The following is a 54,399-nucleotide window of genomic DNA, read 5'->3' on the forward strand; positions in this document are numbered from 1 at the left end:
TCAAGGCTAGTTGGGATTCGTCCGGCGCACGTCGCAACGCCGGGACGAGGCGCCTTACCGCAAGTTCGGCATGACCTGCGTTCATTTCCGCCTGCGCCGCGTTGACCTGGGCGCGCGGTGAGGCAGGGTTGAGTTCGGCCCACAACAACGCCTGCTCATGGGTGTTGCCCCAGAGCGACGCTCGGGCGTGGGTCATTGCGGCGAGGCCAATGAGCAGTACCAGTGCCAGTCCGGACTTCAGGCGCCAATGGCGGGGATCAGGCTGCCTGCCGAAAGCCGCCTGCGCATGCACTTGCGGCACATCACTCAACCACAAAGCAAGCGGCCAGAACATCAGGAGCGCAGGCAAGTAGTTCCTGTGTTCGTAATACAGTTCCAGAGCAATGGAGCTCGATTCGATCGATTGGCCGACGAAATAGAAGAGGATGGCTGCGGCCACGGCGGGCAGGCGCCTGCGCAACATCAGGGCGCCGATTATCAGGGTCGCTATCGCCAGCAAGGCGGGTAGCGTGCTCGATGGCGACCACAGCGACACCGAAGCCTGGATATGGTCATTGAAGAGGCCCGGCGTGAAAGGCCGCGGAAGCCAGAGTAGATCCAGGTAATCGAGCAGTACGCGCGGTTCCGTCATCAGGCGCTGACCGAGCGACCACGCCCGTATGGCGGAAATGCCGTGCACGACGCCATGCCAGCCCTGGTAGAGCAAGTAGACGCCGATTACGCTGGCTGGAATGACCGCCAGGACTGTCATGGCCGTCTTGTAGGCTGCGCACTTCCAAGGTTCGAGCCGTTCGTGTGCGCGCCGCGGCAGTGTGACCTCGATCGCCAGGGCGAGCGCAGGAAGCAACAACCCATTTGCCTTGCTCAGGGTCGCGAGACCCGTGCAGCCAACCAGGCCGACCATCAACCAGGCGACCCCCCAGCCCGGACGGCCGGATGCAAATGCGATCCGGCCTTTCAGCCACAGCAGAAGGCCCGTCAGCGTGAACAGCGTCGGCAGCATGGCCTCGCGTTGCACGACATAAAGAGTGGTCGATACGAAAAGCGGGTGCAGCAGCCACATGCCGGCTGCCAGGAGGGCGGCGCGTTCGACCCTGGTACGACCGGGTGGAGAAACATCTTCGGGGTGAATCAATAGGCCCAGTCCGCGCAACAACTGCCAAAGCAGCAGCCCGTTGACGATGTGCAGGCAAAGATTCGTCCGCTTGAATGGGAAAGGATCTGCGGGCCAGTCGCGGGCGTCGAGAAGGAAGCTCAACAGGGAAAGGGGCCTTCCCAGAGGATCGGCCGAGCCTGAAGTTACGTAGCGCCAGAAGGTGGGAAGATCCTGGACCGGGCCAGTCGCGCCCAGGGAGGGTAGGTTGGCGAAGTCGTCAAAGAGGAACGAGCCGTGCAATCCTGGCGCGTATACCCAAACGGCAAGCGCTGCCAAGAGGCCGAAAGCCGCCCAAATTACGAAGACAGGTCTGGACATCTTAGAGGCCTGAAAAAGAAAGGGCCGCGCTAGGCGGCCCTTTCAATGCTACAGAGTTGCGACTGCTTAGCGGCAAGAGGACGGCAGATACTTGGCTGACATCTGCGAGTTGCCGGCCCGGCAGACCCACGCGACGCTGCCTACGCTGGGCGTCGGTGAGAGGATCAGTTCGGCGCCGGCGATCTTCGAGTTCACCTTGGTGCCGAAAGCGGAGTTGGTCTGGGTCCCGTAGGTCACGGTGATCAGGCCCCGCGCACCGCCGGCACCGATCTCGAGCTTGCCGACATAGCTACCACCAATGCTGTCGGCGCTAGCGACGCCTGCAGAAGCGTTGCTCGGCGGCAGCACGCCGTAATTGGTGAAGTACTCGGCCACGGCGGTCTTCGAGCCATCAGCCAGGCTCATGCCTTCGGACACCTGCGAACGAATGGTGTAGTCCTGGTACGCCGGAATGGCGATGGCCGCCAGGATGGCGATGATCGCGACCACGATCATCAGCTCAATCAGGGTGAAGCCTTTTTGCATGCTCTTCTTCATGGTGGTTCCTCTGTCTGGATAGCTAACCGTTGTGCCCCCTGAGCCCCGGTCCCGGATCCCCCTAGGCGGAATCGGACCCCACATGCGCGGTCAGGAACGACCAGGAAGCTCGCGTCGGTCGAAGCAGCATGTATGCCACTACCAACGCTGCCGTATTCCCTCACAGCTTCAGGTGAAGCGATTGTGCACGGGGTCACGGAAGGCTACAAGCCGTGGGGTGTTTCGCCTTGCCGTACGTCAAATCGTGACGCCGATTACAATTGTCGAGCTCGCCTCGCTAGGGCATCTTGTGACCATTCTTGTCACAAGATGAGCGCGGATTATTGTCTGCAGGACGACGGCAGGTACTTCTGTTCCAGCGTGGTTCCCGTGCCACCACAAGTCCAGGCGATGCTGCCGGCGTAGGTGACGGGCGAGAGCACAAGGACCGAGCTGTGGATGCGCTGATTCACTTTTGAGCCCTGGAAGGCAATTTCCACCCGCCCGTCCGTGACTGTGACGCTCGAAACGTAGCTGCCGGCGATGGATGCCGCACTGGCGAGTCCCGCGGACCCATTGCTGGGTGGGAAACGGCCGGTGTTTGACAGGAAGTCCCAGACCGCTGCCTTGGCGCTCGCCGACAGGCTCATCCCTTCCGACACTTGGGCCTTGATCGAGTACTCTTGGTAGGTCGGAATCGCGACGGCCGCGAGAATGGCAATGATCGCCACCACGATCATCAGTTCTATGAGAGTAAAGCCTCGCGATGAGTTCGTCGGATGCATGCTCGTGATCCCCTGGATGTCCTGGCTGGACAAGCACGGTGCATACCACGGCCTTCATGTATCCTTCACGACTTGCCTCAGCTGTGATGCAGCTCACGCCTGCGGTTGGGTCATCGATTCACTCGGCCCATTGCGGTGCTCCAACCAGCCGACAAGCTTGTCCAAGGCATAGCAGGCGAGTAGGCATTCGAAGCCCCGAAAAGGGATGCTGTAGCGCGGCTCGGACTGCAGCACGGCGTAAACGAGGGTGACGAAAAGGACAAGCAAAGCGACCGACCGGCCGATGGTGTTCGGGCTTTTCTTGCGCATGGTCAGGACGGTTCCCACCAGCGCAAGCACCATCAGCAGTGGGTTGAGCGCCCGACAAAGCGACACCAGCGCCCGCCATGCGGGATTCTCGGCAAAGGGGGAGTTCAGGGTGAGATAGACGTAAATATCCCCTTGTCCCATGCGGATGCTCCAGTCCCAAAGCAACGCCGGTTTGCCAAGGTACCAGCCGAAATATCGCATGGGGGCTTCGCTCATGCGCGCGACCATCCGCTGCAATCCCGCGCCGGGATCGGCGAGCATCAGATCCTGCTCCTGGCCGATCGCCCGCATGATCCGCGCGCCTTCTGGACGGCCGTCTACCGCCAGCCGATAGCCGGAGTGGTACTCCGGCCAGGAACCCTGCACTAAGTTGATGAGCGCGCGCCCTCCCGAGGAGGCGCCCGAGGGAAGCTGCAGGTTGCGAACGCCCCAGGTTGCCGGTAGAAGCAAGGCCCCGACGACCAGCGTCAGCCCGATGCGCCAGGAAAGCCGGCGTCTCACCACCAGGAATGCGGCGAGCAACGGTGCGAACGGCAGCAGGACCGCGTTGGTGAGTCCGGCCAGCCCGAAAGTGATCCCCGCCGCTGACGTCCAGCGCCAACTCTCCCGGTGCAGGCCCACGTTCCAGAGCCAGAAAGCCAGTGCGGCGAGGAACCCGAACAAGGTCTCGCTGAGCACGAAGCTGGTAATGGTGATGCTGTGCGGCCAGATCGCCATTAGCACGCCTGCGCCGACGAGCCAGCCGTCGCGGATCCACCCGCGCGCGGCGCTCATCAACAAGACGACGGTCAGTGCGCCGAGCAGGCTCTGCGACATCAATACCGCCGCGTACCACCCATCGAAGCTGCCGGTCGCCACCATCCAGCCGGCAAGGAACAGCGGGTAGCCGGGGTCGCGGAAACTGTCCGGCATCACGGTGGCGCTACCCGGCTGGGCCATGGAGAACACCCCGTGCTGGACCAGATTCCAAGCGTATGCGTGGTACTGGATGGCATCCCCGCGGATCGGGTGATACACCACGGCGTGGCTGACGTAGTACCAGCGCAGCAGGAAGGCGAGAGTGCCCACGAGCGCCAGCGCCAGCGACCATTTTCCGATTGTCCATCGGATCGCCGGGCGGTCCCCGCCAGGCGGCTGCTCGAGTGTCGACATCGTCCCCCCTTCGTTGACGCGTGACATTACGCGGTTGGCTTGCCGTTGGCGAGGCTCATTCAGCGGTTGCGCCCGCATGTCGCCACCCCTTAACGTCCTCGTTTTCAGTCGCCAAGGGGTCGCCATGAAACTGCTTGCCGCCGCTCTAGCCCTCGCGCTGTTGCCGACCGTGTCGGTCGCGGCCGAGGTCGAGGCCCGCACGCCGCATCCGTTCAACGTGCGGGACCTGGTCATGATGGATCGCGTGAGCGATCCGCAGCTTTCGCCGGACGGTCGATATGCCGCCTTCGGCGTACGCAGCACGGATTACGCGGCCAACAAGGGCGTCAACGCGGTCTACGTGCTCGACCTCAAGAAGGGAGGCGAGCCGGTCAAGGTGGTGGACAAGGGCGGTTCGGCGCGCTGGTCGGCCGATGGGCGCAGCCTGTACTACGTGGCGCCCGCCGACGGCGTGGCCCAGCTGTGGCGGGTCGATCTCGGGACGGGGGCCGGTGGCCTGGATCCAGCCCGGCATGCGGCCCCGGTGCAGGTCAGCCACGCGCCGCTCGACCTGGGCGGCTACAAGCTCTCACCCGACGGCAAGAGCGTGCTGCTGTCCTACGAGGTCTACACCGATTGCGCCGATCTGGCCTGCACCAAGGAGCGCATCGACGGCCGCGAGAAGAACAAGGCGACCGGCACCGTCTACGACAAGCTGTTCGTGCGCCACTGGGATACCTGGGCCAACGGCCGCCGCAACCAGCTCTTCATCGGCCACTTCGGTGCCGACGGCACGCTGCCGGCCGAACCCACCCCGCTCAGCCGCGGCATCGACGGCGATATTCCCAGCAAGCCCTTCGGCGACGACAGCGAGTTCGCCTTCTCGCCGGACGGCCGCACGGTGTACTTCGACGTGCGCATCGCCGGCACCAGCGAGCCGTGGTCGACGAATTTCGACGTCTATCGTGTCCCGGCCGACGGTTCGGACGCTCCGCAGAACCTCACCGCCGCGAACAAGGCCTGGGACGCCTATCCGGTGCCCTCGCCCGACGGCCGCACGCTTTACTATCTGGCCATGAAGGAGCCGGGCTTCGAGGCGGACCGGTTCGGCATCATGGCGATGGACCTGCAGAGCGGAGCCGTCCGCGAGGTCGATCCGCAATGGGACCGCTCGGCCGGCGCGCTATCGGTGAGCGGGGACGGCAAGACCCTGTACGCCACCGCCGACGACCGGGGCCAGCATCCGCTGTTCGCGATCGACGCGGCCAGCGGCAAGGTCACGCAACTGGTGGGCGAGGGCGCGGTGGACGGCTATTCGGTCGAGAATGGCCGGCTGCTGGTGGCCCGCGACGACCTCAAGCACCCGGTCGATCTCTACCTTGCCGATACCCGCGGCCGCGGCCTGAAGCAGGTCACCCGCTTCAACGCGGAGCGGCTCGGCAACGCGAAGATGGGCGACTTCGAATTCTTCACTTTCAAGGGCTGGAACGACGAGCCGGTGCAGGGCTACGTGGTCAAGCCCGTGGGCTACAAGCGCGGGCAGAAGTACCCGGTCGCCTTCATCATCCACGGCGGCCCGCAGGGCGCCATGAGCAACAGCTGGAGCTATCGCTGGAACCCCCAGACCTACGCCGGGCAAGGGTTCGCCGTGGTCACCGTGAACTTCCATGGTTCCACCGGCTACGGCCAGGCGTTCACCGATTCGATCTCGGGCGACTGGGGCGGCAAGCCGCTGGAAGACCTCAAGGCCGGCTGGAAAGCCGCGCTGGAGAAGTACAGCTTCCTCGACGGCGACAACGCCTGCGCGCTGGGCGCCAGCTACGGCGGCTACATGGTCTACTGGATCGCCGGCGTGTGGAACCAGCCGTGGAAGTGCCTGGTCGACCACGACGGCGTGTTCGACGCGCGCATGATGTACTACGCCACCGAGGAGCTTTGGTTCGAGGAGAAGGAGAACGGAGGCACGCAGTTCGACCATCCGGAGAACTACGAGCGCTTCAACCCGATCAACCACGTCAAGGACTGGCGCGTGCCGATGCTGGTGGTGCACAGCGGCCAGGACTTCCGCATCCCGATCACGCAGGGCCTGGGCGCCTTCACCGCGCTGCAGCGACGTGGCATTCCCAGCCAGTTCCTCACCTTCCCGGACGAGAACCACTGGGTGCTCAAGCCGCAGAACAGCGTGATGTGGCACGAGACGGTGAACGCCTGGCTCAAGCGCTGGACGGGCGGCGCGCCGTCCGGACAGTGACCGACGGCCGGGCATGACGAAAAACGGCGGCCTCCGGGCCGCCGTTTTCGTGGGGTCAGGTGGCGGGCGTCAGAGCCATTTCACGCGCTTGAGCCAGGCGTAGATGCCGCCCACCACGCCGATCACGACCAGGATCACCAGCGGGTAGGCCCAGGGCTTGTCCAGCTCGGGCATGTGGGTGAAGTTCATGCCGTACCAGCTGGTGAGCAGGGTGGGGGCGGCCAGCATGGCGGCCCAGCCGGCGAGCTTCTTCATCACCTCGTTCTGGCCGAAGGTGACCAGCGAGAGGTTGACGTTGATCGCGGCGGCGAGCATCTCGCGCATCGCGCTGATCGATTCGTTCACGCGGAAGACGTGGTCGTAGACGTCGCGGAAATACACGCGCAGCTCGTCGGGAATGAGCTGCGGATGCAGCCGTACCAGCTGGCTGGTGATGTCCTGCAGCGGCGCCACCGCCAGGCGCAGCGTCATCAGGTCGCGCTGCATGTCGTAGAGACGGCGCACGGTGCTGCGCTTGAAGGTCTCGGCGAAGATGTCCGCCTCCAGCCGGTGCAGCTCCTCGCGGAAGTCGCGCACGATGGGCAGCAGGTTGTCGACGATGAAGTCGAGCACGCCGTACAGGCCGTAGCTCGGCCCGTTGCGCATCAACTCGGGGGCCTGCTCGCAGCTGCGCCGCGCCGGTGCGTAGGAAAGCGAGGCGCCGTGGCGCACGGTGACCAGGTAGCGCGCGCCGAAGAAGATCTGCGTTTCGCCGAAGGCCAGGTTGCCGTCCACCAGTTGCGCCGTCTGCACCACCAGGAACAGCGAATCGCCGTAGGTCTCCAGCTTGGTGCGCTGATGCGCCTTGCGGGCGTCCTCGATGGCCAGGTCGTGCAGGTCGAACTCCTCCTGCAGCTTCAGCAGCAGCGCCGCGTCCGGCTCGTGCAGGCCCACCCACACGAAGGTGCCCGGCTCCTGCAGCACGTCGCTGATCCCGTCGAGGGTGACGTCGCCGATCCGGGTGCCGTCGCCGCGGTAGGCGATGCAGTTGACGACCATGCCGTTGGCGGCGGGTGGGGTCACGGGCGGGTTGGCGCTGGGCATCGGTGCATGATGCGCTGGCGGTCAGGGGCAAGCAACGGCGGGGCGGCAGAGAGCTGGCTGGACACCGGCTCGGGTGCACGCATCGAGCAGGGCATCGCGGGCAAGCTCGCTCCTACACGGGGTGGTGGCGTTGGCGGAACGCCCAGGCCAGCGCCAGCCACACCGGCCAGGCGAACAAGAGCCAGGGCTGGTTCTGCTGGACGACGCCGGGGAGCAGGTGCAACCCGGCGGCCGCCAGCGCGGCGAGCAGCTGCGCCACCACGATGACCTGGGCCAGGCGTGATGCCGGCTGGCCTCGTCGCAACCGCCAGCAGCCGGGCAGCAGCGCGAACGCCAGGGGATTGAACAGCAGCAGGTTGGCGTTCGCCCAGGCGGCGTGATGGGTGGTCAGCAGCCACAGCACGAGCAGGCCGGTGCCGGCCAGCGCGGCGAACAGCAGGTACAGCGTGCCGGTCACGGCGAACCCTGTGGGCCAGTAGTGGCGGGCGAGCAGCAGCAGGGCGGCCAGGACGAGCCCGGCCAGGGCCAGTGGTGCGCGCAGGTCGGGTGCATCGGCCGGTGGCGTCTGGAGGCGGTTCGGTGCGAGGAGCTCACTGTCGAGCACCAGCGGGTGCGAGCCACCGGCGTCGCGGACCTGCGTGGCGGCCAGCTCGCGTGCCAGCACCGCGGGCAGGAAGCTCTCCTGCCAGGCGTTCAGCGGGCGATCGGCGTACGGGCCCAGGCCCAGGTCGAGCAGAAGCATCAGCCACGGCTGCGCGCTCATCAGCCGGTCGGTCTGCTGGCGATAGGTCATGCCGCCGGGGCGGGCGGTCAACTGGGCCTTCAGTACGCCGCCGAGGGCACGGTCGAGCGCATCCCGCACGCGGGTGGTGCAGTTGTCGACGTAGTAGTCGTAGTCGTAGCGGGCGTTCTCCGGGCGCAGGTTCCACAGCAGGAAATCGCGCAGCGCGGCGGCCTGATCGGGCGCGAGCGCGAGGTGCTGGCGGGTGACCGAGCGGCCGGCCTGGATGTACCAGCTCTCGTCCAGTGCCGTGGGCGCGGCATCCATCAGGTAGTGCATGCGCCCGCGCGCGAAGTTGAGCAGGAAGCCGCGCTCGTCGAAGTCGAACACGCCGTAGTTGAAGTTCACCGCCTCGCCGCTGACGACGTCGCGCACTTCGATGGCGTCGTGGCCGAAGCGCTCCCAGTAGGTTTCGCCCGGTCCGTAGGTGACCAGCGACACCTCGAGGTTGGCGCCCGGGGCGTTGGCGACGCCGGCGCGGGCCGTAGGCAGGAGGCAGGCGAGCAGCAGCGTCAGCCAGATGAGCCAGGGGCTGCGGAAACCGGCCGGCCTTCCTGCCCGCCCCTCCGCGCCACAAAGCCGCCGGCCCCGCTCCCGGTGCGCAGGGAAAGGTGGGGAGGGCAGGGGGGAGGTCTGGATCGCCGGCGACCGCTCAGGCATCGCTGGTCTGCCGGCTCACGCGGAACTGCTGTACCCGCCGGTCGTCCGCCTCGGTCACCACGAACAGGTAGCCGCCGAAAACCACTTCCTCGCCCGCCTCGGGCAGGTGCCCGAACTCGGCCGTGGCCATGCCGCCGACGGTGTCGAACTCCTCGTCGGAGAAATGGGCGCCGGTGCGCTCGTTGAAGTCGGCGATCGGGGTGAGCGCGCTGACCAGCCAGTCGCCGCCCGGCAGCTCGTGCATCAGGCTGGGCTCGTCCTCCTCGTCGTGCTCGTCGTCGATCTCGCCGACGATCTGCTCGAGCACGTCCTCGATGGTGACCAGGCCGGCGACGCCGCCGTACTCGTCGACCACCAGCGCCATGTGGTTGCGCGAGCGCCGGAACTCGGCCAGCAGCACGTTCAGCCGCATCGATTCGGGGATCAGCACGGCCGGGCGCAGGAGCAGCGCCAGGTTGAAACCTTCGCCGTCGCCGAAGTACTTGAGCAGGTCCTTGGCGAGCAGGATGCCGATGATCTCGTCTTTGTCCTCGCCGTGCACCGGGAAGCGCGAATGGCCGGACTCGACCACCTTGGCCAGCACTTCGTGCAGCGAGGCGTCCGCCGGGATCATGACGATCTGCGCGCGCGGCACCATCACGTCATCGACGCTCAGTTCAGTGACCTTGAGCGCGCCCTCGACCATGGCGAGGGTGTCGTTGGACAGCAGGCCGTTGGCCTGGGCGGCGCGCAACTCCTCGATCAGCTCGTCGCGGTTGCGCGGTTCGCCGGAAAACAGATGGCCCAGGCGATCCCACCAGGAACGGTGGAGGACCGGGCCGTTGGTACTGCCAGGGTCGTCGTTCATCAACTCGTTTTGCAACGGCCCGCGGACGGGCGGAAGCCCGGAGTCTAGCGGAAAAAGCGTGACGATTCAGGGCACAAGCGGACGGCTGGCGGCGCTGGAAGCCGCTCCGGCCGGGGCGGGGCAGGGAGCAGGGGCCAAGCTTGCCTCGTGGCCATGGGCGCGGCTGTCCAGGAGCGGCGCACCCGGCGCAAGGCCCGCCTGCCCCTGTTCCCGCCTACGGGAGAGGCAGCCAACGCGTCAGGCGTAGGGGTCGGCGATGCCCAGGCCGGCCAGGACGCGGGTTTCCAGTGCCTCCATCGCCTCGGCCTCCGCGTCCTCGATGTGGTCGTAGCCCAGCAGGTGCAGGGTGCCGTGCACGGTCAGGTGGGCCCAGTGATCGCGCGGGCGCTTGTGCTGCTCGGTCGCCTCGCGCAGCACCACCGGCGCGCAGATCGCCAGGTCGCCGAGCAGGGGCAGGTCCACGCCGGGCGGCAGCTCGGCGGGAAAGGAGAGCACGTTGGTCGCGTAGTCCCTGCCCCGGTAGTCGCGGTTGAGGGTGCGGCCTTCGTCAGAGCCGACGACGCGGATGGCGACTTCCGCCGGCTTGCGCCGGCCGGCGCCTTGCAGCGCCGCCGCCACCCACTGGCGGAAACTGGCCGGCGAGGGCACGCCTGCGCGGGACACGCCATAGCTCACGGACAGCCGGGGAGCGGACAAACGGGTGCCGCGCCCGGGCCTGCCAGCCGGCGGGTGCCGGGCGCCGGCCCTGGCGCTCACGCGGCGCCGCCCTTGGGCTTGCCCGCGGCTGCCTGTTCCTCGTTGCCCGCCTGCTCGAACGCCTCGTACGCGCGCACGATCTTGGCCACCAGCGGATGGCGCACCACGTCGCGCGAGGTGAAGAAGGTGAAGCTGATGCCGCTGACATCGCGCAGCACTTCCACCGCGTGGCGCAGGCCGGAGCGGATGTGCCGGGGCAGGTCGATCTGGCTGACGTCGCCGGTGATCACCGCCACCGAGCCGAAGCCGATGCGGGTGAGGAACATCTTCATCTGCTCGACGGTGGTGTTCTGCGCTTCGTCGAGGATCACGTAGGAGTCGTTGAGGGTGCGTCCACGCATGTAGGCCAGCGGGGCGATCTCGATGACGTTGCGCTCGATCAGCTTGGCAACCTTCTCGAAACCGAGCATTTCGTAGAGCGCGTCGTACAGCGGCCGCAGGTACGGGTCGACCTTCTGGCTGAGGTCGCCCGGCAGGAAGCCCAGCTTCTCGCCGGCCTCCACCGCCGGACGCACCAGCAGCAGGCGCTGCACGCGGTTGGCCTCCAGTGCCTCCACCGCGCTGGCGACCGCGAGATAGGTCTTGCCGGTGCCGGCCGGGCCCACGCCGAAGTTGATGTCGTGGGTGGTGATGGCGTGCAGGTAGCGCGCCTGGTTCGGGCCGCGCCCCTTGATCACGCCGCGCTTGACCTTGATGACCACTTCCTGCGCGGCTTCGGCCGCCTCTTCGACCATCGCCTCGATGCCCGATTCGGCCAGGTGCAGGTTGACCCGCGCGCCGGTCAGCGTTTCCTCCTCGGTGGCCGCGTACAGCGAACGCAGCACTTTCTCGGCGGCGCGCGTCGGGGCGGCGTCGCCGATCACCTGGAACAGGTTGCCGCGACGGTTGATCTCCACACCGAGCCGCAACTCGACCTGGCGCAGGTGCTCGTCGAAGGGCCCGCACAGGTTGGCGAGCCGGGCGTTGTCTTCCGGGTCGAGGGCGAAATCGCGTTCGTTGAGTTCACTCATAAGGGCGCGAGGGTAGCGCGGCCCCGGTGCAAGAACCATCGCTGGCGCCCGCTTGCAGGAAATTAATCCTGGAATTAATTTCCGCGCATGCCCGCCACTGGCAAACGCAAGCCCGACCCGCGCCGCCGCGCCGGACGCCCGCCCGGCGACGACGGCGACCTGCGCGCGCAACTGCTCGATGCGGCCACGGCGCACTACGCGCGGGTCGGGATCGAAGCCACCTCGCTGCGCGCGATTGCCGCCGAGGCGGGGGTGACGCCGGCGATGCTGCACTACTACTTCGGCGACAAGCCGCGCCTCACCCTGGCCCTGGTGGAGGAGCGTCTGCTGCCGGCGCTGGCACCCCTGCGCGCGCGGCTCGAGCAGGCCGGCGGCGACCCGGCGGCGCTGGTCGATGCCTTCGTGCGCGGCATCGGCGAACTGGTCGCCCAGCACCCCTGGCTGCCGCCCCTGTGGGTGCGCGAGGTGCTGTGCGAGGGCGGGGCGCTGCGCGAGGTGTTGTTCCACCAGGCCCTGCCCGATCTGCCGCGCCTGCTCGCCCGGCGTTTCGCGGCGGCGCGCGACGCCGGCCGGCTCGATCCCGACCTGGACCCGCGCCTGCTGGTGGTCTCGCTGGTCGGGCTCACCATGTTTCCCGCCGCCGGCGCGCCGATCTGGCGGCAGGTTCTGGACGCGGACGATATCGATGCCGGCGTGCTGTTGCGGCACACGCTCGCGTTGCTGGAACGCGGCCTGGGCACCCCACGACCCGGAGGAACGTCATGACCATCGCACGCTGGCTCGGGCGCCTGGGTCTGCCGGCGCTTGCCTTCCTCGCCCTGGGCGCCTGCCGGAACGAGCCGCCGCAGGTGCTGGGCACGCTGGAATACGACCGCATCACGTTGCCCGCGCCCGCGGCCGAGCGCATCGTCACCGTGGAGGTGCGCGAGGGCCAGCGGGTCGCGCCCGGGCAAGCGCTACTGCAACTGGACCCCACCCGGACCCGCGCCGAACTGGCTGCCGCCATGGCGCAGGCAACACAGCAGCGCGAGCGACTGGCCGAGCTGCAGGCAGGCCCGCGCCGCGAGGACATCGCCCAGGCACGTGCCAACCTCGCCGCGGCGCAGGCCCAGGCACGCGACGCACAGGCGTACTACCGCCGACTGCTGCCGTTGCAGGGTGGCGACTACGTGGCCGCGTCCGAACTCGACCGCGCCCGAGCGGCGGTCGGCAGCGCCACCGGCCAGGTGCGGGCGGCGCGCGCCGCACTCGACGAGCTGCTGCACGGCACCCGCCCCGAACAGGTCGCGCAGACCCGCGCCGCGCTCGCCGCCACGCAGGCGCAGGTGGCGGCGCAGCGGGTGCTGCTGGACAAGCTGCGTATCGTCGCGCCGCGCGCCGGACGCGTCGACAGCCTGCCGTACAAGCTCGGCGACCAGGCGCCGGTCGGCGCACCGGTCGCGATCCTGCTGAGCGGGGACGCACCCTACGCGCGCATCTACGTGCCCGAATCCCGCCGCGCCGCCGTGCACGTGGGCGATGCGGTGGACGTGTACCTGGGCACACGCGCACGGCCATACCGCGGGCGCGTGCGCATGATCCGCAGCGAGCCGAGCTTCACGCCGTACTACGCGCTGACCGGCGAGGACGCCGAGCGCCTCAGCTACCTCGCCGAGGTGGCGCTGGGCCGGGACGCAGCGGACCTGCCGGCCGGCCTGCCGGTGCGGGCCGAATTCCGCGGAGCGGCCCGGTGAACGGCGACGGCGGCGAGCTGGCCGTCCGCGCGCGCGGGCTGACCAAGCGCTTCGGCGCACTGGTGGCGGTCGACCACGTCGACCTGGACGTCCCGGCGCGGCGCGTCTACGGCTTCCTCGGGCCGAACGGCTCGGGCAAGTCGACCACGATCCGCATGCTGTGCGGCCTGCTGACGCCGACCGGCGGCGAAATCGAGGTGCTGGGCCTGCGCATGCCCGCGCAGGCCGACGACCTGCGCAGGCGCATCGGCTACATGACCCAGCGCTTCTCGCTGTTCGAGGACCTCACCGTGCGCGAGAACCTGGAGTTCCTCGCCGCCATCCAGGGCGTGCCGCGGGACAGGGCGAAGGCACGCGTGGACGAACTGGTCGAGCAGTACCACTTCGCGGACCGCCAGAAGCAGCTCGCCGGCACCATGAGCGGCGGCCAGAAGCAGCGCCTGGCGCTGGCCTGCGCCGTGATCCACGAACCGGAGCTGCTGTTCCTGGACGAGCCGACCAGCGCGGTCGACCCGGAGTCGCGCCGCGACTTCTGGGAAAAGCTGTTCGAGCTGGCCGATGCCGGCACCACCTTGCTGGTGTCCACGCACCTGATGGACGAGGCCGAGCGCTGCCACCGCCTGGCGATCCTCGACCGCGGCGTGCTGGTGGCCGACGGCACGCCGCACGAACTCACCTCACGGCTGGATGGGCGCACCTTCGTGGTGCGGACGGGCGATCCGCGTGGCGCGCAGCGCACCCTGGCGGAGGTGCCCGGCGTGCTCGGCGTGGCGCAGGTCGGCACCGTCCTGCGCGTGCTGACCGCGCGGGACGAGGCCGGCGACGGGAACGAGGCCGCCCGGCGCATGAACCAGGCGCTGGAGCAGGGCGGGCGTACCGGCGAGGTGGTGCCGGCGGCGCCCAACCTGGAGGACGTCTTCGTCGCCGCCACGCGCGACGCCGACCCGCGAGAGGCGCGGGCCGCATGAACGGGCGCCGGCTGTGGGCGATCGTGCTCAAGGAGCTGCGCCAGCTGCGGCGCGACCGCATCACGCTGGCGATGGTGGTGGGCATCCCGGTGGCGCAGCTGGTGCTGTTCGGCTACGCGATCAACACCAACCTGCGCGGTCTCGACGCCGGGATCGCCGACCAGGCCGGCACGGCCGGTTCGCGCGCGCTGGTGATGGACATGCTCGCCACCGGCGTGGTCACCCCCACGGTGGTGGCCGACAGTCCGGAGCCACTGATGGAACAGATCCGCCGCGGGCGCATCAGCATCGGCATCGTGGTTCCGGCCGATTTCGAGCGCCGCCGCATCGACGGGCGCCAGGTGGCGCAGGTGCTGGTCGACGGCAGCGACATCGCGGTGCAGAGCGCCGCCGCCCAGCTCGCGCAGGTGCCGCTCGACAGCGCGGTGCCGGACACGCGCGCGCCGCTTGCCAGCACGCCGCCGGAAAGCCGCATCGGGGTGGTCGGCTTCTACAACCCGCAGCGCCGCTCGGCGATCCACATCGTGCCCGGCCTGGTCGGCGTCATCCTCACCATGACCATGGTGCTGTTCACCGCCATCGCCGTGGTGCGCGAGCGCGAGCGCGGCAACATGGAGCTGCTGATCGCCACGCCGCTGACGCGCAGCGAGCTGATGGTCGGCAAGGTGCTGCCCTACGTGGCGATCGGCCTGGTGCAGACCAGCGTGATCCTGGCGCTGGGCACGTGGCTGTTCCACGTGCCGGTACGCGGCAGCCTGCTCGACGTCTACCTGGCCGCGGGCCTGCTGATCCTGGGCAACCTGGCGCTGGGCCTGCTGATCTCGACGCGGGCGCAGTCGCAGTTCCAGGCCATGCAGATGACCTTCTTCGTGTTCCTGCCCTCGATCCTGCTCTCGGGCTTCATGTTCCCGTTCGCCGGCATGCCGAGGCTGGCACAGTGGCTGGCCGAGGTGCTGCCGCTGACGCACTTCCTGCGCCTGATCCGCGGCGTGATGCTGCGCGGCGCCGGCCTGTGGGAGATGTGGCCGGACGTGCTGGCGCTGTGCGCGTTCGCCGCGCTGGCGATGGCGATCGCGATCCTGCGCTTCCGCAAGCGGCTGGACTGACTCAGGCCGCCGCTTCCTCCGGCACGTGCACGCGCCCGCGCAGGGAGTTGCTCATCGCCTCGGTGATCACCACGTCCACGAACTGCCCGATCAGCCGCGCCGGTGCGGCGAAGTTGACGAAGCGCATGTTCTCGGTGCGGCCGGTGAGCTCGTTCGGGTTCTTCTTGCTGGGCTTCTCCACCAGCACCCGCTGCACGGTGCCGACCATGGCCCCGTTGATGGCGCGCGCGTTGTCGTTGAGCCTGGCCTGCAGGCGCGACAGGCGCGCGTGCTTGACCTCCGGCGGCTTGTCGTCGGCCAGGTTGGCGGCCGGCGTGCCGGGCCGGGCGGAGAAGATGAAGGAGAAGCTCTGGTCGAAGCCGACGTCCTCGATCAGCTTCATGGTCTTCTCGAAATCCTCCTCGGTCTCGCCGGGAAAGCCCACGATGAAGTCGGAGCTGATGCAGATGTCCGGGCGCACGGCGCGCAGCTTCCTGATCTTCTGCTTGAACTCCAGCGTGGTGTAGCCGCGCTTCATCGCCGCCAGGATGCGGTCGGAGCCGGCCTGCACCGGCAGGTGCAGGAAGTTGGCGAGCTTGGGCACGCTGGCGTAGGCCTCGATCAGCGAGTCGGAGAACTCCAGCGGGTGCGAGGTGGTGAAACGGATGCGGCCGATCGACTCGATCTGCGCGATGGCGTGGATCAGCACGGCCAGGTCGGCGGTGCCGCCGTCGTGCATCGGTCCCTGGTAGGCGTTGACGTTCTGGCCGAGCAGGGTGACCTCGCGCACGCCCTGTTCGGCCAGTTGCGCCACTTCCACCAGCACGTCGTCGAACGGGCGGCTGATCTCGGTGCCGCGGGTGTAGGGCACCACGCAGTAGCTGCAGTACTTCGAGCAGCCCTCCATGATCGAGACGAAGGCGGTCGGGCCTTCGGCGCGCGGCTCGGGCAGCTTGTCGAACTTCTCGATCTCGGGGAAGGAGACGTCCACCTGGGCCTTGCCGGTCTCGCGCTTGGCCTGGATCAGCTCGGGCAGGCGGTGCAGCGTCTGCGGGCCGAACACGATGTCCACGAACGGCGCGCGCTTGATGATCGCCTCGCCTTCCTGCGAGGCCACGCAGCCGCCCACGCCGATCAGCACCGGCTTGCCGCCGGCCTTGTGCTCCTTCCAGCGGCCGAGCTGGCTGAACACCTTCTCCTGCGCCTTCTCGCGGATCGAGCAGGTGTTGATCAGGATGACGTCGGCCTCGGATTCGTCCTGGGTCAGTTCCAGCCCGTGCGAGGCCTTGAGCACGTCGGCCATCTTGGCCGAGTCGTACTCGTTCATCTGGCAGCCGTGGGTCTTGATGAAAAGCTTGCCGCTCATGGGCTCGTGTACCGTGTGATGCCGCGCTCAGGCAGGGGCGCGCCGAACCGCGCAGTCTACTCGCCCGGCCCACGGGTCGCCAGTCCGGCCATCAGGCGAATCAAGCACTTGGCCCGACCCGGCCGCGCCACATGCAGGTAGCAGCGCACTTGCTCGCGGAGGTCCCGGCCCGGCCGATGGATCCAGATCAAAGGCATCGCGAGCAGGCTCGCTCCTGCCGGGGCGCGGTTCGTGCGGTGCGCCCGGGAAAGCTTGTCGTGCCCCACGGAAACGCGTTCGCGCGCTTGGCTTGACGCCGCCGCCCATGCACACTCGACGCCATGCAAGCCGCCGCGCGCCAAGGGGAAAGCGCCGGCCTTCGCCGCCGCGCTTTCCCGCGTCCCCGGATCCTCGCCCGGATCGCCTGCGCGTGCCTGCTGTTCGCCGGGCTGCTGTGGCTGCCCACGGCGCGGGCGGGGGCGCTCTACCGCTGCACCGGCGCCGGTGGCGAAACGGTGTTCAGCAGCAGCACCGCCGGCTACAGCGGCTGCCGCAAGCTCGGCTCGTATCCGGATGCCGCACCGAAGGCGCCGGCCGGGCGCGCACGCGCGGCCGCCCGGCCACGCGCCGCGCTGGCGGGCGTGACCGGATCGGTACAGACGACCGCCCGCCGCGTGTCGCTGACCGGCGTCGAGAGCTCGGTGAGCACCACGGCGCGGGTGGTTCCGGCGGCGGGATGGACCTATCGCCAGGGCGCGCCCGGAGCGGCCGTCGCCGACGCGCCGGCGAACGGCACGGTTCGGCGGGGCGCGGTCTACCGGGTGGTGCGCGCCGACGGCTCGGTGGAATACACCAACATCCCGCCGGGCAGTGGGCGGGGCCGCGCGGTCACCATGCTGTTCACCTACATCGCCACCTGCGTGGCCTGCAACCTGCACTCGACCATCGACTGGAGCCGCGTGCCGCTCAACCTGACCGCGTTCACCGACGCGATCCGCGCGGCGAGCGCCGAATCGGGCGTGGACGAGGCGTTCCTGCGCGCCGTCATCCACGCCGAAAGCGCCTTCAACCCGAACGCGCTGTCGCTCAGGGGCGCGCAGGGGCTGATGCAGCTGATGCCCGGGACGGCCAGCGACATGGGCGTGCTGGACGCCTTCGACGCCACCCAGAACATCCGCGGCGGCGCGCGCTACCTGGCGCAACTGCTGCGCACCTTCGGCGGCAACGAGCAGCTCGCCGCCGCGGCGTACAACGCGGGTCCGGGCGCGGTGCAGCGATACAACGGCGTGCCGCCCTATGCCGAGACGCAGGTCTACGTGAAGCGGGTGGGCGAACTGCGCCGGCGCTACGGCGCGGCCGTGCACGGCACGATGACGGCGATGCGCGGCGCCCCCTGAGGCGATCGCGCTCCGGGACGGAGCGCTCAGCCGCTCAGGGCGGCGTTGGCGTTCAACGGCGGGCGCTGGGCCAGCGTGACCTCGGTATGGAAGGGCACGCCGTTGCGCAGCCCCGAGACCTGCACCCGCGTGCCGGGCTTGAGCGCCGCCTCGTGACGGCGCAGGTCGGCCGGATCGAGGATGTCGTCGGCGCCGATGCGCAGCAGGATGTCGTGCGGCCGGATGCCGGCCTGGGCGGCCGGGCCGCCCGGGTAGACGTCGGTCACCTGCGCGCCGCGTGCCGCCGCCGGCAAGCCGCTGTCGGCGGCCACCGGTACGAAGGCGTAGTCGGCGCCGAGCCAGCCGCGCACCACGTGGCCGGTGGCGACGATCTGGTCGAGCACGTTCTTGGCGCTGCCCACCGGAATGGCGAAGCCGATGCCCTCGGCATTGGCCTGGCGCCCGATCAGCAGGGTGTTGATGCCGACCAGCTCGCCCTGCGCGTTGACCAGCGCACCGCCGGAGTTGCCCAGGTTGATCGCGGCATCGGTCTGGATGAAATCCTCGGCGCTGGAGCTGGAGAGCTGGCGCCCCACCGCGCTGACGATGCCCATGGTCACCGTCTGGTTGAGGCCGAGCGGGTTGCCGATCGCCAGCACCACGTCGCCGGCGCGCAGCGCGTGCGCATCGGCAATGCGGATCACCGGCAGGTTGCCGGCGTCGATCTTGAGCACGGCCAGGTCGGTTTCCTCGTCCGCCCCGACCAGTGTGGCCTTGGCGATGCGGCCGTCGTAGAGCAGTACCTGGATGTCGTCGGCGTTGGCGATCACGTGGTTGTTGGTCAGCACGTAGCCCTTGTCGCTGACGATCACGCCCGAGCCCAGCACCTGCTGCAGGCGCTTGTAGGCCGGCCCCGTGGGCAGACCGCCGAACAGGCGCTGCAGCACGGGGTCGTCGAACATCTGCACCGCCCGCGCGGTGACCATCCTGTTGGCGTAGATGTTGACCACCGAGGGCGCCGCCCTGGCCACCGCGTCGGCGTAGGACACCGGGCCGCTGCCCACGGCGGGCGGCCGGGCCTGGGCGGCGGCAGGCTGTTGCTGCGGCGCGTGGGCCAGGCCGAAACGTTCGCGCAGGCGGTCTCCGCTGCCCGGCCAGAACAGCCCGACCACGAAGGCCAGCGCCAGTCCGAGGATCACGAAGCGGGCGATGAAGGCGAGCACGCCGGCGGCGGTCTTCATGGGCGTCAATGGTTTCCGTGGCCGGACTCGTGGGTGCCGGGGGCTGCGGCGGGAAACCCCTCGCCCCCTGGTCCGATTGATTGTACGGGCCAGGGCCTGACGCTACACTAACGCGATTTTTGCAGGCTCCCAAACGGGGCTCGCATCTCAATGGCATTGCATGTACCGGAGAGCCTGATGGCGAACGAAGTCGTCGATCACGGCCGCCGCCGCTTCCTGACAGCGACCACCTCGGTGGTCGGTGGCGTGGGAGTGATCGCGGCAGCCGTGCCCTTCATCAAGTCCTGGGAGCCCAGCGCGCGCGCCAAGGCCGCCGGTGCGCCCGTCACGGCCGATATCAGCAAGATCGAGCCCGGCCAGAAGGTCGACTACGCCTGGCGAGGCCTGCCCGTGTTCGTGGTCCGTCGTACCCCGGCGCAGCTCGCCGTGCTGCCCACCCTGGCGCCGCGCCTGGTCGACCCGAATTCCGAGGTGGACCAGCAGCCCTCGTACATCAAGGGGCCGGACCGCTCCATCAAGCCGGAGTGGCTGGTGGTGATCGGCATCTGCACCCACCTCGGCTGCGTGCCGGAGTTCTTCCCGCAGATCAAGCCCGAGCCGTTCGACCCGAACTGGAAGGGCGGCTTCTTCTGCCCGTGCCACAAGTCGCGCTACGATCTCTCCGGCCGCGTCTTCTCCGGCGTGCCGGCTCCGAAGAACCTGCAGGTGCCGCCGTACCACTTCGTGGACGACACGCACATCCAGATCGGCGTCGATCCCAAGGAGGCCGGCTGATGGCTAACGTATTCACCCGCATGGGCGCCTGGGTCAACGAGCGCGCCCCCGGCATGATGCCTGCCTACCGCAAGCACATGTCCGAGTACTACGCGCCGAAGAACTTCAACCTCTGGTACTACTTCGGTTCGCTGGCGCTGCTGGTGCTGGTCAACCAGATCGTCACCGGCATCTTCCTCACCATGAACTACAAGACCAGCGCGGCGGAAGCGTTCGCGTCGGTCGAGTACATCATGCGCGACGTGGAGTGGGGCTGGCTGATCCGCTACATGCACTCCACCGGGGCTTCGCTGTTCTTTGTCGTGGTGTTCCTGCACATGTTCCGCGGCCTGATGTACGGCTCGTACAAGAAGCCGCGCGAGCTGGTGTGGCTGCTGGGCATGCTGATCTTCCTCGTGCTCATGGCCGAGGCCTTCATGGGCTACGTGCTGCCGTGGGGCAACATGTCGTTCTGGGGCGCCAAGGTGATCATCTCGTTGTTCGGCACGATCCCGGTCATCGGCGGCACGCTGGTGGAGTGGATCATGGGCGACTACCTGCCCGCCGACGCCACCCTCAACCGCTTCTTCGCGCTGCACGTGATCGCGCTGCCGCTGGTGCTGCTCCTCCTGGTGGTGCTGCACATCGCCGCGCTGCACGAGGTGGGGTCGAACAATCCCGACGGCGTGGAGATCAAGAAGGGCCCCAAGGGCAATCGCTGGGATGCGCTGAAGCCTGCCGACGGCATTCCGTTCCACCCGTACTACACGGTGAAGGACCTGGTGGGTGTCGGCTTCTTCCTGCTGATCGCCGCGTTCATCATCTTCTTCGCGCCGACCTTCGGCGGCTGGTTCCTCGAGCACGACAACTTCATCGCGGCGAACAACCTGGCCACCCCGGCGCACATCAAGCCGGTGTGGTACTTCACCCCGTTCTACGCGATCCTGCGCATGATCCCGTCCTTCTTCGGCACCGCCGTGTGGGGCGTGCTGGCGATGTTCGGCGCGATTGCGCTGCTGTTCGCGCTGCCGTGGATCGACGTCGGCCAGGTCAAGTCGATCCGCTACCGCGGCACCGGCTTCAAGGTCGCCCTGGGCCTGTTCGCGCTGTCGTTCATCATGCTCGGCGCGGTCGGCGCGGGCGTCACGGCCGAGGTGATCCCTGCCTGGTTCGGCGACGTCGACGTGACGTTCTGGGAGAACCTGTTCGGCCGCACCATGACGCTGATCTACTTCGGCTACTTCGTCTTCCTGTGGCTGTACACGCGCCGCGGCTGGGAGACGACCAAGCCGGTTCCGGAACGGGTGACCATGCATGACTAAGCGGCAGCTCCAGATGAAGCACATTCTCTTTTCGATCGCGCTCCTGCTGGGCCTGCTGCTGGGCAGCGCCCAGGCGGCGGCCGAAGAAGGCCCCGAGCTTCCCTCCGCGGGCATCAACCTGCGCGACCAGGCCTCGCTGCAGCGTGGCGCGCGCCTGTTCTTCAACTACTGCGTGGGCTGCCATTCGCTCAAGTTCCAGCGCTATTCGCGCATCGCCGAAGACCTGGGCCTGAGCGAACAGGAAGTGATGCAGAACCTGAACTTCACCGGCGCCAAGTTCGGCGAGCCGGTGATCTCGCACATGCCGGAAGAACTGGCCAAGCAGTGGTTCGGCAAGGCACCGCCGGACCTCTCGCTGGAAGTGCGCGCGCGCACCGCCGACTGGGTCTACGGCTATCTCAACGGTTTCTACCTCGACCCGAGCCGTCCGGTCGGCTGGAACAACACCGTGTTCCCGAACGCCTCCATGCCGTTCCCGCTGTGGGAGCTGCAGGGCGTGCAGACCGCGGTGAAGAAGGCGGACAACCCCGACGAGGTGGAGAAGCTGGTCCTGTCCCAGCCCGGCCGCATGACGCCCGAGCAGTACCACCAGGCGGCCCGCGACCTGACCAACTTCCTGGCCTACGTCTCCGAGCCGGCTGCGCTGCAGCGCCACGCCTACGGCGTGTGGGTGATCCTGTTCCTGGCGTTCTTCACCCTGCTGGCCTATGCACTCAAGAAGGAATACTGGAAGGACGTCCACTGAGCCGGATGTCCACCAGCTTCGGATGCGGCGGCGCGAGCGTCGCCGCATCGCTTATTGAAGGGGAGATAAGCGCATGGTCCAAAGCGCTCGTTCGCGTACCGTACTGACCCTGTACACCACCGCCGACGACATCCAGTGCCATCGCGCGCGCCTGGTGCTCGCGGCCAAGGGCGTCAGCTACGAGCGTGTGATCGTCGATCCGGCGCATCCGCCGGAGGACCTGGTCGACCTCAACCCCTACGCCACCACGCCGACCCTGGTCGACCGGGACCTCACCCTGTACGACACGGCCGTGGTGTGCGAGTACCTGGACGAACGCTATCCGCATCCGCCGCTGATGCCGATCGACCCGCTGTCGCGCGCGCGCCTGCGCCTGGCCACGGTGCGCATCGAGCGCGACTGGCTGCCGGAGGTGGACACCATCCGCGCTGGCGGTCGCACCGCCGAGGGTGCGCGCAAGCGCCTGCGCGAGCAGCTGCTCGCTTCGCTGCCGCTGTTCAAGGCGGCCAAGTTCTTCCTCAACCCCGAGATGAGCCTGGTCGATTGCCTGGTCGCGCCGGTGGTGTGGCGCCTGCCCTGGCTCGGCGTGGAGCTGGGCCGCGAGGGCAAGCCGATCGTCGACTACGGCGAGCGCCTGTTCCACAGCCAGGGCTACGCGCGCAGCCTGACGCCGGAAGAACGGGCGATGCGGCCATGACCGATACGGGCCGATGAACGACCAGCTGCCGCGCATGAGCTCCAACCGCCCGTACCTGCTGCGGGCGATCTACGACTGGATCACCGACAACCAGCTCACGCCCTACCTGCTGGTGGACGCCACCGTCGAGGGCGTGCGCGTGCCGCCCCAGGTCATCAAGAACGGCCAGGTGGTGCTCAACATCGCCATGCGCGCCGTGGCGAACCTGGAGCTGGGCAACGACTTCATCAGCTTCCAGGCGCGCTTCTCCGGCGTCAGCCAGGCGATCCGCATCCCGGTGCAGGCCGTGCTGGCGCTGTACGCGCAGGAAAACGGGCAGGGCATGATGTTCCCCGCCGAAGACGGCGAGCCGCCGCCGCCCGCGCCCGAGGGTCCCGACGCCGGCCCGTCCGACGGCGGCGACAAGCCGCGCCGCTCGCACCTGCGCATCGTCAAGTAGGCGTCGGGGCGGCGCACCAGGCGCCCGATCAGTGCTCGGTGCGGCGTCGCGGACGCAACGGGATGACGTTGTCCTTCCGCGCCTGGGGCGGCGGCGATTCGTCGCGCTCCGGCGGCGGCTCGGACGGGCTGGGCAGGCTCAGGCTGACCATCCGGTCGCCCTGCATCCACAACCGCCCGTCCAGCCGGTCGTCCCCGTGCGCGCTGACCTCGAAGGCGTAGCCGAGCTCGAGCCGTCGCCGGCCGGCGACCCGGCGCAACCGCACGCTGCGCAGGCCCACCGTCTCGTCCAGCAGTTGCAGGCCGTGCTGCATGCATTGCCGGCGCGCCTCGTCCACCGCGCGCTCGCGGGCACGGCTGGATTTGAGCCAAAGCCCGGCCACGGCGGCGAGCGCCAGCAGGGCGATCAGGTCGGGCATTTGACTCATGCCGCGCAGTGTGTGGCTGCGGCTGGCTGGGCGCAAGATCATGCCGGGCCCGCCGCCCCGGCAGGCGTCACCGACGCGGGAGGACGCACCGCGCCGGCCGCCGGTTCACGCCACCAGCTCGAGCCGCAGCGACAGGTCCACGGCGCGCACGTGCTTGGTGAGTGCTCCCACGGAAATGAAATCCACGCCGGTGCGGGCGTACTCGCCGATGGTCGCGAGGTCCACGTTGCCCGAGATCTCCAGATCGACGCGGCCGGCCGCGATCGCCACCGCTTCGGCCATCGTCGGCGGGGTGAAGTTGTCGAGCATGATGCGGTCGACACCGGCGGCCAGCGCCTGGCGCAGCTCATCCAGGCTCTCCACCTCGATCTCCAGCAGCAGCGTGGGATGCAGCCGTCGCGCCGCCGCGACCGCGGGCGCGATGCCGCCGGCGGCGGCGATGTGGTTTTCCTTGACCAGGATGGCGTCGTACAGGCCGATCCGGTGGTTGTGGCCGCCGCCGCAGCGTACCGCGTACTTCTGCGCCAGGCGCAGGCCCGGCACGGTCTTGCGGGTGTCCAGCACGCGTACGCCGGTACCGGCCACGGCGGCCACGTAGGCGGCGGTGACGGTGGCGGTACCCGAAAGCAGCTGCAGGAAGTTCAATGCCGAGCGTTCCGCGCTGACCAGCGCGCGGGCGCGCCCGTGCAGGCGGCAGATCACGCTGCCGGCGGCCACGGGTTGCCCGTCGCGTGCGTTCCACTCGATGCGCACCTGCGGGTCCAGCCGGCGGAAGCAGGCATCGAACCAGGGGGTGCCGGCGAGCACGGCGTCCTCGCGGCAGGTGAGCGCGGCGTGCGCCTGCGCGTCGGCGGGCAGCAGGTCGGCAGTGGCGTCGCCGGTGCCGAGGTCCTCGGCGAAGGCGCGCTCTACGTCGGCGTCGATCAGCTGCGGGTCGGGCGGGTCGAGGGCGAGTGCGTCGGCCATGCGACATCCATGCGGTGCGGGCGGGCCGGAAAGCATAGCCCACGCGGGCGGGCCGGACATGTACCCGCCGCCGCGCCGCGCTAGCCCTGTCGTTGCCGCAGCCAGCGATCGAGCTGGTTGGCGAAGGCCTGGCGGTCGCGCGCATGGAATGCGGACGGGCCGCCGGTGTCCACGCCGGCGCCGCGCAGCTCGTCCATGAAGTTGCGCATCGACAGGCGCTGGGCGATGGTCTCGCGGGTATACAGTTCGCCGCGCGGGTGCAGCGCCAGCGCGCCCTTGTCGATCACCTGCGCGGCGAGCGGGATGTCCTGGGTCACCACCAGGTCGCCCGCGGCAACCCGTTGCAGGATCTCGGCATCGGCCACGTCGAAGCCCCCCGCCACCTGGGTCGCGCGCACGAAGCGCGAGGGCGGCGTGCGTAGTGGCTGGTTCGCGACCAGCGTCACCTGCACGCGGGCGCGTTCGGCGGCACGGAACAGGATCTCCTTGATCGGTCCCGGGCAGGCGTCCGCGTCGACCCAGATCTGCGGTGCGCCGCTCACATCCACTGCAGGCGGCCGTCGACGATGGTATGGGTGCGTCCGCCGACCCATGTGCCGTCGGGTCCGATGCGTACCAGCAGGCGTGCATCGTGGCCGATCTCGCGGCCCTGGCTGACGGTGTAGCCCCGTGCCAGCGGCCCCTCGGGTTCCGCCTGGGCGATGTAGGCGGCGATCAGGCCGTTGGCCGCGCCGGACGCCGGGTCCTCGACGATGCCCACGCCGGCCGGGAACGCGCGCACGACCAGCCGGTCGGCGGCCTCGGCACTGCGCGCGAAGGCGCACAGGCCCATGCTGTCGCTGGCGCGCGCCAGTGCGCCGATGGCACTGTGGTCGGGCAGCCACTGGCGCAGGCTCGCCTCGTCGGCGACCTCGGCGAGCCACCAGCGCCGCCCGCCGTCGACCAGCGCAGGCGGCAGGGCACCCATCGGCACACCGGCGAGCGTGGCGGCGAGCAGCGGGTGCGCGTCCTGGCCGGTGGCGAGTACCCGCTCGCCGGGCGACTTCAGCAGCAGGTCGCGCGCCCCATCCTCGCCCTCCACGCGGATCGGCAGTACGCCGGCGTCGCATTCCTGCCACAGCAGGCCGTCCACCGGTTCGGCCAGCCCGCACGCCAGCACGGCGTGCGCGCTGCCGATGCTCGGGTGGCCGGCGAACGGTATCTCGCGCTGCGGCGTGAAGATGCGCACGCGGTAGCTCGCGCGCGGATCGCGCGGCGGCAGCAGGAAGGTGGTCTCCACCAGTGCCGTCCAGCGCGCGAAGCGCTGCATCTGCTCCGTGCTCCAGCCGCGCGCGTCGGTGACCACGCCCAGGTGGTTGCCGCCGCCGCGCGTGGCGGCAAAGACGTCCAGATGCAGGTAGCGAAGCGGTTCCATGGGGTCCGTGGGGAGCGGTCGCGAAGGGTAAAGTCCCGCATGATAGCGCCGCCGCGCGGCGGCGCGGGTCGACAGGAGCGGCCTCGCCCGGCCAAGATGGGCGACCCGCCTCCACGGAAAGCGCGCCGACCATGCTGATCACCCTGGCCATCATCGCCGTCACCGGCGTCGTCTCGTTCATGGCGTTCAACAACGCCCGCCTGATGAACGACCTGATCCTGTGGCCGCCGGCGATCCAGCGCCACCGTGAGTTCCACCGGCTGGTGACCTACGGCCTGGTGCACGCCGATTTCGGCCACCTGCTGTTCAACATGCTGACCCTGTACTTCTTCGGCCAGCTGATGGAACAGTTCTACACCGCGGAACTGGGGCGGCTCGGCTTCCTGCTGTTCTATCTGGGTGGGCTGGTCGTCTCGATCCTGCCCACCTACCTGAAGAACCGCGGCAACGCGAACTACCACAGCCTCGGCGCCTCCGGCGCGGTATCGGCGGTGCTGTTCTCCTTCATCCTGCTCTCGCCGTGGTCGCGCATCATCGTGCTGGTGGTACCGATGCCGGCCATCGTCTATGCCGTGCTGTACGTGGGCTACTCGATCTACATGGACCGCGCCGGCCGCGACAACGTCAACCACAGCGCACACCTGTGGGGCGCCGCCTACGGCGTGATCTTCACCCTGCTGATCGAGCCGCGCGTGTTCGGCCATTTCCTCGCCGCGCTATCCAGCCCGCGCATGTAGGACCGCAGCGGGCGGGCCGCCGGGCGGTCGTGCGCGCAGGGCACGGCCGTGCGCGATGCCTACGAGCGCGATTGCTGCGCCTACGCATGACAGTGACGGTGCCGCGCGCAATACTGGGTGCGCACGTCTTTGGCGCCGCGCGAGTCGAGGAAAGCGCGGACGAGGCTGCACCGACCACCGCAGGAGTGATGACGCATGGCAACGACCCGCACGTCGGCCGCGAAGAAGTCCGCGGCCAAGAAGGCAGCCGGCAAGAGCGCACCGAAGAAGGCCACCCGCGCCGGCATCAAGACCCCGGTCCACAAGACCACCGCCAAGAAGGCGACCGCCAAGAGCGCGGCGGCCCGCAAGGCACCGGCGCGGTCCCTGGCAGGAAAGGGCGGTACGGCAAAGAAGGCCGCCGTGAAGAAGGCGGCCGGCAAGAGCGCGGCCCCGCGGGGCGCCGCGGTGAAGAACTCGACCGCGAAGAAGACCGCCGCCCGCACGATGGCCAAACCGGCCGCCAGGAAGGCCACCGCCAAGAAAGCGGCGCCGACGAAGGCAGCCGCCACCCGCAAGGCCGCCGCGCCCGTCCGCAAGAACGCCAGCCGGCCGGCCATCGGCAAGCAGGCCGCCCGCCCGGCAGCAAAGAGGGCCGTTGCCAAGAAGGCGCCCGCCCGCCGTCCGGCGCCTGCCACGCAGCACATCAGTCCCGAGGAGGCGGTGGCGCACATCCAGGCGTTGCTGGATGCCAAGCACGAGCGCGACCGGCAGGATGCCGACCATGGCCGGGAACGGGCGCCGCACGGCAAGTCGGCCGTGCATACGTCGTCCAGCCCGGGCCTGCCGAGCGACGCGCCCAAGACGACCATCCCGGTGCACACCGGGCAGCGGGGCGCCAAGATCTGAGCGGTACGCCCTGGGCGCCGCCGCACCGCGTGGCGCTCAGGGCGCGTTCAACGCATGGCGACTAGCGTGGAACCGTGACACTCCGCCACGGAGGTGAGCCATGAAACGCGTGCTTGCAGGTCTGGCGCTCGTGCTCGGCACGGCGGCCCTGTCGGGCTGCTACTACGATCCCGACTACAGCTACGTGCGCGGCAACGGCTATCAGGGCGATGCCTACTACGGCGAGGGTCCGGCGGTGATCTACGAACCGGACTACTACGGCTACGGCTGGTACGGACCCGGCTGGGGCTATTACGGCTGTTGCGGGTCGGGCGTCAGCGTCGGCATCAGCGGCACCTGGTACGAGGGCGGCCATCACTACCACGGGCGCGACCGCGACTGGCGCTCCGAGCGCCACTGGAACGACCGCGACGACCGCGTCCGCGAGCGGCGCGACCCGCCGCGCGAATGGCGCGGCCGCGGCGGTCGTGACCGCGACCGCGACTGACCGCATCGGCGTTGACCGTCCGGTTGACGTCCGCGGAACGCCGCTGCCCACGAACTGACGCCTCGCCGGCGACGTCGCCCGGCCACGGGCGGCAGGAGGCATGGCCGGCTCTCGTGTGCCGCCGCCGCGCTTGGCACAATCGCGGCATGCCACCCTCCCGTTTCCGCCGGCTGGCCGGCCGCCTGGCTGTCGTCCTGCTCAGCCTGTCGCTGAGCGCGTGCAGCAGCCTGCGCTACTACGGCCACGTCGCACACGGCGAAGCCTCGCTGCTGCTGCACCGGCGCCCGATCGCGCGGCTGCTGCGCGACCCGGCCACCGATCCCGCGCTCGCCGCGCGGCTGCGGCTGGCAAGCCAGGCGCGCCGCTTCGCCACGGTGGCGCTCGGTTTGCCGGAAAACCGCAGCTACACCAGCTACGTCGAACTGCATCGCCCCTACGTGGCCTGGAACGTCTTCGCGACGCGGCCCTACTCGGTCGAGGCGGTGCCGCAGTGCTTCCCGATCGCCGGTTGCGTGGCCTACCGCGGCTACTTCGAGCAGGCCCTCGCGCGGCAGCGCGCGGCGCAGCTGCGGGCGCAGGGCGACGACGTGTGGGTCGGCCCGGTGCCGGCGTACTCGACCCTGGGCTGGTTCGCCGACCCCATCGTCTCGAGCATGTTGCACTGGGACGACGACGAGCTGGCCGGCACCATCTTCCACGAGCTCGCGCACCAGAAGCTGTACGTCAAGGGCGATACCGCGTTCAACGAGTCCTTCGCCAGTTTCGTCGAGCGGGAAGGGCTGCGCGAATGGCGCGCGGCGCGCGGCCTGCCGCCGCCCGACCCGCGCGGCGAGGCGATGGAACGTGGCTTCACGCGGCTGGTGCTGGACCTGCGCGACCGGCTGAAGACGCTGTATGCCGGCAGCGGCGACGAGCCGACGCTGGCCCGCGGCAAGCTGGCCGAGATCGCGGCGTTCCGCCAGCGCTACGCACGCTGGCGCGACCGCCACTGGCCCGGGGACCACCGTTACGACGCCTGGGTGCAGGCCCCGATCAACAACGCCAAGTTGCTGCCGTTCGGCCTGTACGACCGGTGGACGGGGGCCTTCGCCGTGCTGTTCGAGCGGGCCGAGCGCCAGTGGGGCGGGTTCTACGCCTCGGTCCGCGTCCTGGCCGACGAGCCGCAGGCCGAACGCATCCGCGAGCTCGAGCGCCTGGCCGCATTGCAGGCCGAGCGTCAGGCCGGCTCGGAAGAGCGGGTGCCCGAAGGTGCGGCGCACGGCGCAGGCCGAGTCGAAGCACCGGCCGATCGGCGCGGGCAAGGATCCCTCCGAGAGGGTGGCTGACGGCGAGCGGGGCCGCGTACGCCTTCGCATCGATCGCCCGTCCAGGCGCGGCGTCCGGGCCTTGCGCATGGCCGCGGCGCCCCAACGTGCCGAGCATGGCCGACACCACCGTTCCGCACTTCTTCGAGCAGTTCCCGATGCGCCGCGTGCGCGAGTCCGAGCTGGATACCGCACTGGCCGAGCCCGCCGAGGGCCTGGCGATCCTGTTCCTGTGGGGCCGCGATTGCCCGAACTGCGACATCGCCAAGCGCGCGATGCTGCTGGCGCGCGAGCGGTTCCAGTGGCCCCGCGTGCGCTGGCTGCACGACAACGTGTACGAGGATCCGGGCATGGCCACGCGATTCGGGTTGCACGGCATCCCCGCGTTCTTCGTGTTCGCCGGTACGCGCAAGCTGGGGCGCATCACCAGCTGGCCGGGTGCGGACGCCTTCGTACGGGCGATCGATGCCCAGCTCGCCGCGCTGGCGTCCGCGCGCGGATAATGCGTGTCCCGATCCGGCGCGCCGGATCCCGCCAGGCGCAGGCATGATCATCCAGTCGCTGCTCGACACCGACCTTTACAAGTTCTCCATGATGCAGGTGGTCCTGCATCACTACCCGGCGGCGCAGGTCGAGTACCGCTTCAAGTGCCGCACGCCGGGCATCGATCTGGTGCCTTACGTCGACGAGATCCGTGCCGAGCTCGCAGCCCTGTGCAGCCTGCGCTTCACCCCTGCGGAACTCGACTACCTGCGCAGCTGGCGTTACATCAAGAGCGATTTCGTCGACTTCCTCGGCCTGTTCCAGCTCAACGCGAAGTACGTGCAGATCGCCCCGGCCGCATCCGGCAACGGCGAGATCGAGATCCGCATCCGCGGGCCCTGGCTGCACACCATTCTGTTCGAGGTACCGCTGCTGGCGATCGTCAACGAGGTGTACTTCCGCAACACCCAGCGCGGGCTCGACCTGGCGGAAGGGCGCCAGCGCCTGCAGGCGAAGATGGAGCTGCTGCGCGGCGATTCCGAGTTCGCCGATTGCCGCATCGCCGATTACGGCACGCGCCGGCGCTTCTCGCGCGCCTGGCACGAGGAGGTGGTGCGCACGCTGCGCGACGGCCTGGGCGAGCAGCTCGCCGGCACCAGCAACGTGTGGCTGGCCTGGAAGCTCGGGCTCACCCCGCTGGGCACGCTGGCGCACGAGTACCTGCAGGCGCACCAGGCGCTGGGTCCGCGGCTGCGCGACTCGCAGCGCGTGGCGCTGGAGACCTGGGCCAAGGAATACCGCGGCGACCTCGGCATCGCCCTGTCCGACGTCTACGGGCTGGACGCCTTCCTGCGCGACTTCGACATGTACTTCTGCAAGCTGTTCGACGGCACCCGGCACGATTCGGGCGACCCCTTCGCCTGGGGCGAGAAGGTGCTGGCGCACTACCGCGCCAATCGCGTCGACCCGCGCACCAAGATCCTGGTGTTCAGTGATTCGCTGGACATGCCCAAGGTGATGCAGCTCTATCGCCACTTCCGCGGGCGCTGCCAGCTGGCGTTCGGGGTGGGCACCAACCTCACCAACGACGTCGGGCCCGTGCCGCTGCAGATCGTGATCAAGATGGTGCGCTGCAACGGCCAGCCGGTGGCGAAGCTGAGCGACTCGCCCGGCAAGAACATGTGCGACGACCCCGCCTACGTGGCCTATCTGCGGCAGGTGTTCGACATCCCGCCGGAGGCGTGAATCGTCGCCGGCCGCCGGGGTGGGGCTAAGGGTACGTGTCGCGGGGGCGGGGGCGTGCCGGCCGCCGGCGTGGCGCCTCGCGGCAGGCGGCGCAGGCCAGCAGCACGAGCGTGGCGAGTGCGATCAGGGCCGAAACGATCAGGTGCATCACGGCAGCATCGCCTCCTGGCCACGCGGCGGGAAATGACCTTCGCTCATGTGCTTATGGCCGTGCGAGCGTAGACTGCGGCCACGCTACGGGAGCCTGTGCATGAACAGCGTCTACGATTTCTCCGCCACCGACATCGACGGCCGCGAGCGATCCCTGGCCGAGTGGCGCGGGCGCTGGCTGCTGATCGTCAACGTGGCCTCGCGCTGCGGCTTCACCTCGCAGTACGAGGGGCTGGAAGCGCTGTGGCGCGCGTGGCGCGAACGGGGGCTTGCCGTGCTGGGCTTCCCCTGCGACCAGTTCGGCCACCAGGAGCCGGGCAGCGAGGCGGAGATCCGGGAGTTCTGCAGCCTGAACTACGACGTGAGCTTCCCGCTGTTCGCCAAGGTCGAGGTCAACGGCGCCGACGCCCATCCGCTCTACCGCTGGCTGAAGGGCCAGGCCAGGGGCGTGCTCGGCAGCGAGGCGATCAAGTGGAACTTCACCAAATTCCTGGTCGGCCCGGAAGGCCAGGTGGTCAAGCGCTACGCGCCCACCGACACGCCGGAGAAGATCGGCCGGGACATCGCCGCACGCCTGGGTGCGTGACGAGGCCCCTACAGGGCGTCCGTCAGCTGCGCTGGTCGAGTTCGGCAAGCCGGATGGCGATCGCGTCGACCTCCGCACTGGCCGACCTCCCCGTGGGTGGGGCGTAGTCGTTGAGCAGGATCACGAAGGCCAGGTGCTCGCCGGTGGCGCTGGTGACGTAGCCGGCCAGGCCGCTCACATAGGTCATGCTGCCGGTCTTGGCGTGCACGTTGCCGGCCGCCGGCGTGCCCCGCATGCGCGAGGCGAGCGTGCCGTCGACGCCGGCCACCGGCAGCATGTCCTGCACGTTGCGTGCGTCCGCGGCCAGGAACGCCAGCAGGCGCGCCAGCGCGTTCGGCGTGGTGAGGTCGCGCCGAGACAGGCCCGTACCCTCGCCGAGCAGGGCCGCCGACGGCGCGATGCCGATACGCTCCAGCAGCCGCCGCAAGGCGTGCAGGCCCCAGTCCTCGGCGCTGCGGAAGCCGGCGGGCGCGGAACCGGTCGAGGCCTCGGCGCGCGCCCGCGTGCCGGCCAGTTGCAGCAGGTTCTGCAGGTACAGGTTCTGCGAGCGCTTGAGGCCCTCGCGCAACAGCGTCGCCAGCGGCGGCGAGCGCACCTCGGCCAGCACGCCGGCCTCAGCCGGCAGGGCGGGCGGCGGTTGTGGCCAACGCGTCACCCGCAGTTCGCCGTCGACCCGGATGCCGCGACGCCGCAGGGCCTGCAGCAACTGGGCGCCGGCCACCCGTGCCGGGTCGGCCATGGCCAGCCGGAAGCGGCGCGCGGGCGATCCCGCGGCGATCGTGCCGAATGCGTGCAGCGTGTCGCTGCCGGCCGCGCGGTACAGGTTGACATCGTCGCTGCTGCCGGCCGCCGCGGTGAGCAGCCGGTTGTCCACGTGCATGGCCGGTAGCGGATCGGATGCGAGCCGTGCCGGCTCGCCCGCATGCGCCGCAGGTGTCACGGTCAAGCGCCACTGGTTCTCATCCACGCCCAGCGCCGAGGCCGGTGCGGCGAATCCGCTCAGCAGGTCGGACGACTCCCAGCCGTCGCCGATCGCGGGGCCGACGAAATAGCCGGCATCGGCCACCAGGTCGCCGTCGACGCGGCGTACACCGCGAGCGGCGAGCTGGCCGGCGAGCGCATCGGCCCAGTCGGCGGTAGCCGGGATCGCTCCCAGCGAGGGATCGCCCATGCCGTAGAGCACCAGCGGACCGTCCACCCGTCCCCATCGCCCCGGAGGCGCACCAAGCACGCGGGTGGGAATGCGGTAGCCGGCATCCAGCGTCTGCAGCACCAGGGCCGCGGTGTAGAGCTTGGCGGTGGAGGCGGGCTGGAACAGCTTGTCGGCGTCGTGCGCGTAGAGCGTGCGGCCGCTGTCCAGCGAAACCACCGCGATGCCCCAGCGTGCAGCGGCGAAGCGTGGCTGCGCGATGTAGGCGTCGATTGTCGCGCGCGTGGTGGCCAGGTCCATCGCCGCGGCATGCAACGGCGGCAGGGCGAGCGCGAGCAGGGCGAGCAGGCGATGGCGTTTCATGCCCGCAGTATCGCAGCCCTTGCCGCACAGGCCGGTGTGACGGCCCATCCACGCCGACCTGCTAAGCTGGCCCATTCACCGCCAGCGAGAACCCCATGCAGATCGCAGACAACACCGTCGCCTCCTTCCACTACACGCTGACCGACGACGAGGGTCGGGTCATCGACAGTTCCGAGGGGCGTGAGCCGCTGTCCTACCTGCACGGCAGCGGCCAGATCGTGCCGGGCCTGGAAAAGGTCATGACCGGCCGCCAGGCGGGCGACCAGTTCAAGGTGGACGTGGCTCCCGAGGAGGGCTACGGCCCGCGCCATCCCGAGCTGATGCAGGAAGTGCCGCGCGAGGCGTTCCAGGGCGTGGCCGACATCCAGCCGGGCATGCAGTTCCAGGGGCGAGGCCCGCAGGGCGTGGTGAACGTCACCGTGGTGCGCGTGGACGACGACAAGGTGCAGATCGACGGCAACCATCCGCTCGCCGGGCAGACGCTGCACTTCAACGTGGAAGTGACCGACGTGCGTGCCGCCAGCGCCGAGGAGATGGCGCACGGGCACGTGCACGGGCCGGGCGGGCATCACTGACCGGCGTGTCCGGAGTGGGGGACCTCCCCGCTCCGGCCTTCACGCCGGCGGGAAGCGAAGCCTTCCCTGTCTCGTAGCGAGGGCGCGGCAGCGCCCGCGCCGGGCCTCAGTACCAATCCAGCAGCGACACGCCCACGCCGAGGTAGGTGGCGTTGTGGTTGTAGTCGATCAGGCTCTCGCCATAGCCCTTGAACAGCTCGGTGTAGCCGCGCAGGTTGCCGGCGAGCGGAAAGCTCCAGGTGAACTGCGCCGCGCCGTGGCTGCGGCTGCCACCGCGGAAGGAATGGCGCAGCAGCAGGCCGAATTCGTGGCCGTTCCACTCGCGCACGAGCTGCATCTCGCCGCGGCCCATGTAGTCGCTGATGTCGGGATTGTTGTCGTCGGTCCCTCCTTCGGGGATGCGCCACCACGGGCGCAGCATCACCGTCCAGTCGCCGCGCTCGAACCCGACGTCGGCGACGACGCGGTTCCAGCTGCGCGATAGCGGATTGGAGCGCCCGTTGGACTGGTGGTTGAAGCCGATGCCCAGCAGGCGTCCGTCCCAACCCAGCACCTGGTAGTGGGTGTCGAACACCAGCATCGCCTCGGGCTCGTAGTCGGTTTCACGGAACGGGCGCGAGATGTGGCTGTTGTAGACCTGCCAGCGCGAGGACTGGGTGTAGCCCAGCCAGAGGTCGCCGGCGTCGCCGAACACGCCCTGCCAGATCTTGGTCTTCAGGCTCAGCTGGAACTTTGCCTCGGCGTTCTGCAGCTGTTGCGGCGTGCTCACCGTGTTGAGCGGGTTGGGACTCTGCGGCCGCTCGTTCTGGTTGCTGGTGGCGAACACCGGCATCAGGAACACCGGCTTGTAGCCGCGCAGGTTGTTGGTGCCGAGCTTGGCTTCCGGCGAGAGCTCCCAGCGGCTGTCCAGCAGCGACAGGGGGGCGGCCACCTCGGGGTTTTCCGCGGTGGCATCGTCCTGCGAGCCGCTGTCGAGGCTGAACATCTGTGATCGGGGCGGCTGTTCCTCGAGCTTCTTCTTCGCCACCGTCAGGTTGACGCGGCCGGTGGCGTGGTCGTAGCAGGCCAGGCGCTGGGCGTCGCTCTCGATGGCGGTGCAGGCGCGGATGTCCATCGGGTCCGGGTTCTGCGCATGCGCGGCGCAGGCCCACAGACCACCGAGCAGCGCGATCGTCGCGGCGGAAGGGCGCTTCATCGGCAAGGGCTCCTGGGGGCAAAGCAGCCAGTGTAGCGAGCGGTTCGGCAACCGGACCTAAAAAAAAGCCGGCCACGGGCGGCCGGCGAGGGGAGTGTCCCTGAGGTGTCTCAGTGCGATTTCCAGCGGTCGTATTCGCGCTGCGAGATGCGGCCATCGCGGTTGCGGTCGGCATAGTCGAAATCATTGGCCAGCGGCGGATAGCTTGCCGCTTCCTGCATGGTGATCGACTTCTTGCCGTTGGCCAGCTGGCTGAAATCGGGTGCCGGGCCGGCCGGGGGCGCGGGTGGCATCGAGGACCTGAACTCCACGTGGGCGTTGCCTTCGCCGTTGCCGCTCATGCCGCTGTCCATGCCGGGGCTGCCGTTCATGCCGTGATCCATGCCCGGATTGCCGTTCATGCCGTTGTCCATCGGCTGGCCGGAGGGCGGCGCGCTGGAGGCCGGCGGCGGCATGGTGCCCGGCATGCCCGAACTGCCGGGCGGCGCCGGGGGCGTGTCCGCCGGGTTCGGTGGCGGTGGTGGCGTGGGGGGCATGTTCGACTGCGGCGAGCCCGGCGGCGGCGGAGGCATCGGCGTGGTCGGTGGCGCCGGGGGCGGCGTGTCGGTCGGGTTGGAGGGCGGCGCCGGCGGCACCGGCTGGTTCTGCGCCAGGGTCGCGCCGCAAAACAGCAGCGTGCCGGCGGCCAGGGCGGACAAGAGCGGCTTGCGCGATTTCATCATCGATACTCCGTGCAAGAATGCAGGGGCGCGACTCAGGCAATCGATGGGCTCGCCGCGCTGCCAGCCACGCTAGCAAACGGTTTGTAAATGCCGCCTCACGTTGCGTATCAGGGTTCCGTGAAACCCGCTCCCGCGTTGCCGCCTGCTTCATCCGCCCCGGTCCCGTTGAGCCTGGTCCAGGCCCGGCGCCTGCATCTGGCCGCCCAGGGTCTGCTGCGCCCGCCGCGCGCTCGTGCGCGGCCGGCCGACGTGGTCGCCGCGATCGAGCGCATGCGCCTGCTGCAGATCGATTCCATCCACGTGGTGGCACGCAGCCCGTACCTGGTACTGCACGCCCGCCTGGGCGACTACCAGCCGGATTGGCTCGACCAGGCGCTGGCGCAGGGTCGCATCGCCGAGTGCTGGGCCCACGAAGCGTGTTTCGTGCCGTCCGCCGACCTGCCGCTGCATCGCGCCTGGCGCGAGCGCGGCGCGCATTGGGCGCAGCGCCACGCCGAGCGCATGCACCGCGAACACCGGGCCGAGATGGATGGCCTGCTCGAGCGCATCCGCAGGCAGGGGCCGGTCCGTGCGGCCGACTTCCCGCGGGCCGACCGCGGAGCCAGCGGCTGGTGGGAATGGAAGCCGGAAAAGCGCTGGCTGGAGGCGCTGTTCGCCTTGGGCGATCTGATGGTGAGCCATCGCGAGCGCTTCCAGCGCGTGTACGACCTGGCCGACCGCGTGCTGGCCCGGTTGCAGCCGCCGTATGCGCCCAGCCGGGCCACGCCGCCCGAACTGCGCCGTCGTTTCGTGGCGGATACCGTGCGCGCGCTCGGCATCACCCAGGCGCGCTGGATCGCCGACTACTACCGGCTGCGGCCCGCGGTCGACGAGGCCGAGCTGGCGCCGCTGGTCGCGGACGGCGAGTTGCTGCGGGTGCCCGTGCGCGGCTGGGACGCGCCCGGTTACGTGCATGCCGATCTTGCCCCGTTGCTGGACCAGGCACGCGCCGGCACGCTGCGCGCCACCCATACGGCGCTGCTGTCGCCGTTCGACCCGCTGGTGTGGGATCGCGCCCGCGCGCTGGGCATGTTCGGCTTCGAATACACGATCGAGTGCTACACGCCGGCCCCCCGGCGACGCTACGGCTATTACGTGCTGCCCATCCTGCACCGGGGCGCACTGGTGGGTCGGCTCGACGCCAAGGCGCACCGCGCCGAGGGCGTGTTCGAGGTGAAGGCGCTGTTCCTGGAGCCGCACTGCAAGGCCACGCCGCGCCTGCTCGCCGAGGTGGCCGAAGCGGTGGCCCGCACCGCGCGCTGGCACGGCACCCCGGCAGTGCGGCTGGAACGCAGCGAACCGGCCGGCCTGGCGCGCGCACTGCGCGCGCACTGGAAGGCCGACCAGGCGTAGGGCCAGGCGTCAGGGCGTGGTGCCGCTCGGCGCCGGCGCGCCACCCTCGCACGACTTGCCGTGCAGGGCCTGGCGCAGCTGGCTGGCCAGCGAATTGCAGCGGGCGGCCAGTTGCGGCCGGATCTGCGGATCCTGCGAGTCGCGCAGCAGACTGGTGCGCATCGCCTCGTAACGCCCCTGGATCTCGTCCGGCTTGTAGATGGCTGCGGCGCGATGGCAGGCCACATAGCTGGCGAGGTAGCTGTCGCAGGCCGGGATGCCCGTGCTGTCGGGCAACGCCGCCGCCTGCGCGGGCGCCTTGCCGGTGGCGGAACGGCCGGTATGCGGTGCCTGGCCGGTCGTACCCGTCGGCGCCTGGGTCGGGGCGGCTCCGGACGCGGCGGGCGGCTGGCCGCCGGGAGCCTCCGGGCGGGTCGCGTGCCGGGTGCATCCGGCCAGCAGCAGGGCGAGGCCGAGAGAGACGCAGATGAGGCGCGGGAGGACGGACTGCATGGCTGGTAGCTCCTCGGGCGACGGGTGGTCGGCGCTGGGCCGTTGGCCGGACACTAGACAAATGCGGCCGTGAAGGAAATCTGAAATGCGCGGTAAGTCCGTCCGTTCAGCCTGGGCTGTCGCACCGGCCGCCCGTACCGGCTATGATGGGCCCACTGTGTTTGCCGGGGTCACCAGAGTCTTGTGACCCGATGCAGCTGATCACGATCCGCCTCATCGATTCACCCCTAGGGTTTTCCTTGCACACCAGTAAGTCGGCCCCGCTTTTTCGCGGTGGTCGAGTCTCTTTTGTAAATCCTACGGAGTGTTTCATGTCTGATCGTCAGATCGGTACCGTCAAGTGGTTCAACGACGCCAAGGGCTTCGGCTTCATCAGCCGGGACAACGGCCCGGACGTCTTCGTGCATTTCCGTGCCATCAGCGGCACGGGCTTCAAGAGCCTGCAGGAAGGCCAGAAGGTCAGCTTCAAGGTGGTGCAGGGCCAGAAGGGCCTGCAGGCCGACGAAGTCATGGCCGCCTGAGCACGGGTCACACCCATGCCGGAAAGCCGGGCAGCGATGCCCGGCTTTTTTTTGTGCCCGGCGCCCGGACTTCCGGCATTGCTTGCAAGCGCGCGATTTCCGCTATGCTTGAGCCACTGTGTTTGCTCGGTCCACGTGCGTGCCCCGGGACGCGATGCCCATCGCTCCCGCTCCACCCGCTCCCTGCATGCCCAGTAAGTCGTCGGCCAAAGGGGAGGCCGGCTTGTCTCAGCATCGTGCAGAACGGAGTGAGTCATGTCGGATCGTGAAATTGGCACCGTCAAGTGGTTCAACGACGCCAAGGGCTTTGGCTTCATCAGCCGGGAGAGTGGCCCCGACGTCTTCGTGCATTTCCGCGCCATCAGCGGCACGGGGTTCAAGAGCCTGAAGGAAGGCCAGAAGGTCAGCTTCAAGGTGGTGCAGGGCCAGAAGGGCCTGCAGGCTGACGAAGTCGCACCCGCCTGAGGGGACCCGATGCATGCTCGAGGCCGGCGCAAGCCGGCCTTTTTTTTCGCCACGGCGGACGCGGTAGCCTCAGGCGACCCCGGAGAAACCGATGGACGCCACTTCCAGCCCCCAGGCCCTGGTCGCGCCGCGCACCGCGCGCGTGCGATCAGCCGACGGCGCGTCCTGCGAACTGCTGCTGGTCGGCCGGCCGCAGGCGCGGGTGCTCCTGTACTGGCTGCCCGCGATGGGCGTGCCGGCAAGGACATACCTGCCGCTGGCCGAGGCGCTGGCCGCCCGCGGCATCGCGGTGGCGCTGCACGAATGGCGCGGCGTCGGTTCCAGCGACCGCCGCGCCTCGCGCGAGGTCGACTGGAACTACCGCACGCTCCTGCTGGATGACCTGCCTGCCGGCACGGCGGCGGCCTGCGAGGCCTGGCCCGGTGCCGCCACCTGGCTGGGCGGGCACAGCCTCGGCGGGCAGTTGGCCTGCCTCCATGCCGGACTGCATCCGGCCACGGTGCGTGGCCTCGCGCTGGTCGCCAGCGGCGCGCCGTACTGGCGCAACTTCCGCCTGCCGTGGCTGATCCGCGCGGCCTACCGGGCGGCGCCCTGGCTCGCCGCCTTGTGCGGCCATTTTCCCGGACGCCGGATAGGCTTCGGCGGCCGCGAGGCACGCGGCGTGATCGCCGACTGGGCGCGCAGCGGCCGCAGCGGCCGCTACGCCGCCGAAGGTCTCGGCGACCTGGAGCCGGCGATGGCGGCCTACACTGGGCCGGTGCTCGCGTTGCGGCTGCATGACGACTGGCTCGGCCCGGCCGCCTCGCTGGAATGGCTGCTGGGCAAGCTGCCGCGTGCGCGCGTCACCCGCCAGGTGCTGGATGCGCGGGATCTGCACCGGCGCGCGGACCACTTCGGCTGGATGACGGCGCCCGCGCCGGTCGCCGAGCGCATCGCCGCGTGGCTGCCCGAGACCTAGCCGAGGCGGGCGGTCGATGCTCCCGCCGCCACGCTCGTCCCCCTTGCTCTTGAAGCGGGCCACGCGCGGCGGCATGTGAGGGGTTTGTCCCGAGAAGGCTCCGCATGGAATTGTTCACCCCGTTCGCGCAGCGCAGCCTGACGTTGCGCAACCGCATCGTCGTCGCGCCGATGTGCCAGTACTCGGCCACCGACGGCCTGCCCGACCACTGGCACCTGGTGCATCTGGGCAGCCGCGCGGTAGGCGGGGCGGCCGCGGTCGTGGCCGAGGCTACCGCGGTTTCGGCGGAAGGGCGCATCTCGCCGGGCGACACCGGCCTGTGGAACGACGCCCAGGTGGAGGCCTGGAAGCCGATCACCTCGTTCATCCGCCGCCAGCACGCGGTCGCCGGCGTGCAGCTCGCGCACGCCGGGCGCAAGGCGAGCGCGCGCCGTCCATGGGAAGGCGGCGGCCCGCTGCCGGCCGGGCAGGGCGACTGGGTCACGGTGGCGCCCTCGGCGATCCCGTTCGACCGGGACTGGCACACGCCGCAGGCGCTCGACGCGGCCGGCCTGCGCAAGGTGGTGGACGACTTCCGCACGGCTGCGCAGCGGGCGCTCGCCGCCGGCTTCCAGCTGGTCGAGGTGCATGCCGCGCATGGCTACCTGCTGCACCAGTTCCTTTCGCCGCTCAGCAACCATCGCGAGGACGCCTACGGCGGCAGCTTCGAGAACCGCACGCGGCTGGTGCGCGAGGTGCTCGGCGCCGTGCGCGAGGTGTGGCCCGCCGAGCTGCCGGTGTGGCTGCGCGTCTCGGCGACGGACTGGGCCGAGGGTGGCTGGACCCTGGACGACAGCGTGCGCCTGGCGTGCGAAGTCGCCCCGCTGGGGGTGGAGCTGATCGATGTCTCCAGCGGCGGCTTGGTACCGCACGTGAAGATTCCGGTCGGGCCGGGCTACCAGGTCCCGTTCGCCGCGCGCATCCGCGCCGAAGCGGGCATCGCCACCGGCGCGGTCGGCCTGATCACCGACGCGGCGCAGGCCGCATCGATCGTCGCCAGGGGCGAGGCGGACCTGGTGCTGATCGCGCGCGAGAGCCTGCGCGATCCCTATTTCCCGCGCCGCGCGGCACAGGAGCTGCACGCGTCGCTGCAAGCGCCGGTACAGTACCAGCGCGCCTGGTAGGCGGCCGACGGAGCACCTCATGGACCCCACCCCGCAACTCATCGAAGGCCGCCGGCACGACCTGGGCGACGGCTTCACCGTGCGTCGGCTGCTGCCCGCACTGCTGGCGCGCCACGTCGGGCCGTTCGTGTTCTTCGACCACATGGGCCCGGCGGACTTCGCGCCGGGCAAGGGCATGGACGTGCGGCCGCATCCGCACATCGGCCTGGCCACGATCACCTGGCTGTTCGAAGGCTCGATCCGGCATCGCGACAGCCTCGGCAGCCTGGCCGACATCCGCCCGGGCGAAGTCAACTGGATGACCGCCGGCCGCGGCATCGTGCATTCCGAGCGCACGCCGCCGCAGCCGCGTCGCGACGGCCAGCGCCTGCACGGCATCCAGCTCTGGGTGGCATTGCCGCGCGCGGACGCGGAGGTCCCGCCGGAGTTCCACCACCACGATGCCGATGCGCTGCCGCGTATCCGCCGCGAGGGCGCCGAGCTGTCGCTGATCGCCGGCGCCGCCTACGGCGAGCGTTCGCCGGTGAAGGTGTTCGCGCCGATGTTCCTGCTCGAGGCGCAGCTGGCCGACGGGGCGCAGCTGGAATGGCCGCAGGGCCACACCGAGCGGGGCGTCTACGTGGTCGAGGGCGAACTGGCGTGGGGCGAGCTCGTGGTCGGTGCCGACCGCATGGCGGTGCAGGCCGGGGCGGAGGCCGCGCCGCTGCGCGCCCGCGGCGCCACGCGTCTGATGCTGTTCGGCGGCGCGCCCCTGGATGGCGAGCGCCACCTGTGGTGGAACTTCGTGGCCAGCTCACGCGAGCGCATCGAGCAGGCCAAGGCCGACTGGAAGGCCGGGCGCTTCGGCCTGGTGCCGGGCGACGAGGAGGAGTTCATTCCGCTGCCGGAACGCTGACCGCCCTCGACACATACGCGCCCTGCGCCGGCTGGGAGGGAGAGCGTACGAGTACGGCACCTTCGCCTTTCGCGAGAGGTGCCGGCAGGCGGGTTAGGGTGGGCGGAGCGAAGCGTTGCGGTGGCGCCGGACCGTCTCCCGCCGCTCTCCCGGCGGGTGAGGGCTTTACCGCAACGGCGGACGAGCGCACGCTGGCGCAGGTGACGTTCCGGAGCCAGCTCGCATGTCACGCTTCGCCAGCTTCCGCGAGTTCTACCCGTTCTACCTGAGCGAGCACCGCGACCCCGTGTGCCGGCGCCTGCACTTCGCCGGCAGCACGCTGGTGCTGCTGGTCGTGGCGGCGGCGATCGCCACGCGCGAGGCGCGCTGGTTGTGGCTGGCGCCAGTGGCCGGCTACGGCTTCGCCTGGATCGGGCACTTCGCCTTCGAGAAGAACCGTCCGGCCACCTTCCGCCACCCGCTCTACAGCCTGGCCGGCGACTGGGTGATGTACTGGCAGATCCTGCGCGGCCGGCTGCGCATGTAGCGCCTCAGGCGGCGCCGAGCGCCTGGCCGTCCTGCTCGCTCAGCCAGTTGCGGTAGGAGCGCAGCTTGCCCAGCTGGAAGCGGCCGACGTCCTCGATCAGCGCGCAGTGGTACCAGTGCTCCCCGCGCACGGTGACGGCCGGATGCAGCAGGGCTTCGGGATGGCGGATGCCTTCGCGGTAGTAGCCATCGCCCTCGCCGAACCACGGCAGGCGGTCGCCCTCGCGCAGCGCGTCGAGCAGGGCCGTGGGCGCTCCGAGGTCGCTGGCGATCTCGTACTGCGCGCGCAGGTCCTCGTCGGTCTGCACCAGCACGAAGCGGCCGTGGCCGTATTCGTCCAGCAGCAGCAGGCCGGTGGGGTTCACGTGCAGGTAGCACTCGACCGCGGGGAAGTCGCCGACCAGCTCGCGGAAGGCCTGCTGGAACGCGCGATCGCGCAGGAAACGCACGCTGCCCAGCGCCAGCGCTTCGGCCACGAACGCGCCGACGCGCTCGAAGTAGCGCCGCTGCAGCGCACGGATGCCCTGCTGCAGCTTGTCCATCGCCTGCGGGTCGCTCTTGCGGATGAAGCGGTCGATCACGCCGGCGTTGAAGGCCTCGATCGCGGTGCAGTCGTCGGCCGTGCCGGTGAGCAGGATCTTGCCGATGTGCGGGTTGGCCAGCTCGCGGCAGAACGCGATGCCGTCCATCTCCGGCATGGTCAGGTCCACCACCACCACCGACACCTCGGCGAAGCGCTCGGGGTCGTACATCACGCGGTGGATCGAGTCGATGTCCAGCGCCACCAGCTCGCGCGTCTGCGAGGAGCGGTCCTTCCAGTGGTACATCCAGCCGCCGCCCGGCACCGCACGGATGCCGTGGCTGCCGAGTTCGGCCAGCGCCTGCCGCGGCGAGCTGTAGCTGCGCAGGCGCAGCGAGGGATCCAGCAGCAGCGGCACGCTGTCGAGGTACTTCTCGTGGTCGTCCACCAGCAGCGTGGTGGTGGGGAACTGGAACGGCAGGATGTCGCCGTGGAAATCGATGCTCATGCGGGAAGTCCCTGTCCGGATGGCACGCCGGCGCGCGCGGGAAACCTGACCACGAATTCGGTGTACTCGCCCCAGCGCGAGTGGCAGCTGATCCTGCCGCCCATGCGCTCGACCGCGCTCTGCGAGAAGGCCAGGCCGATGCCCAGCCCCGTTCCGGTGCCGCCTTCCGCGTACGAATAGAAGCGGTTGAAGATGCGCGGCAGCACGTCGGGAGGTATGCCGGGTCCGGTGTCGTGCACGCGCAGGTAGTGGCCGTCGGCGCCGGTCTCCAGGCTCACCCGGATCTCCCCCTTGCCGGCGCGCCCGGTGTGGAACAGCGCGTTGCGCAGCAGGTTGAACAGCACGTGGGTCAGCAGCGTCTCCGAGCCCCGCAGCACGAAGTCCGGGCCCGGCGACAGGTGCACCCGTTCGCGCTCGGCGCGCGAGGCGTACGGATAGCGGGCCAGCGCCTGCGCCACGCAGGCGCGAACGTGCAGCGGCTCCAGCTGCAGCTTGCCCATCGGCCTGGCGGCCATCAGCAGCATGTCGATCACGGTGTGCGCGTGGCTGACCTCGTGCTCGATCACGTCGATGCCACGCCGCAGCGCCTGCACGTGCGGGCCGCGCAGTTCCGCCACCGGCAGCCCGGCCTGCTCGGCCAGCCGATGGCTCTCCAGCAGGTGGGGCAGGTAGCGGCCGATCGCCCGGCCGGCCAGCTGCAGCGAGCCCAGCGGCGTGCGCAGCTCGTGCGCGATGTTGTTGGAGGCCCCGATCAGCGCGTTCACCTTGGCCTGGTCGGCGAACTTCTGCGACAGGCTCGCCAGCGGCCCCAGCACCAGCGTGAGCGCGAGCACCGGGGCGTATTGCAGCAGGGCGTGCGTCGGCCAGCCCGCGTGGGGGCCGAGCTGGAAGGCCAGTGCGGCGGCCGCGGTGCCGAGGCTGAAGATCAGCGCGAAGCTCGCCAGGTCGAACAGCATCATGGTGATGAACAGCGCGAACTGGTGCACGGCCATCCAGCCGATCGAACTGCCGTTGCGCAGCATCAGGTAGCCGAAGAAGAACGGCAGCACGTAGGTGATCACGGCGTACCAGTAGACCGGCAGCCACGGTCGGCAACGGCGCGGCCACCAGCGTTGCAGCGCCAGCGGCAGCAGCACCGCGCTGCCGGCCAGGTGCAGGCCCAGGTTGCTGTAGGGCTGCGGCAGCAGGTAGGTCCAGATGTACCAGTACAGCGGCATGAACAGGCAGCCGAGCAGGCACATCACCGGCATCATCGGCTGCGAGTAGCGGGCGCGGGTGAACATCGCGTTGTCCAGCCGCCGGCGCAGCCGGCGCCAGCGCGCCCAGCCCCGGGGCGGCACGGTCCTGGTCCCTGGCATCGGTTCGGCTCCTGCCTTGGTGGTAAGGGTCAGCGGTACTGCTGGTGGCAGGAGTCGCATGCTTCGCCGACCGGCTTGATCGCCTTGGCCAGCGACGGGCAGTCGGTGGGATGGGCCTGGACCGCATCCTGCAGCGCCGTGCGCAGGCGGCCGGCGTGATCGACGAAATCCTGCTCGGCGCCGGGGAAGGCCTCGACGATATCGGAGGCGGTCGACTGCAGCCGCAACAGGTGCTCGTTGGCCTGCGCCGCGTCGCACTGCCTGGCCTTCACCGCCTGGCCGAGCGTGCCCATGTGGTGGCCCATCACGGTCATCACGGCGTGCGGCATGGGGTTGCGATCGCCCAGCGCCTTCATGGCGAACACGGTGCCGAGGACGCCGATGACCAGACCGAGCAGGATCAGGAGTGCCGAACGTGCATTCATGGACGCGCCCTTGCAGGATGGAAAGGCCAGAATACCGAAGCCCCGGCGCCTTTCGTAGCCGTAAAATGGCCTTTTTTCGCGTAGGAAACGGGCGTGATGGCAGACAGCATCCATCCCGAACGCAAGAGGGCCGCATGAGCGGGCCGCACTATCCGGTCGAGCGCTTCGAAGGCGTCGAGCGCCTGTACGGGCGCGGCACGATCGAGCGGCTGATGAACGCGCACGTGTGCGTGATCGGCATCGGTGGCGTCGGCTCCTGGGCGGTCGAGGCGCTGGCGCGCAGCGGCGTGGGCCGGTTGACGCTGATCGATGCCGACGAGGTGTGCCTGTCCAACACCAACCGCCAGCTGCACGCGCTGGACGGGCAGTGGGGCAAGCCCAAGGTCGGCGTGATGGCCGAACGCGCGCACGCGATCAATCCGCGCATCCGGCTGGAGGCGATCGAGCGCTTCCTCACCACCGCCACGCTGGACGAACTGCTCGATCGCGGCTACGACGTGGTGCTGGACGCCTGCGACGCCTTCCGCGTGAAGCTGGAGGCGATCGCCTGGTGCCGCCGGCGCAAGCTGCCGATGGTCACCGTCGGCTCCGCCGGTGGGCGCACCGACCCGACCCAGATCCGCGTGCGCGACCTCTCGCGCACCGAGCACGATGCGATGTTCAGCCTGGTCCGCAAGAAGCTTAGGCAGGACTTCGGCTTCCCACGCAACCCCGACCGCTACTTCGGGGTCTCGGCGGTCTACTCGCTGCAGAACGTGCAGTATCCACAACCCGACGGCAGCGTCTGCGGGCTGCGCCCGCCCGGTGGCGACTCGCTCAACCTCGCCTGCGGCGGCGGGCTGGGTGCGGCCACCCACGTCACCGGTGCGTTCGCCTTCGCGGCGGTGGGCAAGGTGCTGGAGAAGCTGCTGGAGAAATGACGCCGGTCGCCATGGGTTCCTTTCCCCGCCGGGGAGAGGACCGAGGTGACGGGCCGGGCTCGCGAGGAGGCCGGGTCGAAAGCGGGTTCCTTGCGAAATTCCCGCGAGGTAGCTCCCGCGGCGGGGCGGCACTACCACCCCATGTAATGCCCGCCGTTGATCGCCAGGTTCGCGCCGGTGATCCAGCTCGCTTCGTCGGTGGTGAAGAAGGCCACCGCATGCGCGATCTCCTCGGGCTTGCCCAGTCGCCCGACCGGGATCTGCGCGACGATCTTCTCGCGGACTTCCTCGGGCACCGCCATCACCATGTCGGTGGCCACGTAGCCGGGCGAGACGGTGTTCACGGTGATGCCGAACTTGGCGTTTTCCTGCGCCAGGGAGATGGTGAAGCCGTGCATGCCGGCCTTGGCGGCGGCGTAGTTGGCCTGGCCGTACTGGCCTTTCTGGCCGTTGATCGAGCTGATCTGCACGATCCGCCCCCAGCGGCGCGTGCGCATGCCCTCGATCACCGGGCGGGTGACGTTGAAGCAGGCGTTGAGGTTGGTGTTCACAACCTCGGTCCACTGCTGGTAGTTCATCTTGTGGAAGGTGGTATCGCGGGTGATACCGGCGTTGTTGACCAGGATCTCGACCGGGCCGCACTCGCGCTCGACCGCGCGCACCATGGCTTCGGATGACGCCGGGTCGGCGACGTCGCCCGGCACCATGCACACCTCGATGCCCTCGGCCGCCATCGCCGCGCGCCAGGCTTCCGCCTTGGCGGCATCGCGGTAGTTGGTGGCCACCCGGTGGCCCTGGCGCGCCAGGTTGCGCACGATGGCGGTGCCGATGCCGCCGGTGCCGCCGGTGACCAGTGCGGTGCGTGGATTCATGGCTGGGGTTCCGTTCGAGGAGGCGCGGGTGCGTGCCTGCATGTATACCGCAACTTCCTGACAACTTCCGTAGCGCAGGCCGCGCGGCATGCGCCAGCCGGCACGGTGGTGGACTCAGGCCTCGCGGGCGGCCAGCCGCGGCAGGCGGGCCGGGTCGAAACGCTCCAGCGCGCTGTCGAGTACGGCCTGCGGACTTGCTGCGACCGCAGACGTCTGGACGTCCAGGAACGCCAGCGCGCGGCGCAGCGCCGGCAGCGGGTCGGCCGGATCGACCGGATGGGCCCGCTCGGACTTGGACAGCTTGTGTCCCTGCGCATCGAGTGCCAGCGGCAGGTGGCGGTACGCGGGCGTGGGCAGGCCCAGGCAGCGTTGCAGCCAGATCTGCCGTGGCGTGGAGTCCAGCAGGTCGGTGCCGCGCACCACCTCGGTGATGCCCTGGAAGGCATCGTCCACCACGCAGGCGAGCTGGTAGGCGTAGTAGCCCTCCACCCGGCGGACAACGACGTCGCCGGCCTCCTCCCCCAGGTTCTGCCGCTGCGGCCCCTGCAACGCATCGTCGAAGGCCACGACGGTGTCCGGCATGCGCAAGCGCCAGGCGGGCGGGCGTCGCGGATCGGGAGCGGCGATGCAGTGGCCGCCGCGGTGGATGCCGCCCGCCTCGGCCAGTTGGGTACGGCTGCACCAGCAGGGGAAGACACGGTCCGCTGCGCGCAGGTGCTCGAACGCCTCGTCGTAGGCCGCACGCCGCCGCGACTGGAACAGCGGTGGTTCGTCGGCCACCAATCCGAACGCCGGCAGGGCGGCAAGGATCGCCTGGGCCGAACCGGGCACCTCGCGCGGCGGGTCGATGTCCTCCACCCGCAGCAGCCACTGCCCGCCCGCGCGCCGCGCACACAGCCAGCTGCCTACCGCGGCCACCAGCGAGCCGAAGTGCAGCAGGCCGGTGGGGGAGGGGGCGAAACGGCCGCGATAGGTCATGCGCGCATTCTAGGCGGTTCAGCTGCCGGCCACGGCGCTGGCGCGAGCATCCGGGCCTTCATCCCGGGCCTTCCACACCCGGCCGGCCTACACGGCCAGGAGGACGCCATGAACGCCACCCCTTCGGCTTCCGGAGATCCGCGGGAGCACACCCGCAAGACCAAGGGCATGTTGCGCGAGGCCATGGATCACGTCCGCGAGGACGTGGGCAAGGTGTCCGACCCCAAGGCGCAGGCGCTGTTCGAGACCTCCGCCGAGGTGCTGGACGGGTTGATCACGGCCTACGAGCACTTCGAGCAACGCAGCGAAGCGGCCTGGCGCTGACATGCGGCCGCCGGCCCATCCCCCGCGTACGGGCACCCCGGCCGATCCTGCCCGGCGCCGCTGGGTGGGGACCGGAACCCTTGCCGTGGGCGGGTTTGCCCTGGCCGCGCCGCTGGCCGTGCTGGCGACGGAAGGGAAGTCCGCCGAGGTGCTCGCCGTCGAGGACCTCATGCGCGAGCACGGCGTGCTGCGGCGGGCGCTGCTGGTCTACGCCGAGGCGGCCGACCGGCTGCGGCGCGGGCAGGCGATCCCCGTTGATGCCCTGCACCGCACGGCCGAGCTGTTCCGCCGCTTCTGCGAGGACTACCACGAGCGCAGCCTGGAGGAGCCGCACGTGTTCCCGGCGGTGGCAGCGGCCGGGGGGCCGGCGGCGGCCACCTGCCGCATCCTGGCCGAGCAGCACCGGCGCGGCAGGCAGATCACCGGATACATCCTCGCCACCAGCGCCGGCGGCGGCGTCGGCCAGAGCGCGCGGGCGCCGCTGGCCGCCGTGTTGGCCGGGATGGTGCGCATGTACGAGCACCACGCGGCGATCGAGGACACGGTCGTGTTCCCCGCCTGGAAGCGCACGTTGAGCGCCACCCGCTACGGCGAGCTGTCCGAGCGGTTCGAGGCGCTGGAGCGGCGCATGTTCGGCCGCGACGGCTTCGAGGACGCGGTGGCCCGCATCGCGCATATCGAACAGGCGTTCGGCCTTGCCGACCTGGCCGTGCTCACCGCCGCGCCACCGCCGGCAGCCGCGCGCTGAACTGCGGCGCCCTGCCGCGGCACCCTCTTGAAACTCCTGCAGACTGCCCCGAGTCTCAGGCCGTGGCGCGAGCCACTTTCCCATGACTGCCAAAGAGACAGCCGTGCGTCGCATCGTCCTTTTCCTCGCCACCAACATCGCCGTCCTGCTGCTGCTGAGCATCGTCTGCCGCCTGTTCGGCATCGACCAGTGGGCCGCCGCCCACGGCTACGGCGGCATGACCGGGCTGCTGGTCTACGCCGCCGTGTTCGGCATGGGCGGCGCGTTCATCTCGCTGGCGATGTCCAAGACCATCGCCAAGATGTCCACCGGCGCCCGCGTGATCGAGCAGCCGCAGACCGAAACCGAGCGCTGGCTGGTCGAGACCGTGCGCCGCCACGCCCAGGCCGCCGGCATCGGCATGCCCGAGGTCGCCATCTACGACGCGCCGGAGATGAACGCCTTCGCCACCGGCATGACCAGGAACAGCTCGCTGGTGGCCGTCAGCTCCGGCCTGCTGCAGCAGATGGACCGCGAGCAGGTATCCGCTGTGCTCGGCCACGAGATCGGCCACGTCGCCAACGGCGACATGGTCACGCTGACCCTGATCCAGGGCGTGCTCAACACGCTGGTGATCCTCGCCGCGCGCGTGGTCGGCAACCTGGTCGACAGCTGGCTGTCCGGCGGCCGCGATAACCGCGGCGGCTACGGCCTCGGCTACTTCGTCGTGGTGATGGTGCTGCAGGTGGTGTTCGGCCTGTTCGCCTCGATGATCGTGGCGGCCTTCTCGCGCTGGCGCGAGTTCCGCGCCGACCGCGCCGGCGCCACGCTGGCCGGCCGCGGTGCCATGATCTCGGCACTGCGTCGCCTGCAGGCCGAGCACGGCGCCAGCACGCTGCCCAAGGCGATGGCCGCGTTCGGCATCTCCGGCAGCATGGCGCACGGGCTGCAGCGCCTGTTCCTCAGCCACCCGCCGCTGGACGAGCGCATCGCCGCGCTGCAGAACGCGCCGGTCCCCGCGCACGCCTGATCTTTGGCCCCTCTCCCTGCCGGGGAGAGGGGTGGGGTGAGGGGCCATCGTGCCGGCGGCGCCAGGCCGCCGCCCCTCGCCGCCTTCCGGGCACGCCTCTTCCGACGGGAGAGGCGAACGTTTTCGTGACTCAGGGAAGTACCACCGCAATGACCGCCACCACCGAAACCCGCAAGTTCGAAGCCGAAGTCGCCCAGGTCCTGCACCTGGTCACCCACTCGCTCTACTCGCACAAGGAGATCTTCCTGCGCGAGCTGATCTCCAACGCCTCCGACGCCTGCGACAAGCTGCGCTTCGAGTCGATCGCCCAGCCGGACCTTCTGGCCGGCGAGGGCGAACTGCACATCGACGTGAGCTTCGACGCGCAGGCGCGCACCGTCACCGTGCGCGACAACGGCATCGGCATGAGCCGCGACGAGGTGGTGGCGAACATCGGCACGATCGCAAGTTCGGGCACACGGCGTTTCCTGGAAGCGATGAGCGGCGAACAGAAGGCCGACGCGCGCCTGATCGGCCAGTTCGGCGTGGGCTTTTATTCGGCCTTCGTGGTCGCCGACAAGGTCACCGTGCTCACCCGCCGCGCCGGCGCGCCGGCCAGCGAGGGCGTCAAGTGGGAGAGCGACGGCAAGGGCGAGTACTCGCTCGAGGCGGCCGAGCTCGCCGAGCGCGGCACCACCGTGATCCTGCACCTGAAGGCCGACGAGGACGAGTTCCTCAAGCGCTGGCAGCTCGCCTCGCTGATCCGCAAGTACTCCGACCACGTCGCCTTCCCGATCCGCATGCCGGTCGAGAAGGAGGGCAAGCCCAGCGACGAGTGGGAAACCGTCAACGACGCCGGCGCCCTGTGGACCAAGCCGAAAGCCGAGATCAGCGACGAGGACTACCAGAGCTTCTACAAGTCGCTCGGCCACGACTTCAACGACGCGCTGGCCTGGACGCACAACCGCGTCGAGGGCAGCCAGAGCTTCACCACGCTGCTCTACCTGCCGTCGCAGCCGCCGTTCGACCTGATGATGGGCGGGCGCGACGAGCGCAAGGGCCTCAAGCTCTACATCAAGCGCGTCTTCATCATGGACGCGGCCGAGGAACTCCTCCCCAACTACCTGCGCTTCGTGCGCGGCGTGGTCGACGCCGACGACCTGCCGCTCAACGTCAGCCGCGAGATCCTGCAGCAGAACCGCCAGCTCGAGCGGATCAAGGGCGCCTGCGTCAAGCGCGTGCTCGACCTGATCGAGAAGCTCGCCAAGGACGAGCCGGAGAAGTTCGCCACGTTCTACAAGGCCTTCGGCAACACGCTGAAAGAGGGCATCGTCGAGGACGCCAGCAACCGCGAGCGCATCGCCAAGCTGCTGCGCTTCGCCTCCACCAAGGGCGAGGGTGCGAAGCAGACCACCAGCCTGGACGACTACATCGGCCGCATGAGCCTCGGCCAGGACACCATCTGGTACATCACCGCCGACAGCCATGCCGCCGCCGCCGGCAGCCCGCAGCTCGAGGCGTTCAAGGCCAAGGACATCGAAGTGCTGCTGATGTCCGACCGCATCGACGAGTGGATGCTCGGCAGCCTCAACGAATACGCCGGCAAGAAGCTCAGGAGCGTGGCCAAGGGCGAAGTGCCGCTGGACGAGGCCGACAAGAAGAAGCAGGAGGAGGCCGCCAAGGCCGCCGAACCGCTGCTCAAGAAACTCAAGGACCTGCTCGGCGATCGCGTGAGCGACGTCAAGGTCTCCGCCCGCCTCACCGACAGTCCCTCCTGCCTGGCCCTCTCCGACTACGAGATGGCTCCGCACCTGGCCCGCCTGCTGCGCGAGGCCGGCCACGACATGCCCGAGTCCAAGCCCACGCTGGAGATCAACCCGGCGCACGCCCTGGTCAAGCGCGTGGAGGCGGAGGCCGACGAACCCAAGGCCCGCGACCTCGCCACCCTGCTGCTGGAACAGGCCGAGATCGCCGCCGGCGCGCAGCTGCCCGATCCGGCGGCGTTCGTGCAGCGGATGAACCGGGTGCTGCTGGGCTGAGCGGCCCGCGCGGCGCGGCGTCGACCCGCCCACGAACAGGCCCGCCATCCCGGCGGGCTTGTTCGTGGGCGAAGGGATCCATGAGGGTGCGCGCACTGCAACGGCCGCGCTTGAGGTAGGCTGACCCGGAGAGGCCGCCGTAGCAGCAAGCGGCCGAGTCCAGTACTGCCGGGTCGTTTCGGGCGCGTGCCATGCCGCTGGCCAGGGAACGAGCTCACCACCAGGAAGCACCACGGGCATGAAGCCGGCAGGTAAGGAAAACGATTCCCTTCTTTGGCTCGGCATCGCGCTGCTGGGCGCATCCACGCTTCTGATGTGGCTGCCAGCACTGCATACGCCATTCTGGGGGGACGACTACGTCTATCTCGCCGCAGCCCATGCGACCAACATGGCGGCGGCCCCCTGGTGGTCGGATTTCCTGCCGGCGAACCCACCCCGGTTCTGGCGCCCACTGTCGCAGGAGGGCTACTGGCGGCTCATCGATCTGCTGTTGGGCGACGACGCTTACGCGGCCCACGTTGCAAGCCTGGGCCTCCATCTGCTGGCGTGTGGCGGGGTGGCTACGCTGGCTTTCGCGATCGCCCGCGCCTGCAGGTGGCCGAGGCCCCGCCTGACGGCGGTGCTTGCCGGGGTTCTCTACGCCGGGCTTGCCATGCACGTCCTCCCGGTTTTCTGGGCGGCCGCCGCCAACAACTCGTTCCTGACCCTGTTCACCACGCTGTGCCTGGCCGCGGGGATCTGGTCCGCCGAGTCCGAAGGCATGCGCCGCGCGCTGTGGCTGACGAGCATTCCCCTGTCGTTGTCGCTGGCGCTGTTGAGCAAGGAATCGGCCGTCCTGACCGTTCCCCTGATGGTGATCGTGCGGCTGTTCACCGGGCAGCGGCGTGTGCGCAAGGGCGACGTACTCACCCTCGTGGCCTGTGCTGCCATCACCGCGGTATGGCTGGTGCTGCGTGCGCACTTCACCACCCGCACGGACCCCCCGTACGACCTGGTGCTGGGCGGCAACCTCGTCCGCAACGCCGCCGCTTTCGTGGCCTGGATGTCCGACGTTCCACGCGAAGCCCTGCGCATGGCGGCCACGGGGATGTTGCCGCGCGCCCTTGCATGGATCGCAGCCACCGCCTTGCCCATGCTGGCCGCCGCGGCCCTGGCGTTGCGGCACGGCCGCTTGCGGTTGCGCCCCGAGCAGTGGCTGTTCGTCGCCCTGTTCGCCGTCGTCGCCTATGGGCCCTACTTCCTGCTCGGATGGAACAGCTATGCGTACTACGCCGCGGTCGGCGCGATCCTGCCCGCCGTCACGCTGGCGCGTTGCTGCATTGGCAGCCCTCGCCTGTGGCTCATCCTTCCGCTCGTTGCGGTGTCGTCCTGGGTGGCCGTGGAAGGGACCCGGCGGCTGGATCACCCCGGACTGATCGGACGCGCCCGCTGGGCGGAGGCCATGCTCCACGACCTGGAACAGCGGAACGTCGGGTACCCCCTCTGGGTCGCGGTGAAGGACCCGCATCGTTTCTACGCGGTGGGAGAGGCAGGCCTGGCATGGCGCCTGAAACTGCCCCCGGCAAGCATCCACGTGGCCGAGCGATGCCCCGCGACCGTCCGTCGCTGCCTGCAGATCGCCGAAGACGGCTCCTGGCACCTGGAGCAAACCACAGGCATCGCCCGCTAGTCGCCTGGCCACTCTGCGAGCAGGCGGGACCGCACGGGTCCATCGGTCGCGGCGATTGGCGGCGGCCTTCAGTTCACCACCGGCTCGATCAGCGCCGGCCGCCGTACGCTCAATGCCGTGCCGGTCGCCGCCACGATGATCGCCGTGATCGCCAGCCACTGCAGCAGGCCGAGCCGCTGGTCCAGCAGGGCTGCGCCGGCCACCGCCGCGATCGCCGGCTCAAGGCTCAGCAGGGTGCTGAAGGTGCGCGCCGGTAGCCGCGTCAGCGCGACCATCTCCAGCGAATACGGCAGGGCGGAGCTCAGCACCGCCACGCCGAGTGCATAGGGCAGCAGGGTGGGCGACAACAGCGCGCCGCCGGCATGTATGGCGCCGAACGGGATCGCCAGCAAGGCGCCGATCGAGATGCCCAGCGTCACCGCGTCGCCGCCGTGGCTCGCCCCGACCTTCTTGCCCAGCACGATGTACAGCGCCCAGCCTACGCCCGCCGCCAGCGCGTACATCACCCCGACAGGGTCCAGCGCCTGCGCCTGCGTGCGCAGCGGCAGCAGCAGCGCCAGCCCCGCCACCACCAGCGCGATCCAGACGAAATCGATCGGCCGGCGCGACCCGAACAGCGCCAGCGCCAGCGGCCCGGTGA

57 protein-coding genes (2 of these 57 cut by a window edge) are annotated in these 54,399 nt (G+C 69.6%); 32 read left to right on the plus strand and 25 right to left on the minus strand.

The genetic code is table 11. The features are described from left to right. The 4 genes from WAT24_RS05170 to WAT24_RS05185 form a co-directional block, all read right to left on the minus strand. Positions 1–1,474: the 5' portion of a tetratricopeptide repeat protein gene (locus WAT24_RS05170; RefSeq protein ID WP_336806754.1), read on the minus strand. The gene continues 569 nt to the left of window position 1, outside the view; the window shows 1,474 of its 2,043 coding nt (coding positions 1–1,474); its start codon is at positions 1,472–1,474; its stop codon lies off the left edge, out of view. A 66-nt stretch (positions 1,475–1,540) separates the two neighbouring features. Beyond that, entirely contained in the window at positions 1,541–2,011 is a 471-nt protein-coding gene (locus WAT24_RS05175) for a pilin (RefSeq protein ID WP_336806755.1), read from the minus strand. A gap of 320 nt (positions 2,012–2,331) precedes the next feature. After that, a complete protein-coding gene (locus tag WAT24_RS05180) occupies positions 2,332–2,775 on the minus strand; it encodes a pilin (RefSeq protein ID WP_336806756.1) in 444 nt (147 codons plus the stop codon). Positions 2,776–2,868: 93 nt separating this feature from the next. Beyond that, positions 2,869–4,236 (minus strand): ArnT family glycosyltransferase, encoded by a 1,368-nt coding sequence (locus tag WAT24_RS05185; protein ID WP_336806757.1) that lies wholly within the window; start codon positions 4,234–4,236, stop codon positions 2,869–2,871. Positions 4,237–4,360: 124 nt separating this feature from the next. Here WAT24_RS05185 and WAT24_RS05190 point away from each other — a divergent pair, with 124 nt between their 5' ends. Beyond that, positions 4,361–6,466 carry a S9 family peptidase gene (locus WAT24_RS05190; RefSeq protein ID WP_336806758.1) on the plus strand — a complete coding sequence of 702 codons (2,106 nt, stop codon included), beginning with the start codon at positions 4,361–4,363 and terminating at the stop codon, positions 6,464–6,466. Between the two features lie 69 nt (positions 6,467–6,535). Here WAT24_RS05190 and WAT24_RS05195 read toward each other — a convergent pair whose 3' ends face one another. The 5 genes from WAT24_RS05195 to WAT24_RS05215 form a co-directional block, all read right to left on the minus strand. Further along, a complete protein-coding gene (locus tag WAT24_RS05195; protein ID WP_336806759.1) occupies positions 6,536–7,549 on the minus strand; it encodes a magnesium and cobalt transport protein CorA in 1,014 nt (337 codons plus the stop codon). Positions 7,550–7,661: 112 nt separating this feature from the next. Continuing rightward, the gene (locus WAT24_RS05200; protein WP_336806760.1) at positions 7,662–8,990 is read right to left on the minus strand and encodes a lipoprotein N-acyltransferase Lnb domain-containing protein; all 1,329 of its coding nucleotides are present in this window, start codon (positions 8,988–8,990) and stop codon (positions 7,662–7,664) included. After that, positions 8,983–9,837, minus strand: coding sequence for a CorC family transporter (locus WAT24_RS05205; protein ID WP_336806761.1), 855 nt, complete (start codon positions 9,835–9,837; stop codon positions 8,983–8,985). The genes WAT24_RS05200 and WAT24_RS05205 overlap by 8 nt, the downstream gene beginning before the upstream one ends. A 237-nt stretch (positions 9,838–10,074) precedes the next feature. Beyond that, positions 10,075–10,533, minus strand: coding sequence for an rRNA maturation RNase YbeY (ybeY, locus tag WAT24_RS05210; RefSeq protein WP_336806762.1), 459 nt, complete (start codon positions 10,531–10,533; stop codon positions 10,075–10,077). Between the two features lie 56 nt (positions 10,534–10,589). Next, a complete protein-coding gene (locus tag WAT24_RS05215; RefSeq protein WP_336806763.1) occupies positions 10,590–11,603 on the minus strand; it encodes a PhoH family protein in 1,014 nt (337 codons plus the stop codon). A gap of 87 nt (positions 11,604–11,690) precedes the next feature. Here WAT24_RS05215 and WAT24_RS05220 point away from each other — a divergent pair, with 87 nt between their 5' ends. Genes WAT24_RS05220 through WAT24_RS05235 form a run of 4 tightly spaced genes read left to right on the plus strand, consistent with a single transcriptional unit; the run spans position 11,691 to position 15,410 of the window. Beyond that, positions 11,691–12,368, plus strand: coding sequence for a TetR/AcrR family transcriptional regulator (locus tag WAT24_RS05220; RefSeq protein WP_336806764.1), 678 nt, complete (start codon positions 11,691–11,693; stop codon positions 12,366–12,368). After that, the gene (locus WAT24_RS05225) at positions 12,365–13,336 is read left to right on the plus strand and encodes an HlyD family secretion protein (protein ID WP_336806765.1); all 972 of its coding nucleotides are present in this window, start codon (positions 12,365–12,367) and stop codon (positions 13,334–13,336) included. The genes WAT24_RS05220 and WAT24_RS05225 overlap by 4 nt, the downstream gene beginning before the upstream one ends. Next, positions 13,333–14,304 (plus strand): ABC transporter ATP-binding protein, encoded by a 972-nt coding sequence (locus WAT24_RS05230; protein WP_336806766.1) that lies wholly within the window; start codon positions 13,333–13,335, stop codon positions 14,302–14,304. The genes WAT24_RS05225 and WAT24_RS05230 overlap by 4 nt, the downstream gene beginning before the upstream one ends. Beyond that, the gene (locus tag WAT24_RS05235) at positions 14,301–15,410 is read left to right on the plus strand and encodes an ABC transporter permease (protein ID WP_336806767.1); all 1,110 of its coding nucleotides are present in this window, start codon (positions 14,301–14,303) and stop codon (positions 15,408–15,410) included. The genes WAT24_RS05230 and WAT24_RS05235 overlap by 4 nt, the downstream gene beginning before the upstream one ends. Position 15,411: 1 nt before the next feature. Here WAT24_RS05235 and miaB read toward each other — a convergent pair whose 3' ends face one another. After that, positions 15,412–16,755 (minus strand): tRNA (N6-isopentenyl adenosine(37)-C2)-methylthiotransferase MiaB, encoded by a 1,344-nt coding sequence (gene miaB / locus WAT24_RS05240; protein ID WP_336806768.1) that lies wholly within the window; start codon positions 16,753–16,755, stop codon positions 15,412–15,414. 320 nt (positions 16,756–17,075) lie between these two features. Between miaB and WAT24_RS05245 the strand changes: the two genes are divergently transcribed. Further along, positions 17,076–18,131 carry a lytic transglycosylase domain-containing protein gene (locus WAT24_RS05245; RefSeq protein ID WP_336806769.1) on the plus strand — a complete coding sequence of 352 codons (1,056 nt, stop codon included), beginning with the start codon at positions 17,076–17,078 and terminating at the stop codon, positions 18,129–18,131. Between the two features lie 26 nt (positions 18,132–18,157). Here the strand turns inward: WAT24_RS05245 and WAT24_RS05250 are convergent, their stop codons facing one another. Continuing rightward, positions 18,158–19,351 carry a S1C family serine protease gene (locus WAT24_RS05250; RefSeq protein ID WP_336806770.1) on the minus strand — a complete coding sequence of 398 codons (1,194 nt, stop codon included), beginning with the start codon at positions 19,349–19,351 and terminating at the stop codon, positions 18,158–18,160. A 177-nt stretch (positions 19,352–19,528) separates the two neighbouring features. On the opposite strand from WAT24_RS05250, the gene petA reads away from it, so the two are divergent. The 5 genes from petA to WAT24_RS05275 all read left to right on the plus strand — a co-directional run bounded on the left by petA (position 19,529) and on the right by WAT24_RS05275 (position 23,307). Continuing rightward, the gene (petA, locus tag WAT24_RS05255; RefSeq protein WP_336806771.1) at positions 19,529–20,125 is read left to right on the plus strand and encodes a ubiquinol-cytochrome c reductase iron-sulfur subunit; all 597 of its coding nucleotides are present in this window, start codon (positions 19,529–19,531) and stop codon (positions 20,123–20,125) included. Beyond that, the gene (locus WAT24_RS05260) at positions 20,125–21,426 is read left to right on the plus strand and encodes a cytochrome b (RefSeq protein WP_336806772.1); all 1,302 of its coding nucleotides are present in this window, start codon (positions 20,125–20,127) and stop codon (positions 21,424–21,426) included. The genes petA and WAT24_RS05260 overlap by 1 nt, the downstream gene beginning before the upstream one ends. Before the next feature lie 13 nt (positions 21,427–21,439). Continuing rightward, complete coding sequence (locus WAT24_RS05265) at positions 21,440–22,171, plus strand: cytochrome c1 (protein ID WP_336806773.1); 732 nt, start codon at positions 21,440–21,442, stop codon at positions 22,169–22,171. Between the two features lie 73 nt (positions 22,172–22,244). Then, on the plus strand, positions 22,245–22,868 hold the full coding sequence (locus tag WAT24_RS05270; RefSeq protein ID WP_336806774.1) for a glutathione S-transferase N-terminal domain-containing protein: 624 nt from the start codon (positions 22,245–22,247) through the stop codon (positions 22,866–22,868). 34 nt (positions 22,869–22,902) lie between these two features. Next, positions 22,903–23,307 carry a ClpXP protease specificity-enhancing factor gene (locus WAT24_RS05275; RefSeq protein WP_336806877.1) on the plus strand — a complete coding sequence of 135 codons (405 nt, stop codon included), beginning with the start codon at positions 22,903–22,905 and terminating at the stop codon, positions 23,305–23,307. Positions 23,308–23,335: 28 nt separating this feature from the next. Here WAT24_RS05275 and WAT24_RS05280 read toward each other — a convergent pair whose 3' ends face one another. The 4 genes from WAT24_RS05280 to WAT24_RS05295 form a co-directional block, all read right to left on the minus strand. Then, entirely contained in the window at positions 23,336–23,734 is a 399-nt protein-coding gene (locus WAT24_RS05280) for a DUF3301 domain-containing protein (RefSeq protein WP_336806775.1), read from the minus strand. Positions 23,735–23,839: 105 nt separating this feature from the next. Then, a complete protein-coding gene (nadC, locus tag WAT24_RS05285; RefSeq protein WP_336806776.1) occupies positions 23,840–24,700 on the minus strand; it encodes a carboxylating nicotinate-nucleotide diphosphorylase in 861 nt (286 codons plus the stop codon). Between the two features lie 80 nt (positions 24,701–24,780). After that, on the minus strand, positions 24,781–25,242 hold the full coding sequence (locus WAT24_RS05290) for a YaiI/YqxD family protein (protein ID WP_336806777.1): 462 nt from the start codon (positions 25,240–25,242) through the stop codon (positions 24,781–24,783). Further along, positions 25,239–26,114, minus strand: coding sequence for a PhzF family phenazine biosynthesis protein (locus WAT24_RS05295; protein WP_336806778.1), 876 nt, complete (start codon positions 26,112–26,114; stop codon positions 25,239–25,241). The genes WAT24_RS05290 and WAT24_RS05295 overlap by 4 nt, the downstream gene beginning before the upstream one ends. A 134-nt stretch (positions 26,115–26,248) precedes the next feature. On the opposite strand from WAT24_RS05295, the gene WAT24_RS05300 reads away from it, so the two are divergent. The 7 genes from WAT24_RS05300 (at position 26,249) to WAT24_RS05330 (ending at position 31,994) form a co-directional block, all read left to right on the plus strand. Next, complete coding sequence (locus WAT24_RS05300; protein ID WP_336806878.1) at positions 26,249–26,851, plus strand: rhomboid family intramembrane serine protease; 603 nt, start codon at positions 26,249–26,251, stop codon at positions 26,849–26,851. 195 nt (positions 26,852–27,046) lie between these two features. Further along, the gene (locus WAT24_RS05305) at positions 27,047–27,739 is read left to right on the plus strand and encodes a hypothetical protein (RefSeq protein ID WP_336806779.1); all 693 of its coding nucleotides are present in this window, start codon (positions 27,047–27,049) and stop codon (positions 27,737–27,739) included. 100 nt (positions 27,740–27,839) lie between these two features. Further along, positions 27,840–28,226: a hypothetical protein gene (locus tag WAT24_RS05310; RefSeq protein WP_336806781.1), complete on the plus strand. Its 387-nt coding sequence runs from the start codon at positions 27,840–27,842 to the stop codon at positions 28,224–28,226. 146 nt (positions 28,227–28,372) lie between these two features. Continuing rightward, positions 28,373–29,551, plus strand: a complete 1,179-nt coding sequence (locus WAT24_RS05315; protein ID WP_336806782.1) for an aminopeptidase — start codon at positions 28,373–28,375, stop codon at positions 29,549–29,551. 95 nt (positions 29,552–29,646) lie between these two features. Further along, complete coding sequence (locus WAT24_RS05320; protein ID WP_336806783.1) at positions 29,647–30,033, plus strand: YbbN family protein; 387 nt, start codon at positions 29,647–29,649, stop codon at positions 30,031–30,033. A gap of 43 nt (positions 30,034–30,076) precedes the next feature. Then, entirely contained in the window at positions 30,077–31,258 is a 1,182-nt protein-coding gene (pncB, locus tag WAT24_RS05325; RefSeq protein ID WP_336806784.1) for a nicotinate phosphoribosyltransferase, read from the plus strand. Positions 31,259–31,508: 250 nt separating this feature from the next. Next, positions 31,509–31,994: a glutathione peroxidase gene (locus tag WAT24_RS05330; RefSeq protein WP_336806785.1), complete on the plus strand. Its 486-nt coding sequence runs from the start codon at positions 31,509–31,511 to the stop codon at positions 31,992–31,994. Positions 31,995–32,016: 22 nt separating this feature from the next. On the opposite strand, the gene dacB is transcribed toward WAT24_RS05330, so the two are convergent. After that, positions 32,017–33,507 (minus strand): D-alanyl-D-alanine carboxypeptidase/D-alanyl-D-alanine endopeptidase, encoded by a 1,491-nt coding sequence (dacB, locus tag WAT24_RS05335; RefSeq protein ID WP_336806786.1) that lies wholly within the window; start codon positions 33,505–33,507, stop codon positions 32,017–32,019. A 95-nt stretch (positions 33,508–33,602) separates the two neighbouring features. Here dacB and WAT24_RS05340 point away from each other — a divergent pair, with 95 nt between their 5' ends. After that, positions 33,603–34,082 carry an FKBP-type peptidyl-prolyl cis-trans isomerase gene (locus tag WAT24_RS05340; protein ID WP_336806787.1) on the plus strand — a complete coding sequence of 160 codons (480 nt, stop codon included), beginning with the start codon at positions 33,603–33,605 and terminating at the stop codon, positions 34,080–34,082. A gap of 106 nt (positions 34,083–34,188) precedes the next feature. Here WAT24_RS05340 and WAT24_RS05345 read toward each other — a convergent pair whose 3' ends face one another. Both WAT24_RS05345 and WAT24_RS05350 read right to left on the minus strand, forming a co-directional pair. Further along, entirely contained in the window at positions 34,189–35,277 is a 1,089-nt protein-coding gene (locus tag WAT24_RS05345; protein ID WP_336806788.1) for a phospholipase A, read from the minus strand. Between the two features lie 110 nt (positions 35,278–35,387). Further along, positions 35,388–35,996, minus strand: a complete 609-nt coding sequence (locus WAT24_RS05350; RefSeq protein ID WP_336806789.1) for a hypothetical protein — start codon at positions 35,994–35,996, stop codon at positions 35,388–35,390. Between the two features lie 168 nt (positions 35,997–36,164). On the opposite strand from WAT24_RS05350, the gene WAT24_RS05355 reads away from it, so the two are divergent. Further along, positions 36,165–37,391, plus strand: a complete 1,227-nt coding sequence (locus WAT24_RS05355) for a winged helix-turn-helix domain-containing protein (protein WP_336806790.1) — start codon at positions 36,165–36,167, stop codon at positions 37,389–37,391. Positions 37,392–37,400: 9 nt separating this feature from the next. Here WAT24_RS05355 and WAT24_RS05360 read toward each other — a convergent pair whose 3' ends face one another. After that, entirely contained in the window at positions 37,401–37,883 is a 483-nt protein-coding gene (locus tag WAT24_RS05360; RefSeq protein ID WP_336806791.1) for a hypothetical protein, read from the minus strand. Positions 37,884–38,194: 311 nt separating this feature from the next. On the opposite strand from WAT24_RS05360, the gene WAT24_RS05365 reads away from it, so the two are divergent. From WAT24_RS05365 to WAT24_RS05390, 6 genes are all read left to right on the plus strand, one after another. Then, the gene (locus tag WAT24_RS05365) at positions 38,195–38,404 is read left to right on the plus strand and encodes a cold-shock protein (RefSeq protein WP_267171153.1); all 210 of its coding nucleotides are present in this window, start codon (positions 38,195–38,197) and stop codon (positions 38,402–38,404) included. A 255-nt stretch (positions 38,405–38,659) separates the two neighbouring features. After that, a complete protein-coding gene (locus tag WAT24_RS05370) occupies positions 38,660–38,869 on the plus strand; it encodes a cold-shock protein (RefSeq protein WP_091333775.1) in 210 nt (69 codons plus the stop codon). Between the two features lie 91 nt (positions 38,870–38,960). Continuing rightward, complete coding sequence (locus WAT24_RS05375; protein WP_336806793.1) at positions 38,961–39,827, plus strand: alpha/beta hydrolase family protein; 867 nt, start codon at positions 38,961–38,963, stop codon at positions 39,825–39,827. A 104-nt stretch (positions 39,828–39,931) separates the two neighbouring features. Beyond that, entirely contained in the window at positions 39,932–40,990 is a 1,059-nt protein-coding gene (locus WAT24_RS05380; protein ID WP_336806794.1) for an NADH:flavin oxidoreductase/NADH oxidase, read from the plus strand. Between the two features lie 19 nt (positions 40,991–41,009). Further along, positions 41,010–41,885 (plus strand): pirin family protein, encoded by an 876-nt coding sequence (locus tag WAT24_RS05385; RefSeq protein ID WP_336806795.1) that lies wholly within the window; start codon positions 41,010–41,012, stop codon positions 41,883–41,885. 223 nt (positions 41,886–42,108) lie between these two features. Then, a complete protein-coding gene (locus tag WAT24_RS05390) occupies positions 42,109–42,411 on the plus strand; it encodes an Mpo1-like protein (protein WP_336806796.1) in 303 nt (100 codons plus the stop codon). Between the two features lie 4 nt (positions 42,412–42,415). Here WAT24_RS05390 and WAT24_RS05395 read toward each other — a convergent pair whose 3' ends face one another. From WAT24_RS05395 to WAT24_RS05405, 3 genes are read right to left on the minus strand one after another with little or no spacing between them, the layout of a single operon-like run. Continuing rightward, on the minus strand, positions 42,416–43,438 hold the full coding sequence (locus tag WAT24_RS05395) for a response regulator (RefSeq protein ID WP_336806797.1): 1,023 nt from the start codon (positions 43,436–43,438) through the stop codon (positions 42,416–42,418). Beyond that, a complete protein-coding gene (locus WAT24_RS05400; RefSeq protein ID WP_336806798.1) occupies positions 43,435–44,796 on the minus strand; it encodes a sensor histidine kinase in 1,362 nt (453 codons plus the stop codon). Before WAT24_RS05400 ends, WAT24_RS05395 begins: the two co-directional genes overlap by 4 nt. 29 nt (positions 44,797–44,825) lie before the next feature. Then, positions 44,826–45,221, minus strand: a complete 396-nt coding sequence (locus WAT24_RS05405; RefSeq protein ID WP_336806799.1) for a cytochrome C — start codon at positions 45,219–45,221, stop codon at positions 44,826–44,828. A 134-nt stretch (positions 45,222–45,355) separates the two neighbouring features. Here WAT24_RS05405 and WAT24_RS05410 point away from each other — a divergent pair, with 134 nt between their 5' ends. Continuing rightward, a complete protein-coding gene (locus tag WAT24_RS05410; RefSeq protein WP_336806800.1) occupies positions 45,356–46,141 on the plus strand; it encodes a tRNA threonylcarbamoyladenosine dehydratase in 786 nt (261 codons plus the stop codon). A 131-nt stretch (positions 46,142–46,272) separates the two neighbouring features. On the opposite strand, the gene phbB is transcribed toward WAT24_RS05410, so the two are convergent. Beyond that, on the minus strand, positions 46,273–47,013 hold the full coding sequence (gene phbB, locus WAT24_RS05415; protein WP_336806801.1) for an acetoacetyl-CoA reductase: 741 nt from the start codon (positions 47,011–47,013) through the stop codon (positions 46,273–46,275). Between the two features lie 114 nt (positions 47,014–47,127). Beyond that, a complete protein-coding gene (gluQRS, locus tag WAT24_RS05420) occupies positions 47,128–47,991 on the minus strand; it encodes a tRNA glutamyl-Q(34) synthetase GluQRS (RefSeq protein ID WP_336806802.1) in 864 nt (287 codons plus the stop codon). Between the two features lie 108 nt (positions 47,992–48,099). On the opposite strand from gluQRS, the gene WAT24_RS05425 reads away from it, so the two are divergent. The 5 genes from WAT24_RS05425 to WAT24_RS05445 all read left to right on the plus strand — a co-directional run bounded on the left by WAT24_RS05425 (position 48,100) and on the right by WAT24_RS05445 (position 53,759). Then, positions 48,100–48,315: a hypothetical protein gene (locus tag WAT24_RS05425; RefSeq protein WP_336806803.1), complete on the plus strand. Its 216-nt coding sequence runs from the start codon at positions 48,100–48,102 to the stop codon at positions 48,313–48,315. Positions 48,316–48,400: 85 nt separating this feature from the next. Then, the gene (locus tag WAT24_RS05430; RefSeq protein ID WP_336806804.1) at positions 48,401–49,063 is read left to right on the plus strand and encodes a hemerythrin domain-containing protein; all 663 of its coding nucleotides are present in this window, start codon (positions 48,401–48,403) and stop codon (positions 49,061–49,063) included. 103 nt (positions 49,064–49,166) lie between these two features. Beyond that, a complete protein-coding gene (gene htpX, locus WAT24_RS05435) occupies positions 49,167–50,072 on the plus strand; it encodes a protease HtpX (protein WP_336806805.1) in 906 nt (301 codons plus the stop codon). Between the two features lie 149 nt (positions 50,073–50,221). After that, entirely contained in the window at positions 50,222–52,090 is a 1,869-nt protein-coding gene (gene htpG, locus WAT24_RS05440; RefSeq protein ID WP_336806806.1) for a molecular chaperone HtpG, read from the plus strand. A gap of 238 nt (positions 52,091–52,328) precedes the next feature. Next, on the plus strand, positions 52,329–53,759 hold the full coding sequence (locus WAT24_RS05445) for a hypothetical protein (protein ID WP_336806807.1): 1,431 nt from the start codon (positions 52,329–52,331) through the stop codon (positions 53,757–53,759). Between the two features lie 68 nt (positions 53,760–53,827). Here the strand turns inward: WAT24_RS05445 and WAT24_RS05450 are convergent, their stop codons facing one another. Continuing rightward, positions 53,828–54,399: the 3' portion of an EamA family transporter gene (locus tag WAT24_RS05450; protein WP_336806808.1), read on the minus strand. Its footprint extends 313 nt past the window's final position; only the last 572 of its 885 coding nucleotides appear in the window; its start codon lies beyond the right edge, outside the window; it ends in the stop codon at positions 53,828–53,830.

Source organism: Fulvimonas yonginensis, assembly GCF_037137055.1.
Classification (GTDB): domain Bacteria; phylum Pseudomonadota; class Gammaproteobacteria; order Xanthomonadales; family Rhodanobacteraceae; genus Frateuria_A; species Frateuria_A yonginensis.

Bases quoted from the DNA above. Each gene is read 5' to 3' on its own strand.
- WAT24_RS05235 (WP_336806767.1), top strand. From the start codon at position 14,301: ATGAACGGGCGCCGGCTGTGGGCGATCGTGCTCAAGGAGCTGCGCCAG.
- WAT24_RS05400 (WP_336806798.1), bottom strand. From the start codon at position 44,796: ATGCCAGGGACCAGGACCGTGCCGCCCCGGGGCTGGGCGCGCTGGCGC.
- WAT24_RS05190 (WP_336806758.1), top strand. From the start codon at position 4,361: ATGAAACTGCTTGCCGCCGCTCTAGCCCTCGCGCTGTTGCCGACCGTG.
- htpG (WP_336806806.1), top strand. From the start codon at position 50,222: ATGACCGCCACCACCGAAACCCGCAAGTTCGAAGCCGAAGTCGCCCAG.
- WAT24_RS05195 (WP_336806759.1), bottom strand. From the start codon at position 7,549: ATGCCCAGCGCCAACCCGCCCGTGACCCCACCCGCCGCCAACGGCATG.
- dacB (WP_336806786.1), bottom strand. From the start codon at position 33,507: ATGAAACGCCATCGCCTGCTCGCCCTGCTCGCGCTCGCCCTGCCGCCG.
- WAT24_RS05305 (WP_336806779.1), top strand. From the start codon at position 27,047: ATGGCAACGACCCGCACGTCGGCCGCGAAGAAGTCCGCGGCCAAGAAG.
- WAT24_RS05380 (WP_336806794.1), top strand. From the start codon at position 39,932: ATGGAATTGTTCACCCCGTTCGCGCAGCGCAGCCTGACGTTGCGCAAC.
- WAT24_RS05375 (WP_336806793.1), top strand. From the start codon at position 38,961: ATGGACGCCACTTCCAGCCCCCAGGCCCTGGTCGCGCCGCGCACCGCG.
- WAT24_RS05280 (WP_336806775.1), bottom strand. From the start codon at position 23,734: ATGAGTCAAATGCCCGACCTGATCGCCCTGCTGGCGCTCGCCGCCGTG.
- WAT24_RS05185 (WP_336806757.1), bottom strand. From the start codon at position 4,236: ATGTCGACACTCGAGCAGCCGCCTGGCGGGGACCGCCCGGCGATCCGA.
- WAT24_RS05215 (WP_336806763.1), bottom strand. From the start codon at position 11,603: ATGAGTGAACTCAACGAACGCGATTTCGCCCTCGACCCGGAAGACAAC.
- pncB (WP_336806784.1), top strand. From the start codon at position 30,077: ATGATCATCCAGTCGCTGCTCGACACCGACCTTTACAAGTTCTCCATG.
- WAT24_RS05330 (WP_336806785.1), top strand. From the start codon at position 31,509: ATGAACAGCGTCTACGATTTCTCCGCCACCGACATCGACGGCCGCGAG.
- nadC (WP_336806776.1), bottom strand. From the start codon at position 24,700: ATGGCCGACGCACTCGCCCTCGACCCGCCCGACCCGCAGCTGATCGAC.
- WAT24_RS05425 (WP_336806803.1), top strand. From the start codon at position 48,100: ATGAACGCCACCCCTTCGGCTTCCGGAGATCCGCGGGAGCACACCCGC.
- WAT24_RS05315 (WP_336806782.1), top strand. From the start codon at position 28,373: ATGCCACCCTCCCGTTTCCGCCGGCTGGCCGGCCGCCTGGCTGTCGTC.
- WAT24_RS05175 (WP_336806755.1), bottom strand. From the start codon at position 2,011: ATGAAGAAGAGCATGCAAAAAGGCTTCACCCTGATTGAGCTGATGATC.
- gluQRS (WP_336806802.1), bottom strand. From the start codon at position 47,991: ATGACCTATCGCGGCCGTTTCGCCCCCTCCCCCACCGGCCTGCTGCAC.
- WAT24_RS05370 (WP_091333775.1), top strand. From the start codon at position 38,660: ATGTCGGATCGTGAAATTGGCACCGTCAAGTGGTTCAACGACGCCAAG.
- WAT24_RS05310 (WP_336806781.1), top strand. From the start codon at position 27,840: ATGAAACGCGTGCTTGCAGGTCTGGCGCTCGTGCTCGGCACGGCGGCC.
- WAT24_RS05345 (WP_336806788.1), bottom strand. From the start codon at position 35,277: ATGAAGCGCCCTTCCGCCGCGACGATCGCGCTGCTCGGTGGTCTGTGG.
- WAT24_RS05220 (WP_336806764.1), top strand. From the start codon at position 11,691: ATGCCCGCCACTGGCAAACGCAAGCCCGACCCGCGCCGCCGCGCCGGA.
- WAT24_RS05320 (WP_336806783.1), top strand. From the start codon at position 29,647: ATGGCCGACACCACCGTTCCGCACTTCTTCGAGCAGTTCCCGATGCGC.
- WAT24_RS05205 (WP_336806761.1), bottom strand. From the start codon at position 9,837: ATGAACGACGACCCTGGCAGTACCAACGGCCCGGTCCTCCACCGTTCC.
- miaB (WP_336806768.1), bottom strand. From the start codon at position 16,755: ATGAGCGGCAAGCTTTTCATCAAGACCCACGGCTGCCAGATGAACGAG.
- WAT24_RS05410 (WP_336806800.1), top strand. From the start codon at position 45,356: ATGAGCGGGCCGCACTATCCGGTCGAGCGCTTCGAAGGCGTCGAGCGC.
- WAT24_RS05340 (WP_336806787.1), top strand. From the start codon at position 33,603: ATGCAGATCGCAGACAACACCGTCGCCTCCTTCCACTACACGCTGACC.
- WAT24_RS05275 (WP_336806877.1), top strand. From the start codon at position 22,903: ATGAGCTCCAACCGCCCGTACCTGCTGCGGGCGATCTACGACTGGATC.
- WAT24_RS05295 (WP_336806778.1), bottom strand. From the start codon at position 26,114: ATGGAACCGCTTCGCTACCTGCATCTGGACGTCTTTGCCGCCACGCGC.
- WAT24_RS05180 (WP_336806756.1), bottom strand. From the start codon at position 2,775: ATGCATCCGACGAACTCATCGCGAGGCTTTACTCTCATAGAACTGATG.
- WAT24_RS05200 (WP_336806760.1), bottom strand. From the start codon at position 8,990: ATGCCTGAGCGGTCGCCGGCGATCCAGACCTCCCCCCTGCCCTCCCCA.
- WAT24_RS05395 (WP_336806797.1), bottom strand. From the start codon at position 43,438: ATGAGCATCGATTTCCACGGCGACATCCTGCCGTTCCAGTTCCCCACC.
- WAT24_RS05260 (WP_336806772.1), top strand. From the start codon at position 20,125: ATGGCTAACGTATTCACCCGCATGGGCGCCTGGGTCAACGAGCGCGCC.
- petA (WP_336806771.1), top strand. From the start codon at position 19,529: ATGGCGAACGAAGTCGTCGATCACGGCCGCCGCCGCTTCCTGACAGCG.
- phbB (WP_336806801.1), bottom strand. From the start codon at position 47,013: ATGAATCCACGCACCGCACTGGTCACCGGCGGCACCGGCGGCATCGGC.
- WAT24_RS05445 (WP_336806807.1), top strand. From the start codon at position 52,329: ATGAAGCCGGCAGGTAAGGAAAACGATTCCCTTCTTTGGCTCGGCATC.
- WAT24_RS05390 (WP_336806796.1), top strand. From the start codon at position 42,109: ATGTCACGCTTCGCCAGCTTCCGCGAGTTCTACCCGTTCTACCTGAGC.
- WAT24_RS05270 (WP_336806774.1), top strand. From the start codon at position 22,245: ATGGTCCAAAGCGCTCGTTCGCGTACCGTACTGACCCTGTACACCACC.
- WAT24_RS05245 (WP_336806769.1), top strand. From the start codon at position 17,076: ATGCAAGCCGCCGCGCGCCAAGGGGAAAGCGCCGGCCTTCGCCGCCGC.
- WAT24_RS05385 (WP_336806795.1), top strand. From the start codon at position 41,010: ATGGACCCCACCCCGCAACTCATCGAAGGCCGCCGGCACGACCTGGGC.
- WAT24_RS05360 (WP_336806791.1), bottom strand. From the start codon at position 37,883: ATGCAGTCCGTCCTCCCGCGCCTCATCTGCGTCTCTCTCGGCCTCGCC.
- WAT24_RS05265 (WP_336806773.1), top strand. From the start codon at position 21,440: ATGAAGCACATTCTCTTTTCGATCGCGCTCCTGCTGGGCCTGCTGCTG.
- WAT24_RS05225 (WP_336806765.1), top strand. From the start codon at position 12,365: ATGACCATCGCACGCTGGCTCGGGCGCCTGGGTCTGCCGGCGCTTGCC.
- WAT24_RS05350 (WP_336806789.1), bottom strand. From the start codon at position 35,996: ATGAAATCGCGCAAGCCGCTCTTGTCCGCCCTGGCCGCCGGCACGCTG.
- WAT24_RS05405 (WP_336806799.1), bottom strand. From the start codon at position 45,221: ATGAATGCACGTTCGGCACTCCTGATCCTGCTCGGTCTGGTCATCGGC.
- WAT24_RS05365 (WP_267171153.1), top strand. From the start codon at position 38,195: ATGTCTGATCGTCAGATCGGTACCGTCAAGTGGTTCAACGACGCCAAG.
- WAT24_RS05250 (WP_336806770.1), bottom strand. From the start codon at position 19,351: ATGAAGACCGCCGCCGGCGTGCTCGCCTTCATCGCCCGCTTCGTGATC.